This is a genomic window from Pseudomonas sp. MWU12-2020 (assembly GCF_023100605.1).
Taxonomy (GTDB): Bacteria; Pseudomonadota; Gammaproteobacteria; order Pseudomonadales; family Pseudomonadaceae; genus Aquipseudomonas; species Aquipseudomonas fluorescens_H.
Genome location: NZ_JALMEX010000004.1, coordinates 513,389 through 554,346 on the forward strand (window position 1 = coordinate 513,389; position 40,958 = coordinate 554,346).

Consider the following 40,958-nt stretch of genomic DNA (forward strand, 5'->3'; position numbering starts at 1 on the left):
CGCTGATGCCGTAGAGGAACTGGCCGGCGTCGTCGATCTTGCCGGTGCTGGCGAAGTTGATCTGACGGTGGTTGTCGCTGCCGTACTGCAACTGGATTTCGCTGCTGGCGTCGCTGCTCGGGCGTCGGCTGACCATGTCCAGCAGGCCGCCCGGCGGGGTCTGGCCGTAGACGGAAGAGGCCGGGCCACGCAGCAGGGCGAGACGGTCGAGGTTCCAGGTTTCCTGTTTCGGGTTGGCGTACACGCCTTTTGGCAGGGGCAGGCCGTCGAGGAACTGGGTCGGCTCGAAACCGCGCACGCGCAGCCAGTCGGCGCGGGTGTCGCTGCCGTAGCTGCTGGCAGTGATGCCCGGCATGTAGCGCACGGCGTCATCGAGGCTGTGTACGCTGCGGTCATCCATTTGCTGACGGGTGGCGACCGAGATCGAGCGCGGTGCTTCGACCAGCGCGGTGTCGGTCTTGGTGCCGGCGGCGGTCCGGGTGGCGGTGTAGCCTTCGACCGGGCCCCAGGCGGTTTCCAGGTTTTGCACGCCGATGACTGCGGTTTCCGGCAGCGCCAGTGTCCCTTCCGGCACCGCCACCAGGGTGTAAGTGCCGGTGCTGCTTTGTTCCAGTTGCAGACCGGTGCCACGCAGGGCAGCGCGTAGCGCACCGGCGGCATCGTATTGGCCGCTGACCGGCGCGGAGGTCTTGCCCGCCGCCAGCGACGGATTCAGTGACAGCGCGAGGCCGCCCTGGCTGGCGATCTGGTTCAGGGTGGTCGACAGCGGCGCCGCCGGCAGGTTGTAGGCGCGGACGCTGGAGGCCTGTTCGGCGGCGAGCAACGGGCTGCTGATCAGCGGCGCGCTGAGGGCGATGGCGACGGCCAGCAGACTGGGGCGCAGCAAGGTGTCTAGCGAACGGGACATGCGAAGGCTCCTGAATGGAAATATTTCTCAATTGCCTGTGTGCCGGACGAGAATTGAAAAGTGATAGGGCTGGATGAAAATAATTTCGATTAACTGGGAGTGGGGCTGCTGAAGGAGTGGGCAGAGCCTTTTCCAGGGTGCTACCGATGGCCCATTCGCGAGCAGGCTCGCTCCCACAGGTGAACGCATTCCAATGTGGGAGCGAGCCTGCTCGCGAAAGCAATTTGTCAGGCACTCGATAATTCAGGGCTTGGTATCAGCCTTCGCCACAGTGACCCAATACGGCGTGTGCTGCTCGATCTGCACCGGCAGGGTCGGCAGCAGGGCGCTCAGGGCCTTGTCGGTGTCGTGCAGCGGGAAGCTGCCGGTGATGCGCAGGTCAGCGACTTCCGGCGCCACGCCCAGATATCCGCGGCGATAACGAGCCAGTTCATGCACCAGGTCTGCGAGCCGCGCGTTGTCCACCACCAGCATGCCGCGGGTCCAGGCATCGGCGCCGGGCGTGAGCGCAGCGACTGTGTCGAGGCCGTCGTTGCGAATCAGCACTTGCTGGCCTTCGCGCAGGATCTGCTCTTCGGGGTGACTTTGTGGATGCGCCGCCACCGCCGATTGCAACACGCTCAGGCGCGTGCCTTGTTCCTCGCGCTTGACCAGAAACCGTGTGCCCAATGCGCGCATGCTGCCTTCGCGGGTTTCGACGATGAACGGCCGCGCATCGCCGTGACCGGTCTCGACCATGATCTCGCCTTCCTGCAACACGATCAGCCGCTGCCTGGCATCGAAACGCACATCCACCGCGCTGTGGGTGTTGAGGTTGAGCACGGTGCCATCGGCCAGGCGCACGGTACGCTGCTCGCCGGTGGCGGTGCGTTGATCGGCGAGCCAGTAATCCAGCGGCAAGTAGCGATCACCGGCAAACAACGCCAGACCGACGAGCGCCACCACGCTGGCCAATCCGCTGCCGAGCTTGCGCACGCGCCGCCGAATGCCTTCGCGCGATTGCAGCAGGGCCGCGCGGGCCGGGCCATTGGCGACGCTGAAGCGCTGATCGAGCATGCCCAACTGACGCCAGGCGCGGGCATGTTCTTCATTCGCTGCATGCCATTTGGCGAACTCCTCGCGCTCCAGCGGGCTGCCGGAATCCAGCGACAACTGCCAGGCAATCGCCGCGTCCAGCACCTGCGCGGAGACCGGTTTGGAGCTGGCCGGACTCATGTCGGCTCACCGTACAGGGCGATGTAGCACTGGCGGATGCCCTGCGCGAGGTACTGCCGCACACGGGGCACGGAGACGCCAAGTTTCTCGGCGATTTCAGCATGGCCGAGGCCGTCGAGGCGGTTATAAAGGAAGGCGGCGCGGGCCTTGGTCGACAGCTTGCCGAGCAGGCGGTCGATAGCCTTGAGGTCTTCGAGGATCAGTTGCTGCTCTTCGACCGAGGGTTGTTCGCCTTCGGGGATCAGCATCAGTTCGGCGAGGTAGGCCTGCTCCAGTGCGGCGCGGCGAAAGTAGTCGAACAGCAGGCCCTTGGCAATCGCCACCAGAAACGCCCGGGGTTCGCGCGGCGTCAGCAACTCATCGCGACCGAGCAGACGGACGAAGGTGTCCTGACTCAGGTCTTCGGCCCGTTGCGGGCAAGCCACATTGCGCCGCAACCAGCTCAGCAGCCAACCGCGATGGTCACGATACAACGCACCGACGAGTTCACTGTGAGGGCTTGGGACTGACGACACCAGACGCACCGATTGGGAAATGTTAACCAACGAGAATTGTTCGCGATTCTCGCAGAGGTGGGAATGGTTAGCAATTGGCCACTGGTCGGGTGGTATCAGCAGGACCGCGTCATCGTTCTTCGCGAGCAAGCCCGCTCCCACAGGGGAATGCGTTCCAGGGTGGGAGCGGGCTTGCTCGCGAAGGGGCCGGAACAGGCGCCGAAAATCTACAAGGAAGGCGCCTGCTGTCGGCGCTTCCACTGACTCAAGCGTTGCTGCAGATTCAGCGGACTATGAATCTGCTGCTGTCGCGCGCGGCTGAACAGAATCAACGCCAGCTCTGCCGTGGCCAGCGCATCGGCACTCGCGTTGTGCCGCTCGAACACCTCAAGCCTGAACCAGTCGATCCATTCGTCCAGCCCGGCCTCGCGGATATTCGCCTGCGGACACAGCAGCGGCGCCATGTCCGCGACATCCAGAAACACATTCTGCAGCTTGTAACCCAGGTGTTCCCGCAGCGCGCGCCCAAGCATGTGCTGATCGAAGGGCGCATGAAACGCCAGCACCGGGCTGTCACCGATAAATTCCATAAGCTCCAGCAACGCCTCGGCCGGGTCGCTGCCGGCGGCAATCGCGTTCGGCCCCAAGCCATGGATCAACACGCTCGGGCTGAGCTTCAGCTCCCGACATTGCAGAGTGCGCTCGAACTGCTGACTGAAGTCGATCGCGCCGTCTTCGATGACCACAGCGCCGATCGACAGCACGCGATCCTTGTTCAGGTTCAGCCCGGTGGTTTCCAGATCGAGCACCACCCAGCGCTGTTCACGCAGGCTGCATTCTTTCAGTTCGCTGATCGCCGGCAGTTTTGCCAGACGTTGTTGCAGGTCTGCCGACAGCAGAGGGCTGGCCGGCCGCAGCCACGAGAACAGGCTCATAGCTGATACCGCAGGGCCAGGCTGCTTTGCAGGCGCTGCGCCTGGCGCAGGGATTCACGCAGGATGCGTCGGTCCAGATGATTGAGGCTGTCGGGATCGACCCGGTTCGACCATGGCAGATTTTCCCGTGTCTGGATCTGGTGTTGCTGCATGCGTGTCTGCTGGATGAAATGGTAGGCCTCTTCATACGCGGCGCCGTCGAGACGTTCGATCACCTCTTTTTCAACCAGTTGGCGCAAGCGTTCGAGGGTGTTGTTGGTTTCTATGCCATTGGCCAGTGCCAACAGGCGCGCGCCGTCGACGAAGGGCGTCAGGCCCTGAACCTTGAGATCAAGGGTGGCTTTCTCGCCGTTTTTGCGCGCCAGCACAAACTCGCGGAAACGCCCCACGGGCGGACGATTGCGCAGGGCGTTCTCGGCCAGCATGCGCTGGAACAAACGGTTGTCGCCGACTTGATCGAGAATCCCCCGGCGCAGTTGCGCGCAGCCTTTTTCGTCGCCCCAGACCACCCGCAGGTCGAAGTAAATGCTCGAACCGAGCAGGTTCTCCGGCGTTGCCTCGCGGATAAACGCCGCAAAGCGCCGTGCCCATTCCGCCCGCGACAGACACAGTTCGGGGTTGCCGGCCATGATGTTGCCCTTGCACAGACTGAAGCCGCACTGCGCCAGGCTCTGGTTGATCTGCTGGGCGATTGGCAGCAGCTTGCCGCGAATCTCCGCCGCATGCGCCGCGTCCCGCGCTTCGAACAGAATGCCGTTGTCCTGATCGGTGTGCAGCGTCTGTTCGCGCCGGCCTTCGCTGCCGAAGCACAGCCAACTGAACGGCACGCCGGGGTCGCCTTTTTCGGCGAGGGTCAGTTCGATCACCCGGCACACGGTGTGGTCGTTGAGCAGGGTGATGATGTGGGTGATCTGCTTCGAAGACGCACCGTGGGCGAGCATGCGTTCGACCAGTTGGCCGATCTCGCCGCGCAGGCTCACCAGTTGCTCGATGCGCTGGGCACTGCGGATGGTCCTGGCCAGGTGCACCAGATCGACCCGTTGCAGCGAGAACAGGTCGCGCTCGGAAACCACGCCACACAGACGCTGATCCTTGACCAGACAAACGTGGGCAATGTGCCGTTCGGTCATGGCAATCGCCGCGTCGAATGCGCTGTGATCCGGCGACAGAAAAAACGGCGAACAGGTCATGTGTCGCTCGATGGTTTCGCTGAAATCACCTCTGCCATTGGCGACCACTTCGCGCAGGTCGCGCAGGGTGAAAATCCCCAGCGGCGCCTTGTGTTCATCCACCGCGACGATGCTGCCGACCTGTTGCTCGTGCATCAGCTTCACCGCTTCACGCAGCGGCGTGTCCAGGCTGCACGTCACCGGATGGCGCATCGCCAATTCGCCGAGGCGGGTGTTCAGCGAGTACTGGGTGCCGAGGGTTTCCACGGCTTTCTGCTGGACTTGCTGGTTGACCTGATCGAGCAGGCTGCTGACCCCGCGCAGGGCGAAATCGCGGAAGCTGTTGGACAGGGCGAACAGTTTGATGAACGCCGGTTTGTTCAGTTGCAGGCAGAAGGTGTCTTCGCTGGCCAGATGCTCGGTGCGGGTCGCACGCTCGCCAATCAACGCGGCCAGCGGGAAGCATTCCCCGGTGGTGATCTCGAAGGTGGTTTCGGTGCCGGGCCGGGTGATGTGCTGGCGTTCGCCGACCACGCGACCCTGTTTGACGATGTAGAAATATTCGACCGGCCCGTCGGCGGGTTTGATGATGCTCTCGCCCTGGCCATAGAAACGCAGCTGACATTGCTCCACCAGATAAGCCAGGTGTGCGTGTTCCATCTGATTGAAGGGCGGGAAGCGCTGAAGGAATTGCAGGGTGCCCTGAATGTTCTGCAACACCGCGGTTTTCCCTGCCTGGGTGAAGGCGTCCGCTTTACTCATAACCATTACCGCAGTCTTTTTTGAATTGTTGTTGTCGGATCGTTGCAGCCATGGTCGGCCCCTGCGCGCGGGGTGCCCATTGGACGTAAGTCTAGGTTTGCGCTGCCGTTCGGCACATTTGGGAAGTGCCCTACAAAAACAGTCGGAAATTCTCCCGCCAGCCTCTTGGAAAAAAATCCGACGAAGTGCACATTGAAGCTCTGCTTAGCGATGTCTGACGACTGTGCCAGGTGACTGAATTGAAAACGTAGAGAATCCCATGTCCGACCACGATATTTTGAGCGACGCCGAGCGTGAAGCGCTCAGTGCTGTAATGCTCGAACCCGATCTGCCGCCGCAGCGTGTACTGATCGTCGATGACGACAAGGACGCCCGGGAGCTTTTGTCGGAGATACTCGCGTTGGATGGCATTCATTGCATGACCGCCGCCAGCGGTGAAACCGCGCTGAAGATGCTCGCGGAAAAACCCTCGATTGGCTTGGTGATCACTGATCTGCGCATGGGCCATGTCGGTGGGCTGGATCTGATTCGGCAGGTGCGTGAGTCGGAGCGGGCGGCGTTGCCGATCATCATTGTTTCCGGCGATGCCGATGTGAAGGACGCGATTGCCGCGATGCACCTGAGCGTGGTGGATTTTCTGCTCAAGCCGATTGATACGGCGAAGTTGCTGGGTCTGGTCAAACACGAATTGGGCATTGATCCGTAATCGTGTTTAGCCGCTACCCTTGTGGCGAGGGAGCTTGCTCCCGCTGGGCTGCGAAGCGGCCCCAAACCCTGCATCCACATTAATCCTGACACATCGCATTCGCTGAATTTACGACGGCTGCGCCGCCGAGCGGGAGCAAGCTCCCTCGCCACAGGGATTACTGCCTGTTTGGGATTTCAGTCCAAACAAAAAAGCCCTGATCGCAAGATCAGGGCTTTTTCATGTCCGCCATTCAGCGCTAGTTACAGGCCGTTGGCCTTCTTGAACTCGCGACGACGACGGTGCAGCACAGGCTCGGTGTAGCCGTTCGGCTGTTTGGTGCCTTCGATCACCAGTTCGACCGCCGCCTGGAAGGCGATGTTGCTGTCGAAGTTCGGTGCCAGCGGACGGTACAGCGGGTCGTTCGCGTTCTGACGGTCGACCACCGGCGCCATGCGCTTGAGGCTTTCCATCACTTGCGCTTCGGTGACGATACCGTGGCGCAGCCAGTTGGCGATGTGCTGGCTGGAGATCCGCAGCGTTGCACGGTCTTCCATCAGACCGACGTCATTGATGTCCGGCACCTTCGAGCAACCCACGCCCTGGTCGATCCAGCGCACCACGTAACCGAGAATGCCCTGGGCGTTGTTGTCCAGTTCGTTCTTGATCTGCTCAGGCGTCCAGCTTGGGTTGACCGCCAGCGGGATGGTCAGGATGTCGTCCACCGAAGCACGGGCACGCTTGGCCAGTTCGGCCTGACGGGCGAACACGTCGACCTTGTGGTAATGCAGCGCGTGCAGCGCAGCCGCGGTCGGCGATGGCACCCAGGCGGTGTTGGCACCGGCCAGCGGGTGAGCGATTTTCTGTTCGAGCATCGCCGCCATCAGGTCGGGCATCGCCCACATGCCTTTACCGATTTGTGCACGACCTTGCAGGCCGGTGCTCAGACCGATATCGACGTTCCAGTTCTCGTAGGCGCCGATCCACTTCTCGGCCTTCATGTCAGCCTTGCGCACCATCGGGCCGGCTTCCATGGAGGTGTGGATTTCGTCGCCGGTACGGTCGAGGAAGCCGGTGTTGATGAACACCACGCGCTCGCTGGCAGCCTTGATGCAGGCCTTGAGGTTGACCGTGGTGCGGCGCTCCTCGTCCATGATCCCGACTTTCAGGGTGTTGCGCTTGAGGCCCAGCACATCTTCGATGCGACCGAACAACTCGTTGGTGAACGCCGCTTCTTCCGGGCCGTGCATCTTCGGTTTGACGATGTAGACCGAGCCGGTGCGGGTGTTCTTGCGCGAGGTGTTGCCGTTGAGGTTGTGCATCGCCGCCAGGCACGTCACCAGACCGTCGAGGATGCCTTCCGGCACTTCGTTGCCGTCCTTGTCCAGGATCGCGTCGATGGTCATCAGGTGACCGACGTTACGCACGAACAGCAGCGAGCGACCGTGCAGGGTCAGTTCACTGCCATCGACCTTGGTGTAGGTGCGATCCGGGTTCATGGTGCGGGTGAAGGTCTGGCCGCCCTTGGCGACTTCTTCGGACAGGTCGCCCTTCATCAGGCCGAGCCAGTTGCGGTAGATCACCACTTTGTCGTCGGCATCGACGGCGGCCACGGAGTCTTCGCAGTCCATGATGGTGGTCAGTGCCGCTTCCATCAGGATGTCTTTGACGCCGGCGGCATCGGTCTGGCCGACCGGGGTGCTGGCGTCGATCTGGATTTCGAAATGCAGGCCGTGGTTCTTCAGCAGGATCGCGATCGGGGCATTGGCATCGCCCTGGAAGCCGATCAGCTGTGCATCGTTGCGCAGGCCGGTGTTGCTGCCGCCCTTGAGGGTGACCAGCAGTTTGCCGTCAACGATCTTGTAAGCCGTCGAATCGACATGGGAGCCAGCGGCCAGGGGCGCCGCTTCGTCGAGGAACGCACGGGCGAAGGCGATGACTTTATCGCCACGCACCTTGTTGTAGCCTTTGCCTTTTTCCGCGCCACCGTCTTCGCTGATCGCGTCGGTGCCGTAGAGGGCGTCGTACAGCGAACCCCAGCGGGCGTTCGAGGCGTTGAGGGCAAAGCGGGCGTTCATCACCGGCACCACGAGTTGCGGGCCGGCGGTACGGGCGATTTCATCATCGACATTTTGCGTCGTTGCCTGGAAATCAGCCGCTTCTGGCAGCAGATAACCGATTTCTTGCAGGAAGGCTTTGTAAGCCACGGCGTCGTGCGCCTGGCCGGCATGTTCCTGGTGCCAGGCATCAAGGCGAGCCTGGAAGTCATCGCGTTTGGCGAGTAGGGCTTTGTTCTTCGGCGCCAGGTCATGAATGACCTTGTCGGCACCTTCCCAGAATTTTTCGGCGGTGAGGCCGGTACCGGGAATGGCTTCGTTGTTCACGAAGTCGAACAGGACTTTGGCGACCTGCAGGCCACCGACTTGAACGTGTTCAGTCATTGCTTGCCTCACTCTGCTCAGCTATTTCGCTTTTCAGCTCTTCAATTTGACAATGAAGCCTCTGGCCATTTAAACCACAAACCTTCCGACCAGTACATGCCATTGCTGGCGGCTGGGCTGGGACCAATCAACGGCTTGGGGGCCTTGCTGACGGGGCTTTCAGGGTTGCGAACGTGCCTTGGGCAGACATCGATCCAGCGTTATGTAGTGCGCGCCGAGGCATACTACATGATGCGTTGCGCTTGTGAAAATCAGACTAATTACGTCGTTCTGCGACCTCATGACGCATTGCGGTCACGTCGCGGAACGGGATGTTCTCAAAAAACCATCGGATTGTTCCAGCTAAATATAAAAAGTTGTACACATAAATCCTGTGTGGCTTCCATTCAGCGTCGCTGAGCCTGCATTTGTGGCGAGGGAGCTTGCTCCCGCTCGGGTGCAAAGCACCCGCAAAAGCTATGACTGACTGGAGAGGGCGTCCTGCGGCCGCCAGCGGGAGCAAGCTCCCTCGCCACAGGTGTTGTTCACTTGAGCATGGCGGCTGAATGTCGGTGCTTGCCTATACTTGCCTTTCTATAACAAAAGTCATGACAAGAGGGCGGCGCCATGGACCATCTCGTACTCACTGTGTTTGCCCCGGACAAGCCCGGGCAGGTCGAGCGCATCGCCCAATGCATCGCCGAGCACGGCGGCAACTGGCTGGAAAGCCGCATGTCACGGATGGCCGGGCAGTTCGCCGGGATTCTGCGGGTGGGCGTGCCGGCGGAGGCTTACGACGAATTAGTCGATGCCTTACAAGCACTGGCGGCACAGGGCATTCGCGTGCTGATCGCCGAGAGTGGCATCGAGCAGTCCTGCACCTGGAAACCGATCGCCATGGAGCTGGTGGGCAATGACCGCCCGGGCATCGTGCGCGACATCACCCGGTTGCTCAGCGAGCAGGGGGTGAACCTCGAACGGCTGGTGACCGAAGTGCGCCCGGCACCGATGAGCAGCGAGCCGTTGTTTCACGCCGAAGCGATTCTGGCGGTGCCGCTGACCCTGTCGCTGGACGTGCTGCAATCGCGGCTGGAAACCCTGGCCGATGATCTGATGGTCGAACTGGTGTTACGCACAGACCTTTAAGCGCCGCCGGGTTATCCAGTTTTAACGTGCACCTGCCTGTGGATAACCTGTAGAGACCGGGCGCAACCCCGCGTCAGCCGTGGCTTGCCGGGAACTGATCAAAAAACCGCCAGCATTCAGTGACTTGCGCACAAACGGCGGGGATCACGCTGTGGATAACCTTGGGAAGGAACGTTGCAGGCCACGAGAACCGTGGCCTGCGAAGCTTTGTGCGTTTTTTGATCAGCTGCGCCGACGTAAACTGATCACCGCATCGACGCTGTAAACGGCCAGACCGGCCCAGATGAAGATGAACGCGATCAGCGTGCTCGACGACAAATGCTCACCAAACAGCAGCACCGCCTGCAGCAGCACCAGCGTTGGCGCCAGGTATTGCAGGAAGCCGATGGTGGTGTAGGGCAAGTGCCGGGTAGCGGCGTTGAAGCACACCAGCGGCACCAGCGTGACCGGGCCGGCCGCCACCAGCCACCAGGCTTGCGAGGTGGTCCAGAACGCCGGTTGTGCGCTGGTCGCGGTCTGGTTGAACAGCAACCAGGCGAAGGCGATCGGCACCAGCATCCACGTTTCCACCACCAGCCCCGGCAAGGCCTTGACTGGCGCCTGTTTGCGGATCAAACCGTAGAAACCGAAGGTCAGCGCCAGCACCAGCGACACCCACGGCAGGCTTCCGACCTGCCACACCTGCTGCGCCACGCCGATGGCCGCCAGGCCCACCGCGACCCACTGCATGCGCCGCAGACGTTCGCCGAGCAGCAGCATCCCCAGCAGCACGTTGACCAGCGGGTTGATGTAGTAACCGAGGCTCGCCTCGAGCATGCGTCCGTTGTTTACCGACCACACATAGGTCAGCCAGTTGGCCGCAATCAAGGTGCCACTCAGGGCCAGAATCGCCAGGCGCTTGGGGTTGTCGAGCAGCTCACGCAACCAGCCCGGATGCTTCCACACCATCAGCAGCAAAGCGCCGAACAGCGCTGACCACAGCACGCGGTGAATGATGATCTCGACAGCGGGGACTTCGGCGATGGCTTTGAAGTAGATCGGGAACAGGCCCCAGATGATGTAGGCACTCAGGCCCAGAATGTACCCGCGACGCGGGTTGACGGCTTGCATGCAGAATCCTTGCTTAGGCAGCTGACAAAGCAGGGATTGTAAGGAGATTTGGTGGCGAATGAGTTTTGAATTTGTGAACACTGGCCAAATGTGGGAGCGGGCTTGCTCGCGAATGCGGTGTATCAGCAGCAGAATAATTGCCTGATACACCGCCTTCGGGAGCAAGCCCCCTCCCACAATGGTTTGTGGTGAATCAGAACAGTTTCAGGGGTTCTTCATTCAGCGCCGAAAGCTGTTCGCGCAACGCCAACACCTGATCGCCCCAATAGCGTTCGGTGCCGAACCACGGAAAGCTGTGCGGGAACGCCGGGTCGTCCCAGCGCCGCGCCAGCCAGGCGCTGTAGTGCATCAGGCGCAGGGCGCGCAGCGGTTCGATCAGCGCCAGTTCGCGCGGATCGAAGTCGTGGAATTCGTTGTAGCCGTCCATCAGTTCCGACAGTTGCCCGAGGCATTCCTGACGGTCGCCGGCGAGCATCATCCAGATGTCCTGCACGGCCGGGCCCATGCGGCAGTCGTCGAGGTCGACGATGTGGAACATTTCATCGCGGCACATCATGTTGCCGGGGTGGCAGTCGCCGTGCATGCGAATGTTCTGGTGCGGTGTGTTGGCGTAGACGTCTTCGACACGCTTGAGCAAGTCGCGGGCCACGGACTCGTAGGTTGGCAGCAAGCTCTTGGGGATGAAGTTGCCTTCAAGCAACGTCGCCAGCGAGGCATGGCCGAAGTTCTGGACGCCGAGTGCTTCACGGTGTTCGAACGGCTTGGTCGCACCGACCGCATGAATGCGCCCGAGCAACTGGCCGAGGCGGTACAGCTGATCGAGGTTGCCCGGCTCCGGCGCGCGACCGCCACGACGCGGAAACAGGGTGAAGCGGAAACCCGCGTGTTCGTGCAGGGTCTGGCCGTTGTGGATCAGCGGCGCCACCACCGGGATTTCGACGTCGGCCAGTTCGAAGGTGAACTGGTGTTCTTCGAGGATGGCTTCGTTGGTCCAGCGCTGCGGACGATAGAACTTGGCGATCAGCGGTTCGGAGTCTTCGATACCGACCTGATAGACGCGGTTCTCATAGCTGTTGAGCGCGAGAATGCGCGCATCACTGAGAAACCCGATGCTTTCGACGGCATCGAGTACAAGGTCGGGGGTGAGGGTTTCAAACGGGTGGGCCATGCTGACTCCTGCGCGCAGCAGGCTGCCGCGTCCGGCCCAGCATGGTAGCGCAGACTGTGGAGGTTGAGGGTTTTGCCTTGAATAGTGGGCTGCCTGGAAGGGCCTCTTCGGGAGCAAGCCCCCTCCCACAGTGGATCTCCGGTGTGCCGACCATCTCATGCACTCAGCCGATCCAATGTGGGAGCGGGCTTGCTCGCGAAAGCGGTTTATCAGGCGCCGACGATTCCGCCATCCTCACGAGTAATCGCCATCACCGAAGACCGTGGCTTGCCATTCGGCAGATGCTCGGGGAAGGTCGAACCGCCGTTTTCGCCCGGGTGCTGAATCCCGACAAACAGGGTTTTCTGATCCGGCGAGAAGCTGATCCCGGTGACTTCGCAACCAATCGGCCCGACCATGAACCGGCGAATCTCGCCGGTCTTGGGATCGGCACAGAGCATCTGGTTGTTGCCCATCCCGGCGAAGTCGCCGGCGTTGCTCGAGTCGCCGTCAGTCAGAATCCACAAGCGCCCGGCCTTGTCGAAGCCCAGCCCGTCCGGGCTGTTGAACATGTTCTGCGGGGTGATGTTCGACGAGCCGCCCTTCGGCGTACCGGCGTGTACACCCGGATTGCCGGCGACCACAAACAGATCCCAGGCGAAGGTTTTCGCCGCATGATCGTCGCGGTCGGTGCGCCAGCGCAGGATCTGCCCGTAGACGTTCTTCGCGCGCGGGTTCGGCCCGCCCACTGGCTGCCCGTCTTCGCCGCGCTTGGCGTTGTTGGTCAGGGTGCAATAAACCTGGCCGTCCTTCGGGCTGACCACGATCCACTCCGGGCGGTCCATGCGCGTAGCGCCGACCACACTGGCGGCGAGGCGGGCGTGGATCAGCACTTCGGCCTGATCGGCGAAACCGCTGCTGGCGTCGATGCCGTTCTTGCCGTGGGTCAGTTCGATCCACTGGCCCTGGCCCTTCGGGTGATCCGGGTTGCCGTCACCGGCGTCGAACTTGGCCACATACAGCGTGCCGTGGTCGAGAATGTCGCGGTTGGCTTTCGCATTGCGATGGTTGATGCGGTCGCGGCTGACGAACTTGTAGATGAACTCGCCGCGTTCGTCGTCGCCCATGTACACCACGGCGCGACCGTCATCGGTCTCGGCGAGGGCGGCGTTTTCATGCTTGAAGCGACCCAGCGCCGTACGCTTGACCGGGGTCGATTGTGGATCGAACGGATCGATCTCGACCACCCAGCCGTGACGGTTGAGTTCGTTGGGGTTCTTCGCCATGTCGAAACGCGGGTCGAACGGGTGCCAGTTGATTTCGCGACTGGCGGCCGACACGCCGTAGCGCTTTTGCGCCGGGTCGAACTGCTGCTGCGCGTTGCTGCTGCCGAAGCAGTCGGTGAAGTTCTCTTCGCAGGTCAGATAGGTGCCCCACGGTGTCTTGCCGTTGGCGCAGTTCTGGAAGGTGCCGAGGACTTTTTTGCCGTGCTTGTCGGCGGCCGTCTTCATCAGCTCATGACCGGCCGCCGGGCCGCTGATGCGCAGCGGCGAGTTGCCATGGATGCGGCGGTTGTAGCGCGAGCCCTGGACGAACTGCCATTGGCCGTTCTTGCGCTGCACTTCGATCACCGACACGCCTTCACAGGCCAGCGCCTTGCGCACGTCTTCGGCCGATTGCGGCATGCCGCCGTGCGGGTAGAGGTAGCGGTAATTGGTGTATTCGTTGTTGATCGCCATCAACGCACGGTTTCGGTCGTCGGGGAATTCGAACAGGCTCATGCCGTCGTTGTTGTCGCCGAACTGCACTTCCTGGGCGGCGGCGGTGCCATTGCCGCTCGGGTCGAACGCCGGGCCGTTCTTGTGCAATGGTTGACCCCAACTGATCAGCACCGAGGACTTGTAGCCCTTGGGCAGGCTGATGACGTCGGTGGTCGCGGCGGGAATGCTCTCGAAACCGAGCAGGCGGCTGTTGCCGGCGCTGATGCCGGTGGCCAGCGCGCTGCGGCTCAGCAGGTTGCCGCCGAGGAACATGGCGGCGCCGCACAGTGCCCCGGCGCTGATGAAACCGCGACGGCTGAGGCCGACCATTTTTTCCAGATCAGTCGATTGGTTTTCTTCTAATAGGCTCACATCAGGCTCCCTGCTTGGTTTTGGCAGCAACCTTAATGGGGGGCGATGAAGCTTTTGTTGCAGAAAGTCCGTTACAGCGGCGTGCCGATCAGCACATTGGACGGCGAGAATTGCACTTGCACCGGTTGCTCGACATTCAGCTTGCGGGTGCGAAGCTGCAGCGGCTCCGCCAGAGCGCAGAGCGTCTGGCCGTTGGGCAGGGTGATGCGCACTTCGCTGGGGCCGTCCTCGGCATCGAGAATGGCTTCAATGGTGCCTTGCAGAAGATTGTGTCCAGATGTTGCAACTTGATCCATGGCCAGCAATTCAAGCCAGCCGGCCTTGATCAGTGCCACCACTTCGGTGCCCGGTTGCAGTTCCAGGTGCACGGTGCTGTCGTGGGTGATCTGCGCGTTGATCCACAGGCCTTCGGCCAGTTCGAGGCGGATCAGGTCATTGCGGCCCTGACTCTCGATGGCGACGACTTTGCCGTGCAACTGGTTGCGCGCGCTGGTGCGCAGCATCAGGCGCCCGAGCAGGTCCAGATCGCTAGCGTCTTCGGCGGCTTCCAGCACCTGCGCCTGCAACGCCTGCAGCTTTTGATAAAGGCGCAACACCCGTTCGCCTTCGCTGGACAATCTGGCGCCACCGCCGCCCTTGCCACCGACCGCACGTTCCACCAGCGGTTTCTGCGCCAGGTTGTTCAACTCATCGATTGCATCCCAGGCGGCTTTGTAACTGAGCCCGGCGCTTTTCGCGGCGCGGGTGATCGAGCCCTGTTCGGCAATGTGTTGCAGCAGGGCGATGCGCTGCGGGCGGCGGACGATGTGCTGGGACAATAGGGTGGGCAAGGACATGAATTGGGTGCTTTTTACGGTGGCGGTGGGAAGTGAAGTTGGCGGCTTGCATCACAAGAGTCAAGCCACACGCTGTCCCCCGGTGGGAGCGGGCTTGCTCGCGAAGGCGGTGTGTCAGTCGCCATAGATGCTGAATGTACAGGCCCCTTCGCGAGCAAGCCCGCTCCCACAATGGGATTGTGCCGATTCTCAAGTCCCCGGCTTTGGCGTGCGCGCCAGGCAATACACGTCAACCCGCGCTGCACCGGCATCTTTTAACAGTCGCGCCAGTGCCTGGGCCGTGGCGCCGGTGGTCAGCACGTCATCGATCAATGCGAAGTGCCGACCTTTCACCTCTGCGTCCGGGGCCAGGGCGAAGGCGTGACGCAAGTTGCGCTTGCGTGCCTTGGCGTCGAGATCCTGTTGGGCGCTGGTGTCGTGAATCCGCCGTAGAGCCTGTTCCTCAAAAGGCAGATCCAGCTGTTGGCTCAACCATCGCCCCAGCATTGCCGCTTGATTGAACCCACGTTGACGCAGACGTTTGCTGGCCAGTGGCACCGGCACCAACACGTCGGGTCGCGGCAAACCTTCATCGAAGCGATGTTGCAGGTATTGTCCGGCAACGTCGGCGAGAAGGTGACCAAACGGCCATTTCGCGTTGTGTTTAAAGCGCGTAATCAAACTGTCCACCGGGAAGTCATAGCGCCATGGCACGACCACCTGTTCGAACGCCGGCGGCTCTAGCTGGCACCCGCCGCAGGTCAGGCCAGCGCTGGGCAGCGGCAAGGCGCAGGTCTGGCATTGGTCGCCGAGCCAAGGCAGATCGGTTTCGCAGGCGACGCAGATTGGCATTTCTGCTTCTGCGGGTTCATCGCACAGCAAACAGGTCTGTACGTTTTTTAAACAGATGTAAACCTGTTGTTCGTATCGTGGTTGACAGCGCATGACTCTTCCTTAAATATGCCGAACATCCGTGTCGCGCCTGTGGGTATTCCTTTCCCGCAGCCGCCAGCCAAGCATAACCAAGGAACTGCCCATGAGCGCCAGCACCTCTGCCACCCTGCGTCACGACTGGTCTTTAGCCGAAGTCAAAGCGCTCTTCGTACAGCCATTCAACGACTTGCTGTTCCAGGCGCAGACGGTGCACCGCGCCCATTTCAACGCCAACCGCGTGCAGGTTTCCACGCTGCTGTCGATCAAGACCGGTGCCTGCCCGGAAGATTGCAAGTACTGCCCGCAGTCCGGTCACTACAACACCGGCCTGGAAAAAGAAAAGCTGATGGAAGTGCAGAAAGTCCTCGAAGAGGCTGCCCGCGCCAAAGCCATCGGCTCGACCCGTTTCTGCATGGGCGCGGCGTGGAAGCACCCGTCGGCCAAAGACATGCCGTATGTGCTGAAGATGGTCGAAGGCGTGAAGGCCATGGGCCTGGAAACCTGCATGACCCTCGGTCGTCTCGATCAGGAACAGACCGAGGCGCTGGCCAAGGCTGGCCTGGATTACTACAACCACAACCTCGACACCTCGCCGGAGTTCTACGGCAGCATCATCACCACCCGCACCTACAGCGAACGCTTGCAGACGCTGGCCTACGTGCGTGAGTCGGGGATGAAGATCTGCTCCGGTGGCATTCTCGGCATGGGCGAGTCGCTGGACGACCGCGCCAACCTGCTGATCCAGTTGGCCAACCTGCCGGAGCATCCGGAGTCGGTGCCGATCAACATGCTGGTGAAGGTCGCCGGCACGCCGCTGGAAAACGCCGATGACGTCGATCCGTTCGACTTCATCCGCATGCTCGCCGTGGCGCGCATCCTCATGCCGCAATCCCACGTGCGCCTGTCCGCCGGCCGCGAGGCGATGAATGAGCAGATGCAGGCGTTGGCATTCCTTGCCGGTGCCAACTCGATTTTCTACGGCGACAAACTGCTGACCACCGCCAACCCGCAGGCCGACAAGGACATGCAACTGTTCGCGCGCCTGGGCATTCAACCGGAAGCGCGCGAAGAGCATTCCGACGAGGTGCATCAGGCCGCGATCGAGCAGGCGTTGGTGGAGCAGAAGAGCAGCGAGCAGTTCTATAACGCTGCGGTCTGATCTTCGCTCGAAACGCAAAACCCTGTAGGAGTGAGCCTGCTCGCGATAGCGGTCTGACATTCACCAATAATGTCGACTGATACACCGCCATCGCGAGCAGGCTCACTCCTACAGGAGATCTGTGTCACTTGAAAGTCGAGGCCTGCATGTCTTTCGATCTCGCCGCACGCCTTGCTGCCCGCCGTGCCGAAAATCTCTATCGTCAGCGCCCGCTGCTCGAGTCCCCGCAGGGGCCTGAAGTGGTGGTCGACGGCCAGCCGTTGCTGGCGTTCTGTAACAACGATTACCTTGGCCTGGCCAATCATCCGCAGGTGATCGAAGCCTGGCGCGCCGGTGCCGAGCGCTGGGGCGTGGGCGGCGGCGCGTCGCATCTGGTGATCGGTCACAGCGGCCCGCATCACGCACTGGAAGAAGCCCTCGCCGATCTCACTGGCCGGCCGCGCGCGCTGCTGTTCACTACCGGTTACATGGCCAACCTCGGTGCGGTCACGGCGCTGGTCGGGCAGGGCGATACGGTGCTGGAAGACCGGCTCAACCACGCGTCGTTGCTGGATGCCGGTCTGTTGTCCGGCGCGCGTTTCAATCGTTACCTGCACAACGACGCCGACAGCCTCGCCAAGCGGCTGGAGAAAGCCACCGGCAATACGCTGGTGGTGACTGACGGAGTGTTCAGCATGGACGGCGATCTCGCCGATCTGCCGGCTCTGGCGCGTGAGGCCAAAGCCAAAGGCGCGTGGCTGATGGTCGACGATGCCCATGGCTTCGGCCCGCTCGGCGCCAATGGCGGCGGGATCGTCGAGCATTTTGGTCTGAGTCAGGAGGATGTGCCGGTGCTGGTCGGCACCCTTGGCAAGGCGTTCGGTACTGCTGGCGCTTTTGTCGCTGGCAGTGAAGAGCTGATCGAAAGCCTGATCCAGTTCGCCCGGCCCTACATCTACACCACCAGCCAGCCGCCGGCACTGGCCTGCGCGACCCTGAAAAGTCTGGAATTACTGCGCACCGAGCATTGGCGGCGTGAGCACCTTAACCTGCTGATCCGCCAATTTCGTCGAGGGGCCGAGCAGATCGGTCTGCAACTGATGGACAGCTTCACTCCGATCCAGCCGATTCTGATCGGCGATGCCGGTCGCGCCGTGCGCCTGTCGCGGATGCTGCGCGAACGCGGCTTGATGGTCACGGCCATCCGTCCGCCTACCGTTCCGGCGGGAAGTGCACGCCTGCGCGTGACCCTGACCGCCGCCCACAGCGAGGCGCAGGTGCAGCTATTGTTAGAAGGACTGGCCGATTGCTTTGCCCAACTGTCGTCGGAGCCAAGCCATGCGTGATCGCCTGATTCTGCTGCCCGGCTGGGGCCTCGGCGTTTCGCCGCTGGAGCCCTTGGCCGCGGCATTGCAAGGGCTCGACGAGCACCTGCATGTCGAGATCGAGCCGTTGCCGGAACTCGACTCCGGCGACTTGCAGGATTGGCTCGACGAACTCGATGAACGGATCCCTCAGGACGTGTGGCTGGGCGGCTGGTCGCTTGGCGGCATGCTTGCCGGCGAGTTGGCGGCGCGACGTGGAGAACATTGCTGCGGGCTGCTGACACTGGCGAGCAATCCTTCGTTTGTCGCCCATGAACAATGGCCGAGCGCGATGGCGGCTGAGACGTTCGACGCTTTTTTGGCCGGTTGCAGCGCCGACCCGCGCATGACCCTTAAGCGTTTCTCGCTGCTGTGTGCCCAAGGCGCGCAAGACCCGCGCGGCTTGTCGCGGCTGATGCTGGGCGGGGCGCCGAATGCAGCCCCCGAGACCTTGATGGCCGGCCTGGAATTGCTCGCACAACTGGATACCCGTGAAGCGTTGCAGGCCTTTCGCGGCCCGCAGTTGCATCTGTTCGCCGGGCAGGACGGCCTGGTGCCGGCAGAAGCAGCAGGGGCGTTGTTCGCGTTGTTGCCGGATATCGAAATTGGTCTGATCGAACAGGCCAGTCATGCATTTCTTCTGGAAGACCCCCATGGCGTGGCGGGTGCGATCCAGGCTTTTCTACACGAGTGCGGTGATGACTGATTTGTCTATTGTTGCGCTGCCTGGCGGCTTGCCTGACAAGCGCCAGGTCGCGGCGTCTTTCTCCCGTGCGGCGGCCAGCTACGACAGCGTTGCCGAGCTGCAGCGTGATGTCGGTTCGCAGTTGCTCGCACGCTTGCCAGCGGGTTTTGTGCCGGCGCGGTGGCTGGATCTGGGCTGCGGCACCGGGTATTTCACTCGCGCAATGGCCGAGCGATTTGTCGAGGGTCATGGTCTGGCACTGGATATCGCCGAGGGCATGCTCAATCACGCCCGTCCTTTGGGGGGTGCGCAGCATTTCATCGCTGGCGATGCGGAACGTCTGCCGTTGCAGGATTCGACCTGTGAGCTGATCTTTTCCAGCCTTGCGGTGCAGTGGTGTGCGGACTTCGAATCGGTGCTCAGTGAGGCTTTTCGCGTACTGAAACCCGGTGGGATTTTTGCGTTTGCTAGTCTTTGTGTAGGGACGTTGTACGAGTTGCGGGATAGCTGGCGGCAGGTCGATGGTCTGGTGCACGTCAACCGCTTCCGCGAGTTCGCCCGGTATGAGCAGTTGTGTGCCGCCAGTGGCTTGCGTACGGTGAGTCTGCAGAATCAGGCGCATGTGCTGCACTACCCGGATGTGCGCAGCCTGACCCATGAACTCAAGGCGCTCGGCGCGCACAATCTGAACCCTGGTCGGCCGGGTGGCTTGACCGGGCGCGCGCGGATCCTCGGTTTGATCGAGGCTTACGAGCAGTTCCGTGAGGCGCAGGGATTGCCGGCGACTTACCAGGTGGTCTACGCCGTTTTGGAGAAACCCTTATGAGCGCAGCCTATTTCATCACCGGGACTGACACCGATGTCGGCAAGACCACCGTGGCTGCCGGGTTGCTGCATGCTGCGCGCTCGGCAGGGCTGAGTACGGCGGCGGGGAAACCGGTTGCCTCGGGCTGCGAGGTCACCCCCAAGGGTTTGCGCAATGCCGATGCGCTGGCGCTGCTGGCTGAATGTTCGGTGCCGCTGACTTATCAACAGGTCAATCCGGTGGCATTCGAGCCGGCCATCGCGCCGCATCTGGCAGCGCGTGAGGCCGGCGTCGCGCTGACCGTGCAATCGTTGCTGGCACCGATGCGCGAAATTCTGGCGCTGAATGCCGATTTCACGTTGATCGAAGGAGCGGGTGGCTGGCGGGTGCCGTTGGCCGATCAGGACAATCTGTCGGATCTGGCCATCGCGTTGAAGCTGCCGGTGATTCTGGTGGTGGGTGTGCGTCTGGGCTGCATCAGCCATGCGTTGCTGACGGCCGAGGCAATTGCTCGCGATGGCCTGCAACTGGCGGGTTGGGTGGCGAATATCATCGATCCGAAGACGTCGCGGCTGGAGGAGAATCTGGCGACGTTGGCCGAGCGGCTTCCGGCGCCGTGTCTGGGGCGGGTACCGAAACTGAAATCGCTCAGCGCCGAGGCTGTGGCCGATCATCTGCAGCTCGATCTGCTGGATTAATGTTTTTGGCTATGACAAGGCACTGTGCCATCAGTATTTTTGACGGGTGTTTTTCTGGCGCCTCTGCTTCAATGACCACCATTGATCCTTCCCAAGGATGAGAGCGCAATGGAAATCTCCGGTAACACAGCTTTTTATGCAGGTTTGAGCACTATTCAGACCGGGCAGAACCGAGTCGACCAGGCCGCGAGCCAGATCGCCAACAACACCATCGAGCGTTCGGTCACCAGCCAGTCTTCGGAGGCTCAGGTCGATCGTCTGCGTGGTATCGACCGCAGCCAGCAAATGGATCCGGGCAGCGCCATGGCCGAGATGGCCCAGGGCAAGTTTCAGGTAGAGCTGGGCACCAAGGTCGCCAAGGCTTCCGATGAAATGCTCGGTACGATCATCGATACGTTTGCCTGATTTTTCTCGTCTCCCGCCTGCTGAACGCCGCGCCTTGTCGCGGCGTTTTTCGTTGTAAGTCCTTCTCCCTCAACTAATCTTTTTTTATGGCCCGTGGCTCTGTGCAGTCCGTGGCGGTTTGCTGTGTCCGGCGTTTGAAAAAAGTGATGACGAACGGCAAAAGATCGACGCTTGACAAGATTTCGGCGTAAACGTATGTTTCAAACAACTGTTTGACCGTCATAACAAATCAACACGGTCGTTCATTCCCGGTTACATCAGCAGAGGTTTATCGCTATGCCTGACTACAAGGCCCCCTTGCGTGATATTCGCTTCGTTCGTGACGAACTGCTCGGCTACGAAGCGCACTATCAGAGCCTTCCGGCTTGCGCCGACGCAACGCCAGACATGGTTGACGCCATTCTCGAAGAAGGCGCCAAGTTTTGTGAGCAGGTACTGGCACCGCTGAACCGCGTGGGCGACCTCGAAGGCTGCACCTGGAGCGAGTCCGGCGTGAAGACCCCGACTGGCTTCAAAGAAGCCTACAAGCAATTCGTCGAAGGCGGCTGGCCTAGCCTGGCGCACGACGTCGAGCACGGCGGTCAAGGCCTGCCGGAGTCGCTGGGTCTGGCCGTCAGCGAAATGGTCGGTGAAGCCAACTGGTCGTGGGGCATGTACCCAGGCCTGTCGCACGGCGCGATGAACACCATCTCCGAGCATGGCACCCCTGAGCAGCAAGAAGCCTATTTGACCAAACTGGTTTCCGGCGAGTGGACCGGCACCATGTGCCTGACCGAACCGCACTGCGGCACCGACCTGGGCATGCTGCGTACCAAGGCCGAGCCTCAGGCTGATGGTTCCTACAAAGTTTCCGGCACCAAGATCTTCATCTCGGCCGGTGAACACGACATGGCCGACAACATCGTCCACATCGTATTGGCTCGTCTGCCGGACGCACCGGCTGGCACCAAAGGCATTTCCCTGTTCATCGTTCCAAAGTTCCTGCCGAACGCCGATGGCACCCTCGGTGCGCGCAACGCAGTGAGCTGCGGTTCGCTGGAACACAAGATGGGCATTCACGGCAACGCCACTTGCGTGATGAACTTCGACGGCGCGACCGGTTTCCTGATCGGCCCGGCGAACAAAGGCCTGAACTGCATGTTCACCTTCATGAACACCGCACGTCTGGGTACCGCGCTGCAAGGTCTGGCCCACGCCGAAATCGGCTTCCAGGGTGGCCTGAAATACGCTCGCGATCGTCTGCAAATGCGCTCCCTGACTGGCCCGAAAGCGCCGGACAAGGCTGCTGACCCGATCATCGTGCACCCTGACGTACGTCGCATGCTGTTGACCATGAAGGCCTTCGCCGAAGGCAACCGCGCGATGGTGTACTTCACTGCCAAGCAGGTCGACATCGTCAAATACGGCGTCGACGAAGAAGAGAAGAAGAAGGCCGACGCACTGCTGGCGTTCATGACGCCGATCGCCAAAGCGTTCATGACCGAAGTCGGTTTCGAAGCCGCCAACCACGGCGTGCAGATCTACGGTGGCCACGGTTTCATCGCCGAGTGGGGCATGGAGCAGAACGTTCGCGACAGCCGTATTTCGATGCTGTACGAAGGCACCACCGGCATCCAGGCACTCGACCTGCTGGGCCGTAAAGTGCTGATGACCCAAGGCGAGGCTCTGAAAGGCTTCACCAAGATCGTCCACAAGTTCTGCCAGAACAACGAAGGCAACGAAGCCGTCAAAGAATTCGTTGCACCGCTGGCTGCACTGAACAAGGAATGGGGCGAGCTGACCATGAAGGTCGGTATGGCGGCCATGAAAGATCGCGAAGAAGTCGGCGCGGCCTCCGTGGACTACCTGATGTACTCCGGTTACGCCTGCCTGGCCTACTTCTGGGCCGACATGGCACGTGTGGCGGCCGAGAAGCTGGCAGAAGGCACCGGCGACGCAGCGTTCTACACCGCCAAGCTGCAAACCGCGCGCTTCTACTTCCAGCGCATCCTGCCACGTACCCGTACCCACGTGGCCACCATGCTGTCGGGCGCCAACAACCTGATGGACATGAAAGAAGAAGACTTCGCACTGGGCTACTAAGCCTCAACGCGGTCTGACGAAAACCGCTGCTCCCATGGGGCAGCGGTTTTTTTTGTTTCTGAATCGCTCAGAAACCCGAGTTTTCTGCCGTTAAAGAGACTGCGTGTGATCTGGATCACATTGTGTGTGCTTAACTGGCCACATTGCAGGCACAATGCCATCTCTTTGATATGACGGGTCGGAGCTTTACCCTTGCCGCGTTCTTCTGCTGTACGTTTCAGCCATTTCCTACCTTCACTGCTGTTGTTACTTGCGGGGTTGGCGGCTGCGTACGTCAAAGACCTCAACGTATTCTTCACTTCGCTGTTCAACGTGTTGCCGACCCTGGTGCTGTTGTTGGGCGGCGCTTACTGTGCGGTTTACCGACGTCAGCGCGAACTGTTTCTGATGCTCACGGTGTACATCGCCTACTTTTTGCTCGACACCCAGACCGACTATTACCGCGACAATGGCAAAGTGCGCGAAGACGCTGCCGTGGTATTCCACCTTGTCTGTCTGTTGTTGCCGCTGCTGTTCGGGCTGTTCGCCGCGTGGCAGGAACGTACCCATCTGTTTCAGGACATGGTGGCGCGGTTCGCCGTGTTGCTGGCCTTCGGCAGCGTCGCCCTCGGCCTTGAGCAGAGTTATCCCCAGGCTCTGCTCATGTGGCTCTCGGAAATCCGCTGGCCGGCGCTGCATGGCGCCTGGATGAGCCTGATCCAGATGTCCTATCCGGTATTCCTCTCGGCGTTCCTGCTGCTGGCCTGGCAGTACTGGCGCAACCCGCGCCCGCTGCATGCGGCGCAACTGGTCGGCTTGCTCGGTTTGTTCTGGATGCTGCCGAAAACCTTCATCCTGCCATTCACCCTGAACATCATGTGCAGTCAGGTGATGCTGATGGTTGCGGCTGCCGTGGCGCATGAGGCCTATCAAATGGCCTTCCGCGATGAACTCACCGGTCTGCCGGGGCGCCGCGCGCTCAATGAGCGGATGCAGCGCCTGGGGCGCAACTATGTGCTGGCGATGAGCGACGTCGATCACTTCAAGAAATTCAACGACACCCACGGTCACGATGTTGGTGACCAAGTGCTGCGACTGGTCGCCAGCAAACTGTCGAAAATCAGCGGCGGCGGTAGGGCATATCGCTATGGTGGTGAGGAATTCGCCCTGGTGTTTGCGGGCAAAACCCTCGAGGAATGCATGCCGCACCTGGAAGTGATCCGCGAGTCGATTGCCTCCTACAACATCCAGTTGCGCAATCAGGAGAACCGCCCGCAGGACGACCAGCAAGGTCGCCAGCGCCGTAGCGGCAGCGGTGCTTCCAGTGTCTCGGTCACGGTCAGTATCGGCGTTGCCGAACGGGTCGAGCAGCGGACGCCGGAAGAAGTCCTCAAGTCCGCCGACCAGGCGTTGTACAGCGCCAAGGGTGCCGGGCGTAACTGCGTCATGGCGTTCGGACAGAACCGTCGCGGCGCAGTGCGCATGGACAGCGCCGCTGGCTGAATCACGCCACAACCATCACTAAAAAGCCCGCTGATTGCGGGCTTTGTTTTATCGCTGAATGTTGGTGACCAAAAATAACAAATCAGTCACCGGTTGACCCTATGTGTCGCAAAAGTTGTTGAGGTACACTCGGCCTCAACGAAAACACTCTTCCACGAATCACCTGTTTAGATCTTGCGAGGTTTGCCATGGCTGACTACAAAGCGCCGCTGCGCGATATGCGCTTCGTCCTCAATGAAGTATTCGAAGTCGCCAAACTCTGGGCCGAACTGCCGGCCTTGGCCGAGACCGTCGATGCAGAAACCGTAGAAGCCATTCTCGAAGAAGCCGGCAAGGTCACCAGCAAAAGCATTGCACCCCTGAGCCGCGCAGCCGACGAAGAAGGCTGCCACTGGAAGGATGGCGCCGTCACCACTCCGGCCGGTTTCCCACAGGCCTATCAGACTTACGCAGAGGGTGGTTGGGTCGGCGTCGGTGGCGATCCGGCCTACGGCGGCATGGGCATGCCCAAGGCTGTCTCGGCGCAGGTCGAAGAAATGGTCAACTCCGCCAGCCTGTCGTTCGGTCTGTACCCGATGCTGACCGCCGGCGCCTGCCTGTCGATCAACGCCCACGCCAGCGAGGAGCTGAAGGCCGCGTACCTGCCGAACATGTACGCCGGCGTCTGGGCCGGTTCCATGTGCCTGACCGAGCCGCACGCCGGCACCGACCTGGGGATCATTCGCACCAAGGCCGAACCGCAGGCCGACGGTTCCTACAAGGTCAGCGGCACCAAGATCTTCATCACCGGCGGTGAGCACGACCTGACCGAGAACATCATTCACCTGGTGCTGGCGAAACTGCCGGACGCCCCGGCCGGCCCGAAAGGCATTTCGCTGTTCCTAGTACCGAAGTTCATGGTCAATGCCGATGGCAGCCTGGGCGCGCGCAACCCGGCGAACTGCGGTTCGATCGAGCACAAGATGGGCATCCAGGCGTCCGCGACCTGCGTGATGAACTTCGACGAAGCCGTGGGTTATCTGGTCGGCGAGCCGAACAAGGGTCTGGCGGCGATGTTCACCATGATGAACTACGAGCGTCTGGGCGTCGGCATTCAAGGCCTGGCCAGCGGCGAGCGCTCTTATCAGAACGCCGTCGAATATGCGCGTGATCGTCTGCAGAGCCGTTCGCCGACCGGCGCGCAGAACAAGGACAAGGTTGCCGACCCGATCATCGTCCACCCGGACGTGCGTCGCATGCTGCTGACCATGAAAGCCTCGAACGAGGGCGGTCGCGCCTTCTCCACCTACGTGGCGATGCAACTCGACACCGCCAAGTTCAGCGAAGACGCGACCACCCGCAAGCGCGCAGAAGACCTGGTCGCGCTGCTGACCCCGGTGGCCAAGGCATTCCTCACGGACCTGGGCCTGGAAACCACCGTGCACGGCCAGCAGATTTTCGGCGGCCACGGCTACATCCGCGAGTGGGGTCAGGAGCAACTGGTGCGTGACGTGCGCATCACCCAGATCTACGAAGGCACCAACGGCATTCAGGCGCTGGACCTGGTCGGACGCAAGATCGTCGGCAGTGGTGGCGCGTTCTACAAGCTGTTCGCTGACGAGATCCGCCACTTCACCGCGACTGCCAGCGCTGACCTCGGCGAATTCACCAAGCCGCTGAACGATGCCGTCAGCACCCTCGATGAACTGACTGCATGGCTGCTGGATCGGGCGAAAACCAATCCGAACGAAATCGGCGCAGCCTCGGTCGAATACTTGCAAGCGTTTGGCTACACCGCTTATGCCTACATGTGGGCACTGATGGCGAAAGCCGCGCTGGGTAAAGAAGCCCAGGACGATTTCTACGCCAGCAAGCTGGGCACCGCGCGCTTCTATTTCGCCCGTCTGCTGCCGCGTATCCACTCACTGAGTGCATCGGTAAAGGCTGGCAGCGAGTCGTTGTTCCTGCTGAACGCTGAACAGTTTTGATGATGTAACGTCATGTAAGCATTCTCTTACATGACGTGCTGCTGTTCTCCCATAGGCGCGGATTGGATCCACAGCTAATCTACAACTCATGGACGTCGCGCAGGAAGCGCAAAGCAACAACACGGACACGTAGGATTCTGCCAGGGTGGCGGAGTGAAATGGATGTCAGGGAAACAGTCTGCAAAGCCCCGCTTCGGCGGGGTTTTCTTTTGCCTGCAGAAAAGTTTTCAGGCCAGCGGATCCAGTGGCGGCGCAGCTTTAAGCGGTTTGTCCTCACGCTGAATCACCTCTTCCAGCAACGTACGCAGCAACGCCAAAGACGCCTGCTGGCGCTGCACGTCGCGGCATACCAGCCCAACCTTCAGCGGCACCCGTGGTTCGCTCAACGGCTTCCACAGCAGATCCTGTTCGTCGTATTCCCTCTGTGAGCGACCGGGCAACACCGTCGCCAGTTTGGTGTGCGGCAGACTGTCGAGAATCCCCAGCATATTGTTCAGCTCGGCCTGTACTTGCGGGCGCCGACCCAGGCTGGTCAGTTGCGCCTGCCAGATCTGCCGGATCTGAAATTCTTCGCCCAGCAGCAACATGGGCAATTCCGCAGCCTGGCGCATCGAGACTTTCTTGAATTCACGCAGCGGGTGATCCGCCGGGATCACCAGCGTCAGTTCGTCTTCGTACAGCAGCACGCCATGCAGCCCCGGTTGGCGCGGCGGCAGGTAGCTGATGCCGATGTCCAGCGAGCCGTTGAGCAAACGGCGCTCGATCTCCAGCCCCGTCAGTTCATAGATCTGCACCACAAGATGCGGCTGCGCCTTGCGCACCCGTTCGAGCATTTGCGGCACGAGGCTGGTGTGCACGGTTTGCAGTACGCCGATCGCCAGCGTGCGCAGGGCTTGTCCCTTGAAGTTGCCCAGCGCTTCCCGTGCCCGCTGCAGACCGTCGAGCAGCGGCAGGGCGTGGTTGTACAGCGTGTGTGCGGCGAGTGTCGGCAACAGACGTTTGCTGCTGCGTTCGAACAGGGTGACGTCGAGGTTCTGTTCAAGCTGGCGAATCTGCTGCGACAGCGCCGGTTGCGAGATCGACAGGCGCTCGGCAGCGCGGCCGACATGGCCCTCTTCGTAGACCGCGACGAAATAACGCAGTTGTTTGAAATCCATAAGTAGCGCTTATCGAAAATGCTGGTAAATCGAAATGGCCCGAAGCCGTCAGTGAGCCTAGTCTAACCGCAATCACAAGGCTTACAGGGCCAGAGAGCGCGATGAATAGCGTTTGCTTCGACAGTGTTTGCATAGGCAGTTCAAAAAACCTCAACCGAGGTTTTTTTCAATGAACCTGTTCAGTTTGCGGCGCCAGGCGCCGAGTCTTGATGACCTCGCTTTCGAGGCCGCTTCACCCCAGGCAGGCGACAGCCTGAATGCTGAGCGCCTGATGCCCAGTGTCGAACGGCCGCAGCAGGTGTTCGTTCGCGGTCAGGGCTCATGGCTGTGGGACAGCAATGACCGCGCCTACCTCGACTTTTCCCAGGCCGGCGGTGCCAACAGCCTCGGCCACAGCCCTTCGGCACTGGTCAAAGCCATCGCCGGCCAGGCCCAGGCGCTGATCAACCCCGGTTTCAATCTGCACAATCGCGGCATGCTCAGCCTTGCCGAGCGCCTGTGCGCCAGCACCTCCAGCGATCAGGCTTACCTGCTCAACAGCGGCAGCGAGGCCTGTGAAGCGGCGATCAAACTGGCGCGCAAATGGGGCCAGCTGCATCGTGGCGGCGCCTCGCGGATCATTGTTGCCAGACAAGGCTGTCACGGCCGTAGTCTGGCGACGATTTCCGCGTCGGACAGTTGCAACCTGCACAATCGTTTCGCACCCTTGTTGCCGGGTTTCGATCGGGTGCCCTTCAACGATTTGCCGGCGCTGCATGCCGCCGTCGATGCGCAAACCGTGGCGATCATGCTCGAACCGATCCAGAGCGATGCCGGGGTGATTCCGGCCACCGAGCATTACCTCAAAGGCGTCGAGCGCTTATGCCGCGAGCTGGGCATTCTGCTGATCCTCGACGAAGTGCAGACCGGCATCGGTCGCTGCGGCACTTTGCTCGCGGAAGAGTCCTACGGTGTGCGCGCCGACATCGTCGTACTCGGCAAGGGCCTTGGTGGCGGCGTTCCTCTGGCGGCGTTATTGGCCCGAGGCAAGGCCTGCTGCTTTGATGCAGGGGAACTGGGCGGCACTCATCACGGCAATGCACTGATGACCGCGGCCGGTCTGGTGGTGCTCGACAGCGTGCAGGACCGGGCATTTCTCGAGCAGATCAAAGACCACGGCCAGCACTTGCGAGAGGGACTCGCGCGACTGGCGCACCGTTACGGACATGGCGAGTTGCGCGGGCAAGGCCTGTTCTGGGGACTGAGCCTGTCAGAGGATTCCGCCGATGCCGTAGTCAAAGCCGCCTTGCATGAAGGCCTGCTGCTCAACGCGCCGCAAGCCAACTGCCTGCGTTTCACCCCGGCACTCACCGTCAGCAAGGCCAACATCGACGAAATGCTCCTGCGCCTGACCCGCGCCTTCTCACGAGTGCGCACCGCGCAACTGCAATGCCGTAAGGGGATTGCCGTCTGAGCTGAAGTTTCCTGCCCGATTTCAAGAACCGTCTCGCGGTATAACGCACGCCCCACGCCTGATTCTTTTGGCGTGGGGCGTTTTTTTGTGCCCGGATTTTGCCAAGTGCTTTCTGGCACTTGAGAACTTATCGGACGAATGCTCTTTTAGAAGGTGCCGACAGGGAGTGCGATTTCACCAAGACTGGCTTTGTAATATGGACCACCAGGTGGTGTGTTTTTTGGAAGGGATACCGATGTCATTCAGATTGTTCAAGACCAAAGGCTTTGCGGTACAGGCCAGCAAGGCATGGATCACGGATGAGGAATTACTGGAGGCATTCGCCGAGATGCTCGATGGACAGGCTGACAATCTTGGCGGTGGGGTCTGGAAGAAACGTCTGAATGCCAATCGCCACCGCTCGATTGTTCTGGCGAAGGGCGGTCGTTACTGGATTTATCAAGTGCTGTTCGCCAAGAAGGACCGGAGCAATATCAGTACCGCAGAGCTAAAGGATTTACGCAATTGGCCAAGGCATATGCGCAACTGTCGCATGAGCAGCTTCAGGGATTGCTGGCGATGAAGGAGTTTGTGGAGATGTTCCATGAGTAAGAAATACAAACGTGAAGTTTTTCAGTCGGTACATGAGTCGGCCAAGGCTTTGCTCGCGGTCGGAGCCATCAGCAAGGCGACGATGCGTGAGTTTGACGAGTCCTGCCTGGCGACGGTGCCTGACGCGATCCCGGCGGAACAGATCAAGGCGCTGCGCGAGCGTAATAACGTCAGCCAGCCGGTATTTGCACGCTACTTGAATACCAGTGCATCGACAGTCAAGCAATGGGAGTCGGGAGATAAACATCCCAGCGGAATGGCGCTGAAACTGCTGAGCATCGTGCAGAAGCATGGGCTGCAAATTCTTGCCTGAGCCATCAATTTGGCACTGAGACTTTGATCGGCAGTGAACCCTGAAGAACGGCGCAGGTCGATTAGCTTGTATGGCTCATGTGAGCCAACCCCCATTCAGGAGCTGACCCATGGACTTCATTCGTATCATCATCGCCATTCTGTTGCCGCCACTGGGTGTGTTTCTGCAGGTCGGGTTCGGCGGGGCGTTCTGGCTGAACATTCTGCTGACGCTGTGCGGTTATATCCCGGGGATCGTGCATGCGGTGTACATCATCGCCAAGCGTTGAGTTCAGCGGCATCTGATAGATAGCATTCGCGAGCAGGCTCGCTCCCACAGGGGATTTTGTGAACAACACAGATCCAATGTGGGAGCGAGCCTGCTCGCGAATGGGACGACGCTATTTTGAAAGAGGCGCGGTGCTCAGTCCGCCAACCCCATCACCCGCCGATAAAACTTCCACTCCAGTTCCAGCGCATGCGCCTGGTTCACCGCCCGGCGGAAGCCATGGCGTTCCTCGGCGTAGTAATGCGCCTCGACCGGGATGTCGTTGTGCTCCAGCGCCGCGACCATGTCGCGCGTCTGTTGCGGCACCACGACCGCATCCAGCTCACCCTGAAAGAAAATCACTGGCACACGGATGTTGCTCGCGTGCAGTAACGGCGTGCGGGCGGCGTAGCGCTCGGCATCCTGTTCGGGATCGCCGATCAGCCAGTCGAGATAATCACCTTCGAATTTGTGGGTTGCCCGGGCCAGTGCCACCGGGTCGCTGACGCCATAGAGGCTGGCGCCCGCGCGGAACACTTGCTGAAACGCCAGCGCGCACAGCGTGGTGTAACCCCCGGCGCTGCCACCGCGAATAAATGCCCGCTCGCCATCGATCAGACCTTGTTCGGCCAGATACGCCACCACCGCGCAGGCGTCCTCGACATCCACCTCACCCCAACTCAAATGCAACGCCTGACGGTATTCGCGACCGTAACCGCTGCTGCCGCGATAGTTGAGGTCGGCGACGGCGAAACCACGCTGCGTCCAGTACTGAATGCGCGGGTCAAGCATCGGGTAGCAGGCCGAGGTCGGGCCGCCGTGGATGAACACCACCAGTGGCGGTCGCGCTTCGTCGTTCATCGCCGGATAAAAGAAGCCGTGAGCCTCACCGCGGCCACTCGGGTAGCGCAAGGTCTGCGGACAGCTGATGCGCTCCGCCGGCAAAGGCGCCACACCGCCGGCCAGCACATTCACTTCGCGGGTAGCGCGATCAATGGCGATCACCGCCGAAGGGCTGATCGGCGAAGCGGCGATGCAGTAGATGAACTGCTGATCCAGCGCCAGATGCCGGAAGCGGCTGTAGTCGCCAGTAAAGTCCTCGCCGTCGAGCGCCAGACGACCAAAACCGCCTTCGCTCCAGCTCGCCAGAAACGAATCGCCCACCGGCAACCAGGTGCAGCCACCCATTTGCCACGGGGCGGGCGCATGATCGGCCTCGGCACAGGGCAGTCGATGCAAACCGTCGGACGTTTCGCCCCACGGCTGCCAGAAACCGTCGCGATCAGTCAGGCACAACAAGCGTCCTTTCACGTCGAACCGCGGTTGCTGGATCGACTCTTCAAGGTCAGCCCCCGCCACGCAACGCGGTGCGCCAAAGCCACCCTCAGCCAGACGCTCGGCCACCATCAATCGCGTGGATGTCCAAGGCTGATGCGGCCGACTCCACTCGATCCACGCCAACCGCGAACCGTCCGGGCTGATCACCGGTGCTGCATAGAAATCTGCACCTTCAGCCAGCAAATGCCGGGTGCCTTCAGCCAGATCAATTGCTACCAGTCGATGCTGGTCGCGCAGCTCCTCAACCGTCAGCACCTGGCCGAAAGCAAAATGCAGATCGCCATAACGACACTCGCCAGACGTCAGCGCTTCAGGCGCGCCATCCAGCGCTTGCCGATACAACTGCTGATCCGCCTCATTGACGAAAGCCACTCCGTCAGGCGTCAGACAAAACGCGCCACCGCCATATTCGTACACCCGGCTACGCACACTGAAACCGTCCGGCGTCAGACATTTCGCCACGCCGTCGCGCCACTGCCAGATCCGGCACGCGGCGTCTTGCGGGCGATATTCATTCCAGAACAAACCGTGGGCGCCGAGTTGCAGCTCGGCGAAATCCATTCCGGCGGCGACGGCTTGGGCGGCGCTGAAAGGCTCAGCCCTTGGCGATGAGGCGTGAGTTTCGTTCATTACGGAAGGCCAGTTGTTCGATGGTCTGGGTGGCGGTCTCGGCTTCTTCGCGGGCCTTGAGAATCACGCCGTGATGTTCGGACTTGCTGCACACCGGGTCGGCATTGCTCGCGTCCCCCGTAAGCATGAACGCCTGACAGCGGCAGCCGCCGAAATCCTGTTCCTTCTCGTCGCACGAGCGGCACGGCTCAGGCATCCAGTCGTAACCGCGAAAGCGGTTGAAGCCGAACGAGTCGTACCAGATGTGCTGCATGCTGTGGTCGCGCACGTTGGGAAATTGTACCGGCAGCTGTCGGGCGCCATGACAGGGCAGGGCAGTGCCGTCCGGAGTAACCGTCAGAAAGATGCTGCCCCAGCCGTTCATGCAGGCTTTCGGGCGTTCTTCGTAGTAGTCCGGGGTGACGAATATCAGCTTGCACGGATGCCCTTCGGCTTCCAGTTTGGCGCGGTATTCGTTGGTGATGCGTTCGGCACGCACCAGTTGTTCCTTGGTCGGTAACAGGCCGACACGGTTGAGCTGCGCCCAGCCGTAGAACTGGCAGGTGGCGAGTTCGACGAAGTCTGCTTCGAGCGCAATACACAGCTCGATGATGCGGTCGATCTTGTCGATGTTGTGCCGGTGGGTGACGAAGTTCAGCACCATCGGATAGCCGTGGGCCTTCACCGCCCGGGCCATTTCCAGCTTCTGCGCGAAGGCCTTTTTCGAGCCGGCGAGCAGGTTGTTTACCTGTTCGTCACTGGCCTGAAAACTGATCTGGATGTGATCGAGACCAGCCCTCTTGAAGTCACTGATCTTCTGCTCGGTCAGACCGATGCCGGAAGTGATCAGGTTGGTGTAGAAACCCAACTGCCGCGCTTCACGGATCAGTTCGGCGAGGTCCTGGCGCACCAGCGGCTCACCACCGGAAAAGCCCAGTTGCGCCGCGCCCATCTCCCGCGCTTCGCGGAACACCTTGATCCACTGCTCGGTGCTCAGCTCTTTGCCCTGCTCGGCGAAATCCAGCGGATTGGAGCAGTACGGGCATTGCAGCGGGCAGCGGTAGGTCAGCTCGGCGAGCAGCCACAGCGGCAGGCCGACTTCAGGTTTTGGCGGTACTTGCACCGATGCTTCAGGCAAGTTCGATCCAGTGCTGCGCACGGGCAACCTCCATGAATTGCTCGATGTCTTCACCGAGCTCAGGCACGCCGGGGAACTGCTCGTCGAGTTTGGCGATGATCGCCGCGACATCGCGTTCACCGTCGATCAAACCGCCGATCAGCGCGGCGCTGTCGTTGAGCTTGATCATGCCCTCGGGGTAGAGCAGCACGTGGCCTTTTTGCGCCGGTTCATACTGAAAACGGTAGCCGGGACGCCAGGTCGGGATCTTGCTGCGATCAAAACTCATAGGGTGATTCCTTTATGCCAGACCCGCTGCTCGGTGACGCTGTGATAGGGCTGGCGGTTCAGTTCGTAAGCCATGCTCATGGCATCGAGCATGCTCCAAAGAATGTCCAGTTTGAACTGGAGAATTTCCAGCATGCGCTCCTGACCCTCGCGGGTCTTGTAGTGCTCGAGCGTGATCGCCAGACCATGCTCGACATCGCGCCGCGCCTGACCGAGGCGGGTGCGGAAATATTCGTAACCGGCCGGGTCGATCCACGGGTAATGCTGCGGCCAGCTGTCGAGGCGCGACTGGTGGATCTGCGGCGCGAACAGTTCGGTCAACGAGCTGCTGGCGGCTTCCTGCCAACTGGCACGGCGGGCGAAGTTGACGTACGCGTCGACGGCGAAACGCACGCCGGGCAGCACCAGTTCCTGGGAGCGCAGTTGATCCGGGTCGAGGCCGACCGCCTGACCGAGACGCAGCCAGGCTTCGATCCCGCCGTCCTCACCCGGGGCACCGTCGTGGTCGAGCAGGCGTTGAATCCACTCGCGACGGATCTCGCGATCCGGGCAGTTGGCGAGGATCGCCGCGTCTTTCAGGGGGATGTTCACCTGATAGTAGAAACGGTTGGCGACCCAGCCCTGAATCTGCTCGCGGGTGGCACGGCCCTCGTACATCGCCACGTGATACGGGTGGTAGATGTGGTAATAGGCGCCTTTGGCGCGCAGGGCCGCTTCGAATTCGGTGGGGGACAGCGGGGTGTCGGTCATTGCGGTTCTCCGGGGGAACAACCGTTGGAATTCTGGGTGTCTGTTCGGACGTCTTCGCGAGCAAGCCCGCTCCCACAGGGTTTGTGAACGCCACAGATCCAATGTGGGAGCGGGCTTGCTCGCGAAGAGGCCATCCGCTACAGCACAATACTCATGCCGTCATAAGCCACTTCAACATTACGCCGCGCCAGCTCCGCGCGCTCAGCCGAATCCTCATCGAGAATCGGGTTGGTGTTGTTGATGTGGATAAGCACCTTGCGCTGTTCGGGCAATTGCTCCAGCACTTCGAGCATGCCGCCGGGGCCGTTCTGCGCCAGGTGGCCCATCTCGCGACCGGTGCGGGTGCCGACGCCACGGCGCTGCATTTCATCGTCATCCCACAGCGTGCCGTCCACCAGCAGGCAGTCGCTGCCAGCCATGATTTCCAGCAGCGGCGCGTCGACCTTGCCCAGGCCCGGGGCGTAGAACAGTTTGCCGCCGGTGTTGAGGTCTTCGACGATCAGGCCGATGTTGTCGCCCGGGTGCGGGTCGAAACGGTGCGGCGAATACGGTGGCGCGGCGCTGCGCAACGGCAGCGGGGTGAAACGCAGGTTCGGGCAGGCAGCGACGGTGAAGCTCTGGTCGAGCTCGATGCGATTCCAGTTCAGTCCGCCGTTCCAGTGGGTCAGCATCTTGAATAGCGGAAAACCGGTGCTCAAATCCTCGTGAACCATGTCCGTGCACCAGACTTGATGCGGGCAGCCTTCGCGCAGGCTCAGCAGGCCAGTGGTGTGGTCGATCTGGCTGTCCATCAGGATGATCGCGCTGATGCCGGTGTCGCGCAGTGCACGGCCCGGTTGCATCGGGGCGAAGCTCTGCAGTTGCGCGCGGATGTCCGGCGAAGCGTTGCACAGCACCCAGTTCACGCCGTCATCGGAAATCGCGATGGACGATTGGGTGCGGGCCTTGGCATTCAGGCTGCCGTCGCGAAAGCCTGCGCAATTGACGCAGTTGCAGTTCCACTGCGGAAATCCGCCACCGGCGGCCGAACCCAGAATCTGGACGAACATGAACGCTCCCATCTTTCAACGCTGAAAATAAAACGCCCCGGCGAGCCGAGGCGTTGCACTGCAAGTCTGCGTAGGCAGAACTCAGCGGCTGGCGAAGTACATGGTGACTTCGAAGCCGATACGCAGGTCGGTGTAAGCCGGTTTTGTCCAGGACATAAGGTGACTCCTCATTGGGTGGGTGGGATAGCGCTATCCATAGGTATAGTCCATGGCCGCGCCGGGATGTTCCAAATAGTTAGGCTGCTATGTTACTCAAAATTTCAGCACGATTGCCCGTGAATCTTTGAGAAAGCTCCTTGCAGCCTTGGTAATGATCATTTTGTCGCTTGCCAAGGTGCGCCGGGTACCGATTCGCTGGCCAGGCACAGCCGGCCGCCCTCGGCGTTGAGCAAGCGCTGCGCTGCCGCCAGCAATGCCGAGCGCTCCAGTTGACCAATGGCTGTGTGCAGTTGCGCCAGATAATCCGACGAGTGGCCGGCGAGCTTGGCCTGCCACAGCAACTCGGCGGCGTCTTTGCCGGACAGATGACTCTCATCGAACTGATCCGCGAGTGACTGGCGCTGCTGTTTGAATCGCTCTTCATCGAGGTTTTCGATCAGCGCAGGAATGCCCTCGAGGAACTGCTGGATATGCCCAAGCAGTTCAACTGGCGCAGTATTTGGCGACTGCACACCGAACAGCAATCCACTCTGGCCATGCATCTGCCGCAGGGCGCTGAACACCGCGTAGCCCAATTGCAATTCGACCCGCAGACGCTGATAGAACGGGGTCTGGCACAGTTGCGCGAGCAGGCGCCAGGCAGCCTCATCGGCAATCTCGTGGCTGGCGGTCGGGCAGAACAGCAGCAAGGCGTGTTCGCTGGACGCGGTGTCGATGTGGCTCCATAGATGTTGCGTGTTGATCGCCGGCGTTGCCGGCAATTGATTGTCCGGTGTGCCAGGGATGCGGCTCAGGGCCAGGCCCATGGACGATTGCGTCTGCGCGTTGAGGCCAAGAGCCAGTCCGTCCCAGCGCGAACTTGTCCACAGCAGTTTGGCGTCGTTCGACTCAACGGCTGATGGCAGACAGCGTTCAGGCAATGCCTTGAGCAAATGGCGGATCGGTATCAGCGGTGGTTCTGGCTCTGCGTTGGCGGAATCGACGTCAATCTGCGTCAGGCATTTCAGCGCGTGTTCGAGGACACTGGGCATCGGCTCCTGCAGGCCGGTCAGTTTCAGTAGCCACTGCGTACCGGTGGCACTGAACGCCAACTCGACGCCGGCCTGCCGCGCATCTTCCTGCGTTTCCCGCAGACTGCGTTGCAACTTGGCTTGCAGTTTTACACTGGCCACCGCTTCGGTTTGCCAGCGCAGGTAAATCGCGCCGAGATCACTGTTGTCCGGCAACGCCTGGCTGAATTGCATCGGTGAACGCTCACGCCGCCCGCGCGAGCGATCCTGAGCGAAAGTCCGCAAACCACGATGGGCGCTGGTCTGGCCGCGAATCAGGCCGGCGTTGGCCAGCGGCTCGTTGGAGCGCAGGAAAGGGTTGGCGGCAGGCAGATGCCAATGGTCGCTGAAGTTATCCACAACACCGAGGTTGCGCAGGATCTGTTTGAGCGCAACGACGCCGTTTTCCGACAGACCGCTTTCGCGTTGTTCACTGTCGAGCCGCGCCAGTGGCAGAGCACCGCTGATTTGCTGCTGACGCTCAAGTAACTTGATGTACTCCTCGCGCAACGCTGCCCAGTCCTGTTGCGCGGCAAAGAAGCTCAACCAGTCCAGCAGCTGTTCGCGAATGGCGTTGAGGGATTCGGCGGAACCGGTGAATTGCAGATGCAGCAGCGCTTGCCCGGCGAACTGATACAGCGGCACGGCTTTCAAACTGTCCGCGAGGCTTTGTTGTTGCAGATGGGCGAGCAGCCCGCCGGGCTTGGCGCTGTTCAGCCAATGGCAGAGAAACGCCAGTGCTTCGGCGGACGAGTCGGGCAGTGCTTCGAAAGCGAACAACAGATTGCCGCTGCGCTCGCCGACCTGTTGATAACTTTTCACTGTCAATGGTAGCGGCGCTGCCTGCTGGACTTTATCCCCAACCGGCAGCGCGGCGGCGAACTGCTGCGCAAGGACGCGCAATTCCTCAACGCTCTGCGGCCCGACCAGGCTCAGCGTCATTTGTCCGGTGCGATAAAACTGCTGATGGAAATCCTTCAGTGCCTGCTGAAACGCTGGTAACTCAACTTTCAGGCTGTCGCGATTCCCCGCATGAAACCCGCGCAACGGATGTGTGGCCGGCAATCCCTCGTACAGCGCCAGTTCCTGCTGAGCTGTGGGATCTTGCGACCACGCGACAAATTCCGCGTCCAGCACTTCCCGTTCGCGCAACTGATCGTGCGGATTCATACGCGGCTGGGCGAGCATGTCTGACAGACGCTCAAGCCCGGCGCTGAAGGCCGAGGTCGGCAATTCGAAGAAGAAGTCGGTGCTGCGTTCACGGGTACTGGCATTCACTTGCCCACCGTGACTTTGCACGTAGGCCATCAGCGCCTGGCTCGCAGGAAAACGCTCAGTGCCGAGAAACAGCAGATGCTCAAGGAAATGCGCCAGCCCCGGCCACTCGAGTGGCACATCATGACTACCGGCCGCCACCCGCAACGCAGCGGCGCTGCGCTTCAAGCCGGGCACCTGACGCAGGGTCACGCGCAAGCCGTTGGCCAGGGTTTCAGTGTGGGGGCGAGGGGGAGTTGGCGCAGGCATGGGCACTTCCAGAACAGTGAAGTGCCAATGCTAGCGGATTGCGTGGGGTCAGCGCTTGTTCAACACGTGGTAAAGCTCGGGACGACGGTCGTTGAGGTAGCGATTGGCGGCGCGGGAGTCGGCCATCAACTGGCGATCCAGCTCACCGACGATCAATGCTTCATCGAGGCCAGCCTGGGCGATACGGCTGCCGTCCGGCGCGGCGATGCTGCTTTGCCCGCAATAGTGGATCTCACCTTCATGCCCGCAATAGTTGGCGTACGCCACGTAGCACTGGTTTTCGAAGGCGCGGGAGCGCACGGTGACATCAGCGACGAAATCGAACGGAATCATGTTCGCCGTCGGCACCACAATCAGCTCGGCGCCGGCCAGCGCCAGACGCCGCGCGTTCTCGGGAAACTCCAGGTCGTAGCAGATCAGGAAACCGAGCTTCCAGCCGTTGAGCTCGACCAGCGGAAACGCATCTTCGCCGGGGCTGAACATCGAACGATCCAGGTCGCCGAACAGATGGGTCTTGCGGTAGTTGCACAGGCGCTCGCCGTGCGCGTCGATCAACTGCACGGCGTTGTAGATCTGCCCGTCCGCCGTGCGCTCGGGGTACCCGTAAGCAATTGCCAGCCCGGCGGCTTTGGCGATTCGACCGATCTGTTGCGCCCATTCGCCGTTGTAGACCTCGGCCAAGGTGCTGACCGCTTCCTTGCCGATGTTGTAGCCGGTCAGAAACATTTCCGGCAGCACCAGCAGGTCGGCACCCTTGGCCTCCATCGCCAGTTGCTGCAGGCGATGCAGGTTGGCGGCGGGGTCCAGGGGCAGCGGTGGGCATTGGTAAAGGGCTACGCGCATCGGGGAATCCTCTTACTCGGGCAGGGCGATAGGGCCGATGTCTTTGAACACATCACCCGGGCCCGGGTTCGCTTTATGTGTCGACCCGCCGAAGTGTTTCATGATGCCCCACACCGCGTTGAGCGAGGTCTGCACCGCGCCTTCGACCCATGCTGGCGTCCACGATACGTCATCGCCGGCGATGAAAATCCCGCGCTGTTCGGCTGGCATGTCGTCCTGCATGAAGTGCGCGTACATCCGCTGGTTGTAGCGATAGTGGCCGGGCAGGGCGCCTTTGAATGCGCCGAGAAAATACGGGTCGGCTTCCCACGACACGGTGATCGGATCGCCGATGATCCGCGCGGCGATGTCGACTTTCGGGTAGATCTTCTTCAGCGCGTTCAACGCCAGTTCCACGCGTTTCTCGACCGGGTGCGGCAGCATCTTCAGCGCGTCGCTCATCCACGAGTACGACAGGCAGATCACGCCCGGCTTGTCGTCACCGTTATCGAACAGATAAGTGCCACGGGTCAGGCGATCGGTGAGGGTCATGCTCATCAGGTCGCGACCGGTTTCCGGATCCTTGTCCTTCCAGAATGGCCGGTCGACCATCACGAAGGTCTTCGACGACTGCATGTAGCGCGTGCGGTCCAGCGCCATCCACATCTTCTGCGAGAACAGGGTTTCGTCGCATTCGATCTGCGTGGTCAGCAGCCAGCTCTGGCAGGTGGTCAGCACGGCGGCGTATTCGCGGGTGTCGCCGTTGTTGTCGGTGACGGCGAAACGGCCGTCCGGCGCGTGGGCGATTTTCTTCACGCCGGAACGCGGCGCACCACGGTGCAGGGATTTCAGGCTGGTGCCTTCCGGCCAGTGCACGCAGCGCTCCGGCACATGCCGCCAGATGCCTTGCGGCACTTGCTCCACACCGCCGACCACCAGATGCTGGTGATCATCGCAGTTGGTCATCACCACGCGGAAGATTTCCAGCATCGAGTTGGGGAAGTCCGAGTCCCAGCCGCCGGTACCGAAACCGACCTGACCGAACACTTCGCGGTGATGAAACGAGAGTTTGGCGAAGGCCTTGGAGGTGGCAACGAAGTCGTAGAAGGTGCGGTCGTCCCACAGCGGAACGAGTTTGTTCCACAGTTCTTTGAGGCGTGGTACGTCGCGGTCACGGATCGCTTGCTGGATATCGGCGAACTGCGAGCCAGCCTCCAGCGCATCCGCCCAGGCGTCAGCCACTTCCTGGAACAGTGCAGGAAGATCCTTGAGGCTTTGTGCGTAATGGGTTTTGCCTTCGAGATCGATCACCGTGCTGCCGGAGGCCGGCGTCAGTGGGTTCGGGAAGGGTTTGGTCTCGAGACCGAGCTTGTCTACATAGTGGTAGAACGCCGTGGAGGATACCGGGAAACGCATGCCGCCCAGTTCCGCGACGATGCCATCGGTGCCGTTGAACGCTTGCGAACGCAGACGGCCACCCAGTTTCGAGGCCTCGTACACCACTGGTTTCAAGCCGAGCTTCATCAGTTCGTAGGCGGCCACCAGGCCAGCGATACCCGCGCCGACAATCGCCACTTCAGCGCCATGGTGCTGTTCAGGAATGCTGCCGAGACCGGCCGGGTGTTCGATCCAGTCGTCGAAGGCGAACGGAAAGTCCGGGCCGAAAATGGTGACTGGTTTCTTACCGTCTGCAGGATGGCGATTGTTCTTGTTCATAGCTGACCTTGCTGGCGACCCGACGCAGGATGCGCGTCTGAGTATAGGAAAAGATGCCAGCCATTCTAGGGAGCGTAGAACACGTTAATAAGACGCAAAGTGTCGTCGTTTTGCCATTCTATTGATCAAAGTGACAATCTCCGACTTCACTTCGATCATTGTGGGAGCGAAGGCTATATTCCTTCCACTAAAGAAGGCGGCTGACAGACCGCTTTCGCGAGCAAGCCCGCTCCCACAGTGGATTTGTGTCTGGCGCAGATTCTGCGCTCAACCCGGTCAAA

At 61.1% G+C, this 40,958-nt stretch carries 35 protein-coding genes and 1 pseudogene (1 of these 36 cut by a window edge); 15 read left to right on the plus strand and 21 right to left on the minus strand.

All coding sequences use genetic code 11. The features are described from left to right. The 5 genes from M0814_RS12705 to M0814_RS12725 form a co-directional block, all read right to left on the minus strand. Positions 1-907: the beginning of a TonB-dependent siderophore receptor gene (locus tag M0814_RS12705; RefSeq protein ID WP_103486438.1), read on the minus strand. Its footprint begins 1,520 nt before the window's first position; the window shows 907 of its 2,427 coding nt (coding positions 1-907); it begins with the start codon at positions 905-907; its stop codon lies beyond the left edge, outside the window. Between the two features lie 243 nt (positions 908-1,150). Then, positions 1,151-2,122, minus strand: coding sequence for a FecR family protein (locus tag M0814_RS12710; protein ID WP_103486439.1), 972 nt, complete (start codon positions 2,120-2,122; stop codon positions 1,151-1,153). Then, positions 2,119-2,637 carry an RNA polymerase sigma factor gene (locus M0814_RS12715; RefSeq protein ID WP_045122847.1) on the minus strand — a complete coding sequence of 173 codons (519 nt, stop codon included), beginning with the start codon at positions 2,635-2,637 and terminating at the stop codon, positions 2,119-2,121. Before M0814_RS12715 ends, M0814_RS12710 begins: the two co-directional genes overlap by 4 nt. A gap of 206 nt (positions 2,638-2,843) precedes the next feature. After that, entirely contained in the window at positions 2,844-3,551 is a 708-nt protein-coding gene (locus tag M0814_RS12720) for a 3'-5' exonuclease (RefSeq protein WP_103486440.1), read from the minus strand. Continuing rightward, positions 3,548-5,482, minus strand: a complete 1,935-nt coding sequence (locus M0814_RS12725; RefSeq protein ID WP_347359905.1) for a DUF294 nucleotidyltransferase-like domain-containing protein — start codon at positions 5,480-5,482, stop codon at positions 3,548-3,550. Before M0814_RS12725 ends, M0814_RS12720 begins: the two co-directional genes overlap by 4 nt. A gap of 259 nt (positions 5,483-5,741) precedes the next feature. Here M0814_RS12725 and M0814_RS12730 point away from each other — a divergent pair, with 259 nt between their 5' ends. Then, complete coding sequence (locus tag M0814_RS12730; protein WP_003228923.1) at positions 5,742-6,188, plus strand: response regulator; 447 nt, start codon at positions 5,742-5,744, stop codon at positions 6,186-6,188. 242 nt (positions 6,189-6,430) lie between these two features. Here M0814_RS12730 and M0814_RS12735 read toward each other — a convergent pair whose 3' ends face one another. After that, a complete protein-coding gene (locus M0814_RS12735; protein ID WP_003228921.1) occupies positions 6,431-8,608 on the minus strand; it encodes a malate synthase G in 2,178 nt (725 codons plus the stop codon). A gap of 606 nt (positions 8,609-9,214) precedes the next feature. On the opposite strand from M0814_RS12735, the gene M0814_RS12740 reads away from it, so the two are divergent. After that, positions 9,215-9,733 (plus strand): glycine cleavage system protein R, encoded by a 519-nt coding sequence (locus M0814_RS12740; RefSeq protein WP_003228919.1) that lies wholly within the window; start codon positions 9,215-9,217, stop codon positions 9,731-9,733. A gap of 222 nt (positions 9,734-9,955) precedes the next feature. On the opposite strand, the gene rarD is transcribed toward M0814_RS12740, so the two are convergent. From rarD to M0814_RS12765, 5 genes are all read right to left on the minus strand, one after another. Next, entirely contained in the window at positions 9,956-10,843 is an 888-nt protein-coding gene (rarD, locus tag M0814_RS12745; protein ID WP_103486442.1) for an EamA family transporter RarD, read from the minus strand. 193 nt (positions 10,844-11,036) lie between these two features. After that, positions 11,037-12,011, minus strand: a complete 975-nt coding sequence (locus M0814_RS12750) for a serine/threonine protein kinase (RefSeq protein ID WP_103486443.1) — start codon at positions 12,009-12,011, stop codon at positions 11,037-11,039. A 209-nt stretch (positions 12,012-12,220) separates the two neighbouring features. Next, entirely contained in the window at positions 12,221-14,122 is a 1,902-nt protein-coding gene (locus M0814_RS12755) for a PhoX family phosphatase (RefSeq protein ID WP_103486444.1), read from the minus strand. A 71-nt stretch (positions 14,123-14,193) separates the two neighbouring features. After that, positions 14,194-14,958: a TOBE domain-containing protein gene (locus M0814_RS12760; RefSeq protein ID WP_103486445.1), complete on the minus strand. Its 765-nt coding sequence runs from the start codon at positions 14,956-14,958 to the stop codon at positions 14,194-14,196. Between the two features lie 189 nt (positions 14,959-15,147). Continuing rightward, positions 15,148-15,882 (minus strand): ComF family protein, encoded by a 735-nt coding sequence (locus M0814_RS12765; RefSeq protein WP_103486446.1) that lies wholly within the window; start codon positions 15,880-15,882, stop codon positions 15,148-15,150. 91 nt (positions 15,883-15,973) lie between these two features. Here M0814_RS12765 and bioB point away from each other — a divergent pair, with 91 nt between their 5' ends. From bioB to M0814_RS12810, 9 genes are all read left to right on the plus strand, one after another. Continuing rightward, the gene (gene bioB, locus M0814_RS12770) at positions 15,974-17,029 is read left to right on the plus strand and encodes a biotin synthase BioB (RefSeq protein WP_103486447.1); all 1,056 of its coding nucleotides are present in this window, start codon (positions 15,974-15,976) and stop codon (positions 17,027-17,029) included. Between the two features lie 146 nt (positions 17,030-17,175). Next, positions 17,176-18,354, plus strand: a complete 1,179-nt coding sequence (gene bioF / locus M0814_RS12775) for an 8-amino-7-oxononanoate synthase (RefSeq protein WP_103486458.1) — start codon at positions 17,176-17,178, stop codon at positions 18,352-18,354. Further along, a complete protein-coding gene (locus tag M0814_RS12780; RefSeq protein WP_103486448.1) occupies positions 18,347-19,078 on the plus strand; it encodes an alpha/beta fold hydrolase in 732 nt (243 codons plus the stop codon). Before bioF ends, M0814_RS12780 begins: the two co-directional genes overlap by 8 nt. Then, positions 19,071-19,883: a malonyl-ACP O-methyltransferase BioC gene (bioC, locus tag M0814_RS12785; RefSeq protein ID WP_103486449.1), complete on the plus strand. Its 813-nt coding sequence runs from the start codon at positions 19,071-19,073 to the stop codon at positions 19,881-19,883. Before M0814_RS12780 ends, bioC begins: the two co-directional genes overlap by 8 nt. Further along, positions 19,880-20,560 carry a dethiobiotin synthase gene (gene bioD / locus M0814_RS12790; protein WP_003228900.1) on the plus strand — a complete coding sequence of 227 codons (681 nt, stop codon included), beginning with the start codon at positions 19,880-19,882 and terminating at the stop codon, positions 20,558-20,560. Before bioC ends, bioD begins: the two co-directional genes overlap by 4 nt. A 108-nt stretch (positions 20,561-20,668) precedes the next feature. Then, the gene (locus M0814_RS12795) at positions 20,669-20,965 is read left to right on the plus strand and encodes a hypothetical protein (RefSeq protein ID WP_003228898.1); all 297 of its coding nucleotides are present in this window, start codon (positions 20,669-20,671) and stop codon (positions 20,963-20,965) included. A gap of 276 nt (positions 20,966-21,241) precedes the next feature. Then, positions 21,242-23,047 carry a phenylacyl-CoA dehydrogenase gene (locus tag M0814_RS12800; protein WP_103486450.1) on the plus strand — a complete coding sequence of 602 codons (1,806 nt, stop codon included), beginning with the start codon at positions 21,242-21,244 and terminating at the stop codon, positions 23,045-23,047. 192 nt (positions 23,048-23,239) lie between these two features. Further along, positions 23,240-24,529: a GGDEF domain-containing protein gene (locus M0814_RS12805; RefSeq protein WP_003228895.1), complete on the plus strand. Its 1,290-nt coding sequence runs from the start codon at positions 23,240-23,242 to the stop codon at positions 24,527-24,529. A 188-nt stretch (positions 24,530-24,717) separates the two neighbouring features. After that, positions 24,718-26,496 (plus strand): acyl-CoA dehydrogenase C-terminal domain-containing protein, encoded by a 1,779-nt coding sequence (locus M0814_RS12810; protein ID WP_103486451.1) that lies wholly within the window; start codon positions 24,718-24,720, stop codon positions 26,494-26,496. Between the two features lie 227 nt (positions 26,497-26,723). On the opposite strand, the gene M0814_RS12815 is transcribed toward M0814_RS12810, so the two are convergent. Then, positions 26,724-27,653 (minus strand): LysR family transcriptional regulator, encoded by a 930-nt coding sequence (locus M0814_RS12815; protein ID WP_045122656.1) that lies wholly within the window; start codon positions 27,651-27,653, stop codon positions 26,724-26,726. A 169-nt stretch (positions 27,654-27,822) separates the two neighbouring features. Here M0814_RS12815 and M0814_RS12820 point away from each other — a divergent pair, with 169 nt between their 5' ends. From M0814_RS12820 to M0814_RS12835, 4 genes and pseudogenes are all read left to right on the plus strand, one after another. After that, entirely contained in the window at positions 27,823-29,106 is a 1,284-nt protein-coding gene (locus tag M0814_RS12820; protein ID WP_103486452.1) for an aminotransferase class III-fold pyridoxal phosphate-dependent enzyme, read from the plus strand. A 235-nt stretch (positions 29,107-29,341) separates the two neighbouring features. Then, a pseudogene (locus tag M0814_RS12825) lies at positions 29,342-29,697 on the plus strand (type II toxin-antitoxin system RelE/ParE family toxin). Continuing rightward, positions 29,690-30,010 carry a DNA-binding transcriptional regulator gene (locus M0814_RS12830; protein WP_103486453.1) on the plus strand — a complete coding sequence of 107 codons (321 nt, stop codon included), beginning with the start codon at positions 29,690-29,692 and terminating at the stop codon, positions 30,008-30,010. Before M0814_RS12825 ends, M0814_RS12830 begins: the two are co-directional and overlap by 8 nt. A gap of 109 nt (positions 30,011-30,119) precedes the next feature. Beyond that, positions 30,120-30,278 (plus strand): YqaE/Pmp3 family membrane protein, encoded by a 159-nt coding sequence (locus M0814_RS12835; protein WP_003228885.1) that lies wholly within the window; start codon positions 30,120-30,122, stop codon positions 30,276-30,278. Between the two features lie 134 nt (positions 30,279-30,412). Here the strand turns inward: M0814_RS12835 and M0814_RS12840 are convergent, their stop codons facing one another. The 9 genes from M0814_RS12840 to M0814_RS12880 all read right to left on the minus strand — a co-directional run bounded on the left by M0814_RS12840 (position 30,413) and on the right by M0814_RS12880 (position 40,677). After that, complete coding sequence (locus M0814_RS12840; RefSeq protein WP_177434704.1) at positions 30,413-32,224, minus strand: S9 family peptidase; 1,812 nt, start codon at positions 32,222-32,224, stop codon at positions 30,413-30,415. After that, the gene (pqqE, locus tag M0814_RS12845; RefSeq protein WP_103486455.1) at positions 32,190-33,362 is read right to left on the minus strand and encodes a pyrroloquinoline quinone biosynthesis protein PqqE; all 1,173 of its coding nucleotides are present in this window, start codon (positions 33,360-33,362) and stop codon (positions 32,190-32,192) included. The genes M0814_RS12840 and pqqE overlap by 35 nt, the downstream gene beginning before the upstream one ends. Further along, a complete protein-coding gene (pqqD, locus tag M0814_RS12850; protein WP_003228880.1) occupies positions 33,334-33,609 on the minus strand; it encodes a pyrroloquinoline quinone biosynthesis peptide chaperone PqqD in 276 nt (91 codons plus the stop codon). The genes pqqE and pqqD overlap by 29 nt, the downstream gene beginning before the upstream one ends. Then, a complete protein-coding gene (gene pqqC / locus M0814_RS12855; protein WP_103486456.1) occupies positions 33,606-34,358 on the minus strand; it encodes a pyrroloquinoline-quinone synthase PqqC in 753 nt (250 codons plus the stop codon). The genes pqqD and pqqC overlap by 4 nt, the downstream gene beginning before the upstream one ends. A 137-nt stretch (positions 34,359-34,495) precedes the next feature. Continuing rightward, entirely contained in the window at positions 34,496-35,407 is a 912-nt protein-coding gene (pqqB, locus tag M0814_RS12860; RefSeq protein WP_003228877.1) for a pyrroloquinoline quinone biosynthesis protein PqqB, read from the minus strand. Positions 35,408-35,488: 81 nt separating this feature from the next. Next, on the minus strand, positions 35,489-35,563 hold the full coding sequence (gene pqqA, locus M0814_RS12865) for a pyrroloquinoline quinone precursor peptide PqqA (protein WP_003422658.1): 75 nt from the start codon (positions 35,561-35,563) through the stop codon (positions 35,489-35,491). Positions 35,564-35,721: 158 nt separating this feature from the next. Next, the gene (pqqF, locus tag M0814_RS12870; RefSeq protein WP_103484832.1) at positions 35,722-38,139 is read right to left on the minus strand and encodes a pyrroloquinoline quinone biosynthesis protein PqqF; all 2,418 of its coding nucleotides are present in this window, start codon (positions 38,137-38,139) and stop codon (positions 35,722-35,724) included. A gap of 48 nt (positions 38,140-38,187) precedes the next feature. Continuing rightward, complete coding sequence (locus M0814_RS12875; RefSeq protein ID WP_103484833.1) at positions 38,188-38,982, minus strand: carbon-nitrogen hydrolase family protein; 795 nt, start codon at positions 38,980-38,982, stop codon at positions 38,188-38,190. Positions 38,983-38,994: 12 nt separating this feature from the next. Further along, the gene (locus tag M0814_RS12880; RefSeq protein WP_103484834.1) at positions 38,995-40,677 is read right to left on the minus strand and encodes an NAD(P)/FAD-dependent oxidoreductase; all 1,683 of its coding nucleotides are present in this window, start codon (positions 40,675-40,677) and stop codon (positions 38,995-38,997) included. Positions 40,678-40,958 lie beyond the last annotated feature (281 nt).

Bases quoted from the DNA above. Each gene is read 5' to 3' on its own strand.
- pqqB (WP_003228877.1), bottom strand. From the start codon at position 35,407: ATGTTCGTCCAGATTCTGGGTTCGGCCGCCGGTGGCGGATTTCCGCAG.
- bioF (WP_103486458.1), top strand. From the start codon at position 17,176: ATGTCTTTCGATCTCGCCGCACGCCTTGCTGCCCGCCGTGCCGAAAAT.
- M0814_RS12800 (WP_103486450.1), top strand. From the start codon at position 21,242: ATGCCTGACTACAAGGCCCCCTTGCGTGATATTCGCTTCGTTCGTGAC.
- M0814_RS12735 (WP_003228921.1), bottom strand. From the start codon at position 8,608: ATGACTGAACACGTTCAAGTCGGTGGCCTGCAGGTCGCCAAAGTCCTG.
- M0814_RS12875 (WP_103484833.1), bottom strand. From the start codon at position 38,982: ATGCGCGTAGCCCTTTACCAATGCCCACCGCTGCCCCTGGACCCCGCC.
- M0814_RS12720 (WP_103486440.1), bottom strand. From the start codon at position 3,551: ATGAGCCTGTTCTCGTGGCTGCGGCCGGCCAGCCCTCTGCTGTCGGCA.
- M0814_RS12815 (WP_045122656.1), bottom strand. From the start codon at position 27,653: ATGGATTTCAAACAACTGCGTTATTTCGTCGCGGTCTACGAAGAGGGC.
- M0814_RS12820 (WP_103486452.1), top strand. From the start codon at position 27,823: ATGAACCTGTTCAGTTTGCGGCGCCAGGCGCCGAGTCTTGATGACCTC.
- M0814_RS12795 (WP_003228898.1), top strand. From the start codon at position 20,669: ATGGAAATCTCCGGTAACACAGCTTTTTATGCAGGTTTGAGCACTATT.
- M0814_RS12765 (WP_103486446.1), bottom strand. From the start codon at position 15,882: ATGCGCTGTCAACCACGATACGAACAACAGGTTTACATCTGTTTAAAA.
- bioB (WP_103486447.1), top strand. From the start codon at position 15,974: ATGAGCGCCAGCACCTCTGCCACCCTGCGTCACGACTGGTCTTTAGCC.
- M0814_RS12730 (WP_003228923.1), top strand. From the start codon at position 5,742: ATGTCCGACCACGATATTTTGAGCGACGCCGAGCGTGAAGCGCTCAGT.
- M0814_RS12840 (WP_177434704.1), bottom strand. From the start codon at position 32,224: ATGAACGAAACTCACGCCTCATCGCCAAGGGCTGAGCCTTTCAGCGCC.
- M0814_RS12880 (WP_103484834.1), bottom strand. From the start codon at position 40,677: ATGAACAAGAACAATCGCCATCCTGCAGACGGTAAGAAACCAGTCACC.
- pqqF (WP_103484832.1), bottom strand. From the start codon at position 38,139: ATGCCTGCGCCAACTCCCCCTCGCCCCCACACTGAAACCCTGGCCAAC.
- bioC (WP_103486449.1), top strand. From the start codon at position 19,071: ATGACTGATTTGTCTATTGTTGCGCTGCCTGGCGGCTTGCCTGACAAG.
- M0814_RS12830 (WP_103486453.1), top strand. From the start codon at position 29,690: ATGAGTAAGAAATACAAACGTGAAGTTTTTCAGTCGGTACATGAGTCG.
- rarD (WP_103486442.1), bottom strand. From the start codon at position 10,843: ATGCAAGCCGTCAACCCGCGTCGCGGGTACATTCTGGGCCTGAGTGCC.
- M0814_RS12760 (WP_103486445.1), bottom strand. From the start codon at position 14,958: ATGTCCTTGCCCACCCTATTGTCCCAGCACATCGTCCGCCGCCCGCAG.
- M0814_RS12710 (WP_103486439.1), bottom strand. From the start codon at position 2,122: ATGAGTCCGGCCAGCTCCAAACCGGTCTCCGCGCAGGTGCTGGACGCG.
- bioD (WP_003228900.1), top strand. From the start codon at position 19,880: ATGAGCGCAGCCTATTTCATCACCGGGACTGACACCGATGTCGGCAAG.
- pqqD (WP_003228880.1), bottom strand. From the start codon at position 33,609: ATGAGTTTTGATCGCAGCAAGATCCCGACCTGGCGTCCCGGCTACCGT.
- M0814_RS12750 (WP_103486443.1), bottom strand. From the start codon at position 12,011: ATGGCCCACCCGTTTGAAACCCTCACCCCCGACCTTGTACTCGATGCC.
- M0814_RS12740 (WP_003228919.1), top strand. From the start codon at position 9,215: ATGGACCATCTCGTACTCACTGTGTTTGCCCCGGACAAGCCCGGGCAG.
- M0814_RS12725 (WP_347359905.1), bottom strand. From the start codon at position 5,482: ATGAGTAAAGCGGACGCCTTCACCCAGGCAGGGAAAACCGCGGTGTTG.
- M0814_RS12835 (WP_003228885.1), top strand. From the start codon at position 30,120: ATGGACTTCATTCGTATCATCATCGCCATTCTGTTGCCGCCACTGGGT.
- M0814_RS12810 (WP_103486451.1), top strand. From the start codon at position 24,718: ATGGCTGACTACAAAGCGCCGCTGCGCGATATGCGCTTCGTCCTCAAT.
- M0814_RS12780 (WP_103486448.1), top strand. From the start codon at position 18,347: ATGCGTGATCGCCTGATTCTGCTGCCCGGCTGGGGCCTCGGCGTTTCG.
- pqqC (WP_103486456.1), bottom strand. From the start codon at position 34,358: ATGACCGACACCCCGCTGTCCCCCACCGAATTCGAAGCGGCCCTGCGC.